The sequence below is a fragment of the Tepidiforma sp. genome (assembly GCF_034432735.1).
In the GTDB taxonomy this organism is placed as follows: Bacteria; Chloroflexota; Dehalococcoidia; order Tepidiformales; family Tepidiformaceae; genus Tepidiforma.
This window is the reverse complement of sequence record NZ_DAOUBJ010000026.1, coordinates 1-56035: the sequence shown is the minus strand read 5'-3', so window position 1 is coordinate 56035 and position 56035 is coordinate 1. Positions and strand designations below refer to the sequence as shown.

Below are 56035 nucleotides of genomic sequence, written 5' to 3'. Positions count from 1 at the left end.
GCCCGCTGCGCGAGGAGACCCGCCGCGCCGACCTTCTCGAGGTGGTGATGGATCTCGGCCGGCTGCCCGAGGCCCGCTACCCCGGCCGTGAAATCGTCCTCAGCCACGAAGAGGTCACCGAGGCCGACCTCCAGTGGGTCATCGCCCGCATCGGCGATTTCGGCGACGACAATCGCGCCGGCATCGAACGCACCCTCCACCGCATCAGCTGCATCCGCAATCGCCGGGGCAAGGTGATCGGCCTCACCTGTCGCGTGGGCCGCGCCGTTTACGGCACCATCCGCGTCATCGAAGACCTCGTCCTCAGCGGCAAGAATATCCTCCTCCTCGGCCGCCCTGGAGTCGGCAAAACGACCATGCTCCGCGAGGTGGCACGCGTCCTCGCCGACGACGCGAACAAGCGCGTCATCATCGTCGATACCTCCAACGAAATCGGCGGCGACGGCGACGTGCCCCACCCCGCGATCGGCGGCTCGCGCCGGATGCAGGTGGCCACCCCCTCGGCGCAACACGCCGTCATGATCGAAGCCGTCGAGAACCACATGCCCGAAGTCATCGTCATCGACGAAATCGGCACGGAGCTGGAGGCCCAAGCGGCGCGCACCATCGCCGAGCGTGGCGTCCAGCTCGTCGGCACGGCCCACGGCACCTCGCTCGAAAATCTCATGCTCAATCCGACCCTGGCCGATCTCATCGGCGGGATCCAGTCGGTCACGCTCGGCGACGAAGAGGCGCGCCGCCGCGGTACCCAGAAGTCGATCCTCGAGCGGAAGGCGCCGCCCACCTTCGATATCGTCGTCGAAATCGAGAGTTGGCGGCGCGTCTCCGTCCACAAGAACGTGGCCGAGACGGTCGACGCCATCCTGCGCGGTTACCGGGCAAAACCGGAGACCCGTCAGCTCGGGCCCGGCGGCCGGATCGAAATCGTCGACGATGCCGAGCGCGAAGGCGGGGAGTTCGGCATGGGCGTTGCCGCCGGCAGCCCGCCCACCTCCCGCGGCGGGCGCCCGCCGACCTGGGAGATCGGCCGGCGGCGTAACGGCGGCCACGTCCAGGAGTTCCGCGAGCTGCGGGAGCCACGTTCGCTCGAATCCGACCTGGCGGATCCGTCCGACTTCGAAGAGGAGCCATCCGCCTTCGCGCCGGCCCCGCGCGCAGCCTCGCGCATCACGCGCCTCTTCCCCTTCGGCATCCCCCGGGCGCGGCTCGAACAGGCGGCCCGTTCCGTCGGCGCCATGGTCGAGCTCGTGGAAGACCCGGCCGATGCCGATGCCGTCATCACCCTGCGCAACTACTACCGAAACAAGCCGCCCGCCCTGCGCGAAGCCGAGGACCGAAACCTGCCCCTCTACGTCGTCAAGAGCAGCGGCCTCTACCAGCTCGAACAGGCCCTCCTCCAGCTCCGGGGCGATAGGGCGAACAGCCGCGGCCCCAAGCGCGACGCCATGGTCGACGTCTTCCGCGAGACGGAAGAGGCGATCGCCAAGGTCCTCGAAGAGGGGCGCCCCGTCGAGCTGCCACCCGCCAACAGCTACATCCGCCGGGTGCAACACCAGCTCGCCACGCGGTACAACCTGGAAAGCCGGAGCTCCGGCAAGGAGCCGATGCGCCGCGTGAAAATCCTGCCACTCGGCAGCGGGACCCCGTTCGAGCGGTGAGCGGGGGCAGCGGCCGATTCATCGTCTTCGAAGGGGGAGAGGGCTCGGGCAAGAGCACGGCGGCGAGCGCCGTCGCCGCCCGGCTCGCGGCCGAGGGGCGCCCCGTGTTGCTCACCCGCGAGCCGGGGGGCACTCCCGTCGGCGAGCAGATCCGCGCCCTGCTCCACGAGCGACTCAGCCCCTGGGCCGAGCTCTTCGCCTTCCTCGCCGCCCGCGCCGAACTCGTCGAGCGCATCGTCCGTCCCGCCCTCGGCCGCGGCGAGATCGTCCTCTGCGACCGCTTCGCACCGAGCACGTTCGCCTACCAGGTACATGCGCGGGGCCTCGATGCCGTGATCGTGCGGACCGCGAATCGGGCGGCCACCGGCGGGCTCGAGCCGGACCTCATCGTCTACCTCGACCTCGACCCGGCCGCCGGGCTGGCGCGCAAAGCGGGCGAAGGCGCCGCCATCGCCACCGCCCACGAGGGGCTCGCCTTCCACCGCAAGGTGCGGGAAGGCTATCTCCTCCAAGCGCGCGACGACCCGGCCCGCTGGGCCGTCATCGATGCGAGCCTCCCAGCCGAGCGGGTGGCCACCCTCGCCTACGAACGCGTCCTCCGGGCGCTGGGCTAGCGAGGAGCGGGGCGCGCGCGTAGCATCGGGCCGCGATGCCCTCCTGGTTCGAAGCCGCTCGCTTTGGCATGTTCATCCACTGGGGCCATGCCTCCCAGCAGGGCGTCGAACTCTCCTGGCCCATGGCCGGCGGTAACGCCGCCCTCCCCACGGGCCCCATGTCCGTCGCCGCGTACCAGGCCTCGGCCGCCACCTTCGACCCCCAACAGCGGGACTTTCCGGCACTCGCCCGCCTGGCCAAACGCTGCGGCATGCAGTACGCCGTCTTCACCACCAAGCACCACGACGGCTACGCGATGTTCCATACCAAGACGAGTACGTTCGGCGTCGCCCATTCGCCCGTCGGCGCCGACCTCGTCCGCGAGTTCGTCGAGGCGTTCCGCGCCGAGGGGCTGCGCATCGGGCTCTACTATTCGCTCTGCGATTGGCATCACCCCGATTACCCGGCGCTCACCGACGACGACCGGCCGTATCGGTTCGGCCGGGGCCGCCAGCCAACGCCCGAGGGCTGGCAACGCTTCCTCGCCGACCTCTTCGAGCAGGTACGGGAACTGCTCACCAACTACGGCCCGATCGACCTCATCTGGTTCGATGGCGGCTGGGAGCGGACACCGGCGCAATGGCGCGCGGCCGAACTCGAGGCGCTCATCCGCCGACTCCAGCCTGGCATCCTGATCAACGATCGGCTGCCCGGCGCCGGCGATTTCGAAACCCCCGAGCAGTTCGTCCCGCCGCAGCCACCTTCCCGCCCGTGGGAGACCTGCATGACGCTCAACGAGAGCTGGGGCTACGTGCCCTCGGATACCCGGTGGAAATCGCCCCGCCAGGTGGTGCACACCTTGTGCGAAGTCGCGGGCCGGGGTGGGAATCTCCTCCTCAACGTCAGCCCCCGCGGCGACGGCACCCTCCCGCCGGAGCAAACGGCCATCCTCGAGGCCGTCGCTGGCTGGATGGCGCGCCACGCGGAAGCGATCGTCGGCACCGAGCCGGGGCTCGAGCCGTGGCAGTTCTATGGCCCGGCCACCGAACGGGGCCAGACCACCTACCTCCACCTGCTCATGCGCCCCTACGGGGCGATCAGCGTGCGCGGCGTGCCCATCGACCACGTCGCCCGCGCCTGGTGCCTCGGCACCGGCGAAGAGCTCGCCTTCAGCGGCCGCTGCGCCGTCGTCGACAGGCTGCTCGGGCGCGATCCCCTCGGCGAGCTGACCATCGAAGTGCCCGAACGCGCGCTCGATTCACTGGCGACCGTGGTCGCGGTGGAGTGGCGCTGAGGGGCGCCGCGCCAAAAGGAAGAACACCGAACCGGCAAGCGCCATGACGGCCAGAATGTCGAATCCGAGCCGATAGTTGCCCGTTCGGTCGTAGAGCGCGCCGGCAATCAAGGGGCCAAAGATGGTGCCGGTGAGGATGACCATGTTCGAGACCCCCATGATCCGCCCGAAGGAAGCGCGCCCGAAGTAATCGGCCCGGATGGCCGTCATCTGCGGGCCGCGCCAACCCCAGGCCAGCCCATGGATGACCACGAACGCCACGACCATCCACGTGTCCCGCGCGTGGGAAAGGATGAGCAGGCCGGCGCAGTGCATCGCCATGCAGGCGACCAGGAGGCCACGCTTGTTCACGCGGTCGCCGATGAACCCGCCCGTGAGGTTGCCGACCATGAACGTGAAGGTGAGCGCCAGGACGACGGTGGAGGCCTGCCCGAGCGTATAGCCGAGCGCCTCGCGCACATGCGAGACGAGGTGCACGGCGAGTGACGAAACGACGAACAGCGCCGAGGCGTGCCCGAACGAGATCAGCCAAAAAGCCGGCGTGCGGACCGCCTCGCCCAGCGTGAAATCCCGCTCGGTGCCGGCCCCATGGGCGGGGAGCGCCGGATCGCGGGGCGAGCGCTCCGGGGCGGCGCCATCGGGCAGCAGGCCGAGCTCCCCAGGGTGGCTCCGATAGACCTGCGCGAGCGGCAGCGCGACCAGGATGACCGCCACCCCCGAGAGGAACGCCGTCGCTCGCCAGCCGAGCCCTTCGAGGAGCAGCACCGTCAGCGGCACGCACATCCCCCCGACGGCGAATCCCGCCGAGATAAGGGAGATCGCCGTCGCCCGCCGGCGTTCGAACCAACGCACCGCCGCCACCGAAGCAGTGAGAAAGCCGCACATGCTCGCTCCGACCGACATCACCAGGAAAGCGGCGTAGAACTGCCACAGCTCGTGCACCTGGCTGAAGAGCATGAAGCCCACGCCCAAGATGACCGCGCCGATGGCAGCCACGCGGCGGGGCCCCAGCCGGTCGACGAGCGTGCCGTGGATCGGACCGAGGATGCCCGTCTCGGCCTCGCGCAGGCTGGAGGCAGCGGCGAGCGTCGTTTTGCTCCAGCCGAATTCGTCGCGCAGGACGACGACGTAGGCGCCGTAGGCCTGGCCAAGGAGGGCGGCCTGGAGCGCCTGTAGAGCGGCCCCGGCGGCCACGATCCGCCAGCCGTAAAAGGCACGGGCGGGGCGGCTGCGCCAGCCAACGAGTGCGCCGGGCGCGGCATCCGCCACGCTACTCCTCCGTTTCCCCGGGGGCGGGAATGGTGGCGAGTGTACGCGAGGCGGCGCCTAGAAGCCCGGGAGGGTGCGCAAAGGGCCGCGCCTCGGACCGCAAGCCCGGCGGCGGAGGCGCCCAGGCGAGGCCGCTGGTGCGCTCCTCAGAATCCCTCGCCGCCCCGGGAGCGCGCCCGGCGGGCCTGGGCGACACCGATGCCGACGAACGCGAGCGCCAGCGCGAAGAGGGCGAGCCCTGCCGCCCAGTAGCCCCACGTCGCCGGTTCCGCCGCACCCGAATCCGCGTCGGCCGGGGGCGGGCTCGCCGGCAGGCCACCGTCGCGATCGGCGGGCGGGTCGCTCGCGCCCGCGGGCGTGGGGGTGGCGAGGCGTGCCGTCCGCGTCGGCGTCGCGGCCTCGCTGGGCGGCGAGGCCGTCGGGGCAGCCGCCTGCCCCGGGGGCGGCGGGCCGTTCCCGCAGGTCGTCCCCTCCGGCGGGACGGCAAGGCTCACCAGGTAGGCGTTCACCACATCGTCGATGCAGGCGTTCCCCTGGGCGTAGATCGTGTGCCCCTCGCCCCGATAGGTGACGAGCACGCCATTCTCGAGCTGTTCGCTCAGGGCCCGGCCCCACTCGTAGGGCGTGGCCGGGTCGTTGGTCGTGGCGATAACGAGAATCGGGGCGCTGCCGGCGGCCCGGGGCACGCCGAGCGGATCGGGTGGAGCCGCCCAGTAGGCGCAGACCAGCCCGCTCGTGGCCGCCGACCGCCCGAAGGTGGGCGCCAGCACCGCGAACCGGTCGGCCATCGCTCGGTAGGCCTGCGGATCCTTCGGGCAGGCGGTATCGACCGAGTTCACCGCGTAATTCGCCTCGATGAGGTTCGGATAGCTGCCGTCCGGGTTGCGGAGGAGATAGTCATCGACCAGGCGGACGAGCCCGCTGCCGTCGCCGGCGAGCGCTTGGCTGAGCGCCTGCGTCAGTTGGTTCCAGGTGAACTTGCTGTAGAGCGCCGAGATGATCCCGAGCTGGACTTCGCCGGGGCCGGCGGGTCGGTCGGCGCCGGGGGCGGGAATGGGCGACTGCTCGGCCATCGCGATGACGCGCGCGACCGCGGCGCGGGGATTCCCATCGCGCGCGAGGGCGCAGCGCTTCGCGGCACAGTCGTCCAGGTAGGCCTGGAGGGCCCGTTCGAACCCCACCATCTGGGTCACGGAGACGGTCTCGTAGTCCAGCGACTGGTCGGTACCACCGTCGAGCACGAACGCGCGCACGCGGTCGGGGAAGAGGTCGGCATAGGTGGCCCCGATGGTGGTGCCGTAGGAATAGCCGACGTAGGTGAGTTGCGCCTCGCCGAGGGCCGCGCGGAGGGCATCCATGTCGCGCGCGACTTGCTTGGTGCCGACGTAGGGAAGGAGCCAGCCGGCCGCCGTGGCGCAGTCATCGGCGAACGCCTTCGCGACCTCCTCGGCCTGCCGCCATTCGCCTTCGTTGTCCGGGTCGGGGTCCACCGCCACCAGCTCCTGGAGCCTGTCGTGGCAGAGAATCGGGGTGCTCTCGCCGACGCCACGAGGGTCGAAGGCAACGAGGTCGAAGCGATCGCGGATTTCCGGGGCGAGGATGCTCTGCCAGGCGCGCAGGAAATCGAGCGCCGAGCCGCCGGGGCCGCCGGGGTTGGCCATCAGCACGCCGATGCGCTGGTCGGGTTTGCGCGCCGGGTAGCGGACGACGGCGAGCTCGATCGTTTCGCCGGCTGGGTCGTTCCAATCGAGCGGCACCTCGAAGGTGGCGCACTCGGCGCGGCCGCCACAGCTCTCCCAGGCGAGCGCGCGGGCGGCGCCCGGGGTGGTGCCGGCGTCGACCGAGGAGCGGTCCGAACAGGCCACGGCGAGGGCCGCCGTGGCGACCGTGAGCAGGGTCCAGAGGCGCGTGCGCATACGTTGCCAGCGTACCAGCGCGCCGGGAAAGGGGAGAGGAGGAGCCCCCCTGCACCGGCGGCCTCACCCTGCCGATACCCAACACACAGGAGGATGCAGCGTGGCAGCGCACGGTCCACATCGGGGCAAACGGGCGCTGGTTTTGGGCGGGGGTGGCACCTACGGCGTCGTCCAGGCCGCCTATCTGCTGGCTGCCTTCGAACTCGGCTTCCGGCCCGATCTCGTCATCGGCACGAGCGTCGGCGCGCTCAACGGCGCCTGGGTGGCCATGTACCCCGACGACCCGGCCGGGCTCCTCGATGTCTGGCGAAGGCTCGGGAGCATCCGCGTGCTCCGCTGGAATCCCGTCCACCTCGCCACCCGCATCGCCCGCAGCCCGCGCGCCCTGCGCGATAACGACATCGTCCGCGGCCTGATCGATGCCCACGTGCGCGACCTCCGCTTCGAAGACGCGCGGCTCGAGTTCGCGGTGGTCGCGACGAACCTCACCCGCGGCCGCAAGCACCTCTTCCGCGAAGGCCCGTTGGCTCCCGCCATCGCCGCCTCGACGGCCATCCCCGGCGTCTTCGAACCGGTGGCCATCGACGGCGACCTCTACGTCGATGGCTGCATCACCGCCTCCGTCGACATCGCGAGCGCGCTCGCGCTCGGGGCGACGGAGGTGTTGGCCATCGACCTCACCCCGCCGCCGGGCACGGTGCAGCCACCGCGCACGGCGCTCGGCGTGCTCGCCCAATCGTTCCGCATCCTCACCCACGCGACGACCGAGGCGATGGAGGCGATCGCGCAGTCGAGCGCGGCGGTCCGCGTGGTCCGTCCCAATCTGGCCGGCCTTTCGCCCTGGCGGCTCGATGTCGCCGAGCCGCTCATCCAGGCCCACCTGGCGGAGGCACGCAGCCGGCTCGTGCAGGTGCTCGACCCATGGGGGCGCGTGCTCGTGGAGGGAGCCCCCCGCGAGCGCGACAGCGGCGGCGAGCAGGGCGGGCCGTTTCGCGCTGCAGCCTAGGGCACCCACGGCTTGGCGAGCTGAAGCCGGGCGTATAATGAGCCCAGCTCCGATGCCTGCGCCGGCCACCGGGATCGACCCCGCCCTGCTCCAGAGGCTGCTCCGGCCCTATCGTGTCATCCTCCACAACGATGACGTGAACACGATGGACCACGTCGTCCGGGCGCTGCTCCGCTCGGTGCCATCGCTCTCCCGGGAGCAGGCGACCGCGATCATGCTCGAAGCGCACGAACACGGCCGCGCGGTCGTCATCGAATGTCCGAAGGAGGCCGCCGAGCACTATCGAGCGCGGCTCGAATCGTTCGGGCTCACGGCCACGATCGAGCCCGCAGGCGGGAGCGATTGACTTGGCCCTTCCCGCGGGCAGCGTAGGCTAAGGGGGCCCGATGACCGACGCGACCTGCCACTACTGCGAACGCCCGGCGACGGCCGATTGCCCCACCTGCGGGCGGCTCTACTGCGAAGAGCACGGTGCCGACGTCTGCCTTCGCTGCATGGCGCCGGAGGCGGCCGTCCCCTCGGCGCGGGTCTTCCGCGGATCGCTCGCCGCGCTCGCCCTGGCGACGCTCGTCACCGCCTTCCTGCTCATCCGGCCCCCGGCGAGCGAAAGCGCGGGGCCGCTCGTGCGCGAACTTCCGAGCCCGACGCCCCTCGTCGGTGCGACCGCGACGCCCACCCCCCGGGGCGGCCAGCCCACGCCGGCGACGCGGACCGTCGGCGCCACCCAGCCGCCTTCGACGCCGGGCACGCCCGCCGCGTCGCCCTCGCCGGCGACCACGCCAACGCCCACACCGGCAGCCCGGACCTACGTCGTCCGCCAGGGCGATACCCTGTTCCAAATCGCCATCGACCACGGCACGACGGTCGAGGCGATCCTCGCCGTCAACCCGGGGCTCGACCCCGATACCCTCGCCGTCGGCACGGAGATCCGGCTACCGTGAACCCCCTCGACGACCCCGAGATCCAGCGCGAAGCCAAGGCCCGAGCCGTCCGCGCGGGCATCCTCCGCTCGGCCGTGCTCTGGGTGCCCGTCGCGCTCGTCACCATCGGCGCCTTCCTCTTCTTCTTCGTCGACCGCGCCTTCGCGGGCGGCGACCGAGGATCGACGTGGTTCCTCGTCGTGGTCCTCGGCCTGCTCGCCTTGCTCTTCGGCTTCCAGGCCGTGCAGTCGGTGCTCGACCTCGCCGCGAAGCCACGTACCCGCACCGGGCGGGTCACCCGCATCTGGTCGCGCCGGGATTCGCTCGTGCTCAAAACCTACTACGTGCGGGTCGACCGGCAGATCCTGCGGGCCGATGCCCACGCGATCGCCGGCGTCCGCGAGGGCGACTGGGTGGAAGTCACCTACTACCCCCACTCGGCGGTGCTCATCTGGGCCGATGTCCTGAAGGGACCCCCCGCGGAGCCCAGCGGCGACGGCGCATCTGGCCGCGGCGGGCCGATCGAGCGGAGCCGGTAAGGGCTCGGCGCGGCCCCGCGCCAGACGGGAACAACGCCGAACGCACCATCGGGCCATCGGACCGGCTACAATGCGGTGCCCGCGCGGCCACTCGCGAGGTACGGCGCCGGCACCGCACGACCTCCTGGAGCCCCACCCCCGATGCGCCGAACGCCAGTCGCCTCCCTCCTCCTCGCCGCGGCCCTCCTGGGCCTCGCGACCGTCCTCGCCGCTTCGGGCGATGGCCCCGCTGCGGCCGGGCCGCCGCGCGGGAGCGGACCGGGGCGCGTGTTCCACGACGATGGCCACCACCCCGCCCTCGTTTCGCCCGCATCCCGAGGCGATGCCGGCGCCGCCGCCGTCATCGGCTTCGACCAGCGCGTCCGCATCCAGAACACCACCGTCTACCCCTGGTCGGCGATCGTCTACCTGGAGCTCTACGACGGCCTCGGGCAGGTGGAGGGCACGTGCTCCGGCACCTTCATTTCCGCCGACGCCATCCTGACGGCGGCCCACTGCCTCTACGGCGAAGAGGGCTGGACCGCCGATATCCGCGTCGTACCGGGAAAGAACGGCGCCTCCGAGCCGTTGGGCTTTACCTGGGCAGCCGACTGGTGGGTGCCCGACCCGTGGTACAACGACCCGGGCAACGACGACTGGGACTGGGGGCTCATTCGCCTCGACGGAACTCCCGGCGCCGTCACCGGCTGGCTCACCATCGCGAGCCTCTCGACCGCCACCTTGGAGCTGCCCGGCATCGACCCGGCCATCGTCGGCTACCCCGGCGACAAACCCGATGGCACCATGTGGTTCTCCTACCAGCCGTCGTTCCTCGCCGTCGAGCCCTTCACCCTCGCCTACGACATCGACACCGCCCCCGGCCAGAGCGGTTCGGCGATCATCCTGACCGGGCCGGCTTACCCGGCGATCTTCGGCTACATCGTCGGCATCCACGTGCGCGGCGGCACGGGCGCGAACGAAGGGACGCGCATCGATCCCGAAGTCATCGCCGATCTCGACGAGGGCTGCCGCCGGATGGGCTGCCAGTTCGCGTATTTCGTCGAGCCACCGCCGAGCGCCACGCCGACACCGACCGCACCCACGCCGACATCGACCGCGAGCGCCACCCCGACGCTCACGCCGACGCCCACTGCCCCCGCAGCGCGAGGGTTCCGCCTCCTGCTGCCGCTGGTGGCGCGCGACTGACCGGCTACAATCGCCCTCCATGAGCGACGACCGGCCCCCGGCGCCCTACCGCACGCTGCGCGAATGGGCCGGCGACGAGCGGCCACGCGAGCGGCTTCTGGAGCACGGGGCGGGCGTTTTGGCCGATGCCGAGCTCCTCGCCATCCTCCTCCGCACCGGGCGGCGCGGCGAAAACGTGGTCGACCTCGCCCGCCGCCTCCTCGAAACGCTCGGCGGGCTCCGCGGCCTCATCCGGGCCGATCCCGCAGCGCTCCGGCGGGTCGCGGGGCTCGGCCCGGCCAAGGTTGCCGAGCTCGCCGCCGCCATCGAACTCGGCCGCCGAGTGCACGCCCTCGACCCCGTCGAGCAGCCCACCCTCCTCCGCCCCGAGGCCGTCTTCGACCTCCTCGGCCCGCGCCTCCTCGGCAAAACGCGGGAGGAGTTCTACGCGCTCCCGCTCGATACGAAGGGCCGGCTCCTGGGCGGCATCGCCCCCGTGAACGGCGGGACCGTCAACGCCGTGAGCATCCGGCCAGCCGAGACGTTTCGCCAGACGATCGTGCTCGAGGCCACGTCCGTCATCCTCGCCCACAACCACCCCTCGGGCGACCCGCAGCCGAGCCCGCAGGATATCGCGCTCACCCGCGAGCTCATCCGCGCCGGCGAGCTGCTCGATATCGCCGTGCTCGACCACGTCGTCATCGGCGCGCGGGGGTTCGTCTCGCTCCGGCGGGAGGGCCTCGCCTTCGAACGATAGGGCCCTCAGAAACCCCAGTCTTCGCGGGCGATGCCGAGCGAGGTGTAGAGGCTGGGCGGGAGGGGAATCTCGCCGTTCTCCCGTTCGTACTCCTTGAGCTGGGCGCGGAGGAGCATCGCGAGCACCTTGGCATGCTCGAGGCTCATCCGGAGCACGCAGAGGTCCTTCGGGACGCCACCGTGCGGCCCCGTCGGATGGGGCGGGTTGAGCCCGAAGGTGAGCGCCACGCCGTAGACTCCCGCGCTCAGCTGGACGGCATCGACGTAGAACTCGGGGACGTGCTGGGAATCGGAGTCGCTCACGGCGGAACCTCCCGGCGGATGTAGGCCTAGGGTAGCGTGGCTGCAGGTTCCAACCTATAGCCTGGCGCTATCGGCAAGGCGGCTGGTATGCAGTGGCACAGGGGCAAGGGGCGCGCGTACAATTGCGGCAACGTGCTCACCGGGCCCCTCCCCGCGGGTGCCGGCATTCCACGAATCCACCACCGGGATACCCACAGATGGAAGATGTCGTCATCACCAGCGGTGTGCGCACCGCCATCGGCCGATTCCAGGGCTCGCTCGCCGATGTACCGGCCTCCGACCTCGGCGCCCACGTCATCCGCGAGGCGGTGAATCGCGCCGGCATCGCGGCGGAGGCGGTCGACCACGTCATCATGGGCATCGTCGGCCAGGTGGCCGAGGATGCCTACCTTTCGCGCCACGCGGCCGTGAAGGCGGGGCTCCCCATCGGCACGCCGGCGATGAACGTGAACCGCATCTGCGGCTCCGGCCTCGAAGCGATCAACACCGCCTCCCGCCTCATCCAGAGCGGCGACGCCTCCGTCGTCGTCGCCGGCGGCGCGGAAAACATGACGCGCATGCCGTTCTACCTGCGGAAGGCGCGCCAAGGCTACCGCCTCGGCCACGATAGCATCGAAGACGGCATCATCCACATGCTCAGCGACCCCTTCAAGGGCTACCACATGGGGATCACCGCCGAGAACCTCGCGGAGCGCTTCGAAGTGAGCCGCGAAGCACAGGACGCCTTCGCCGCCGAGAGCCAGCGGCGCGCACTCGCCGCCATCGAAGCCGGCCGCTTCAAGGAGCAAATCGCCCCCATCACCATCCGGAGCGGGAGGGAAGAGAAGGTCTTCGATACCGACGAGCACCCGCGCGCGACGACCGTCGAAGCGCTCGCCAAGCTGCGCCCGGCCTTCAAGGAGGGCGGCGTGGTGACGGCCGGCAACGCCTCCGGCATCAACGATGGCGCCGCCGCGCTCGTCCTCATGAGCGCGAGCAAGGCGAAGGAGCTCGGCGCCACGCCGCGGCTGCGCATCGTGGCCCGGGCCGAGGCCGGCGTCGACCCGGCCATCATGGGCAGCGGCCCCATCCCGGCCATCCGCAAGGTGCTCGAAAAGGCCCAGATGTCCCTCGACCAGATCGATTGCATCGAGCTCAACGAGGCCTTCGCCAGCGTCTCCTGCGCCTGCGCGAGCGAACTCTGCCTCGACCCGGAGAAGGTGAACCCGAACGGCGGCGCCATCGCGCTCGGCCATCCGATCGGGGCCACCGGCGCCATCCTCACCGTGAAGCTCATGTACGAGCTCGAGCGCACCGGCGGCCGTTTCGGCATCGTCAGCCTCTGCATCGGCGGAGGCCAAGGCATCGCCACGATCTTCGAACGCGTCAGCTGAGCGCCGCCCAACACCCACGCACGCCGCGGGGCCGCCCATCTTCGGGCGGCCCCGTTCCGTTCCGCCGTCGCGGTTGGCGGAGAGCCTACCCTGCGGCCTGGCTCCCCGCGCCAGCGTCGCCAGCGCGCTGGCTATGGACGACTTTGGCACAGCGGTCCTGGATGGCCGCGAGCCCGGCCGCTCGGGCGCGTTCGATGCCGGCTTCGTTCGTGATCCCCTCCTGGAGCCAAACGCCCTTCGCGCCGATGGCGATCGCCTCGTCGATGACCTCGTCGGTATCCGCGGAGCGGACGAAAACGTCGACGAGGTCGATCGCCTCCGGGATTTCGCGGAGGGTAGCGTAGGCGCGCTCGCCGAGGATCTCATCGGCCGCGAAGCGCCCGCGGTGAACGGGGACGATGCGGTAGCCGTGCTCTTTCAGGTAGCGCGCCACCCGATAGGCGGGCCTATCCTCCCGGCTGTCGAGCCCGACGACGGCGATCGTTTTCGCCCCGAGCAACAGATCGATAGCGGCTTCGTCAGCGGCGTTTGCCATGGCGTTTCCCCCGTTGGCCGGCGCGACGGCCGGCGGAGTTGGCGACGGGCTTGCCCGTCTCGACGTCGATTTCGACCAGTTCCCAGCCCGCGGGCAGTTCCAGGCGTGCCCCGGTGAGCTGCGCGATCGCCTGTCCCACGGCGAGCGTCCGGTCCATGCCATCTTCCTGCCCGTAGGCGGGCACGGGCACGTTGCAGATCGTGAGCCGCCGGCCGCTCGCCTTCACGAGGACCAGCGAGAACTGGCGCAAATCGTCCGGCAGATCGTGCCAGCGGTCGGGCTGGTCGCCTTCGATGCAGATTTCGAGATGGTCGATTTTCGCGAACGGCACGAGCTCCTTCGTGCCGATCCCCATCCCCAGGTAGCCCTGTTGCCAGGTAGCCGAACCCTTGCGGGCATCGACCACCACGTCGGCGCCGACGAGCGCGCCGACCAGGGCCATCACCGATACCGGCACGAGGACGATGAGGAGCAAAAGGAAGGCGACGAGGAGCCAGAAAGGCAGGGCAGGGCCGCGGTCGACCATCAGCCAGCCAACGGCCAACGAAACGAGGAGGCCCAACAGGGGCAGGACGATGGTACTCCGGGCGCTCTTGATCTCGATCCGGTCGTCGCCGATGACGGCCATGGAGCGGTGGAGGAGGACCGTCTTCTTCCCGTCGCGGCGCTCATCGACGACGTGGCCAGGGAGGTTGGTGACCATCTTCCTCGATCGTCGCGGGCGAAGGGGCGGGCGGTCAATCGAGCGGCTTGCGGCCGAAGAGCTCAACCCCGGGTATCGAGCATGTAATCGGGCGGCACTTCGCGGGTGGCCAGGCCCTCGCGCTCGGCCGCCAGGGCCACGGCGCGGGCGACCCGACGGTGCACCGACCGGTCGAGCGGGGCGGGCAGCAGCTGGCCCGCTGGCACGGAGGCGACGATCGCCTCCGCCGCCGCCCGGAAGATCGGCGCCTCGAACTGGCGGATGCCGCAATCGAGCCCGCCCCGGCAGAGCCCCGGGAAGGCGAGCATGTTGTTCGTCGCCCGCCCATCCGTGGCGACTGCCGCCCCGGCGGCCAGGGCGGCATCCCGCTCGATCTCGGGGACGGGGTTCGAAAGGGCGAGGATCACCTGCCCAGGGCGCACCATCTCGGGCGTGATCAGCCCGGGCTTTCCCGTCGTCGCGACCACGAGGTCGCACGTGCCCATCACCTCGGCGAGCGTCGCAGGGATGCCCCCGGCCGCGGTGAATCGCTTCAGGGCGCCCTCGTCGATATCGGCCCCCAGGACTGGCCGCCCCAGGTAGGCCATCAGCGCGCCGGCGATGGCGCTCCCCGCCGCACCCAGCCCGAGGCAGCCGACGCGGGCGTTGGCGAGCTGCTTTTCGCCCGCGTTCGCCGCGCCGATCACGGCAGCGAGGACGACAGCAGCCGTGCCGTGTTGGTCATCGTGGAAGACGGGAATGCCCCGCCGCCGCAGTTCGGCCTCCACCTCGAAGCAGCGGGGAGCGGCGATATCTTCGAGCTGGACGAGGCCGAATCCGCGCGCCACGGCCGCCACCGCCGCCGCGAGCTCGGCTGGCGCCAACGGATCGACGGCCAGCGGCACCCCGCTCACCCCCGCGAGCTCGGCGAGGATCGCCGCCTTCCCTTCGAGAATCGGCAGCGAAGCGAGCGGCCCGAGGTTGCCGAGCCCGAGGATCGCCGTCCCATCCGACACGATAGCGACGGTATTTGCACGCAGCGTGTAGTGGTCGGCTAGCTCCGGCTCGGCGGCGATGCGGCGCGCCACTTCGCCCACGCCCGGCGTGTACACCCGGCGGAGATCAGCATCGCTCGTGATCGGGTACCGGGAGCGCACCTCGACCTTGCCGCCCGCGTGGAGGTCGAGCACCTCGTCGCGAATCTCGAGGACGTGGGCTTCGCCCGTGGCATCGATGGCGCGAGCCGCTGGCTCGATATCGGCCGGATCCGCAAAGCCGAGCTCGATGTCGCGGATGCGGCTCAAGGGCCCCATGAAGATGGTTCGCAGGTCGCCCACGGAGGCACCGTGTTCGGCGAGCACAGCCAGAACGCGGGCCAGGACGCCGATATGGTTGCTGGTGCGGACGCGGAACGTACGGAGGACGGTTGGACGCGGTTCGACCGAATCCGGCATGGGACCATTCCCGAAGCGAGATGGCACCAGTTTCTCGCCGGAACGACGCTCGTGCGAGCGCTCAGGCCGGGCGGATGGCGAGCCCCTGCAGCAGCTCTAGCCGCCCATCGCCCATGGCCGCGAGCACATTGCCGATCCGCCCCTCGAGCTCGTCCCCCATCACGACGCGGAGGGAGAAGGGGCTGGTGGCATCGGGGCGGCCAGGCGGTGCGGGCAAGCCGGCCCAGGCCTCGATGCGAAAGCCCACCTCCTCCAGGAGTGCCCGCGTCATGCTGGCCGTGAGGAGGAAGCTGATGGCCGGTTCGCGCGCCCAGGGCAGCGGATAGTCCGGCTCGGCCGGATTCGGCCCCCGCACGATATCGAAAAACGCGAACCGCCCGCCCGGCCGCAGGACGCGGAACGCCTCCGACCAGAGCCGGCGCCGGTCGGCGATGTTCATCGCCGCGTGTTCGGTGAAGACGACATCGAAGCTGCCGTCCTCGAAGGGCAGGTCGGTCGCATCGCCCACGGTGAAGGCCACCCGATCGCCGAGGCCGCACGCCTCGGAGAGCAGCACCGCCGAGCGGATGAACTCGGGCGAGAGGTCGATCCCCGCCACAGTGCAGCCGTACTCGGCCGCCAGCACGCGTGCCGGCCCCCCGAGCCCGCAGCCCAAATCGAGCACCGTATCGTCGGGGCCGATACGGGCGAGCTGAGCGAGCTCCCGCGTGGCGCGCAGGCCCCCCATGTGGAACTGGTCGGCCGGGGCGAGCGCCGCGGGCGTGATCTCCCGAAGGCCGACGCTCCGGGCGGCGGCGAGGACGCGTTCGGCGAGGCGTTCGCCCGAATAGTGCGCCACGACGGTTTCGTTCACGGTCGGTCCCTCCAGGAGGCGGCGCCTCCGGCGCACCCTACGCCCACCGCCGCTCCGCCGCAACCACCAGCCGCCCGAGCGCAAAGGCTGCCCGCTCCACGCTCGGGAAGACCGCGATGCCCTTGGCGACGAATCCATCCCGAACCTCGTCGACGAGCGCGCGGTGGTCACGATTCTTCGTCTCCGTCGGGCCGAGGACAACGGCAACGGGTTTCGCGCTGCCGGCGGCGATGCCAGCGAGCCGGGCGCAGGCGTGGTTCAGCCGCTCCGCCGCATCGGGCCGCCCGAAGAACCAGTCCTCGCCGACGTTAGCGATGGCCAGGTCGTAGTGGTCGCCTTCCAACATCAGCTCCAGGAGGCCGTTCGAGGAGAGTCCGCTCCCGGCCAGGATGGACTGATCGACCGGGTTGCCGACCCAATCGGCCAGCATGGGGGCGCGCTCGCGGACCCGCTCGCGAACGCCGCTCGGGAGAGGGACGACTTCGAATCCGTTCTCTTCCGCGGCATCGGCCGACTGGACGGAGCGACCTCCGCCGCCGCCGACGATGGCGATCCGTCGGCCCCGAGCGGGCGGAAGGAGGGCCGCCCCGACCATCAGGTCGAGCAGCTGCTCCTGGTTGCGCGCTTCGATGGCGCCAGCCTGACGGAGCACCGTGCTCCAGAGCTCCGCTTGCCCGGCGAGGGCAGCGGTGTGGGAGGCTGCCGAGCGGGCACCGGCGCGGGTCCGCCCCGCCTTGTGGATAATCACGGGTTTGCGGGCCGCGGCCGCGCGCAGCCCCTCGTAGAAACCGCGGCCATCGGGCACGCCTTCGACGTAGCCACCGATGACCGTCGTCTCTGGGTCGTCGGCCAGGTAGCGCAGCAGCTCGCCGGGGGTGATATCGAGCCCGTTGCCGTAGTTCACCACCTTGCCGAAGGCCAGGCCCCGCGCGTTGCCGCGGGTGATCACCTCGACGGCGTTGTTGCCCGATTGCGAGAGAAAGGCGACGCCGCCGCGCTCGGTGGGCAGGTCGGGCCGGAACGAGAGCCCACCCGCCGGGTGGTAGAGGCCCATGCCGTTCGGGCCGAGAACGCGGAGGCCGAGTTCGCGCGCGCGCTGGGCGATCGCCTGTTCGAGCCGCGCCGCCTCGGCATCGCCGGTCTCGCTGAAGCGGCCAGTGAAGAGGTGGAGGAAGCGCACGCCCTTCTGCCCGCAATGCTCTACCAGCTCGGGCACCGCCGGGGCAGGCACGCACGAGATGACGAGGTCGACCTCCCCCGGAACGGCGACGAGGGAGGGGTAGGCTCGCAGCCCGGCCACCGTCTCGGCCTTCGGGTTGATTGGGTAGAGCGGCCCGGCGAATCCCTGTCGCTGGATGGCCACGAGGTAATCGTGGCCGGGGCTATCGACATTGGTCGAAGCGCCGGCCACGGCAATGGATCGCGGGCGAAAGAGGAGGTCGAGGTCGGGCGTGCGTTCGTACCGGGTCACGTCGGGATTGTACGGGAGGGCGCGCTTTCGGGGTTGCAGCGAGCGGCACGGGCGGTAGAGTGCCCACCACCCAGCCCTTCCGATGCAGGAGGCATCCGATGACACTGCCGCCGCCCGAAGACCGCTCCGCGCTCTTGCGCGGGCTCCGCTTCCACTACCGCGAATGGCCGAGCCCGGGCAAGCCGCCGCTCGTCCTCCTCCACGGCTTCACGAGCCATGCCCGCTCGTGGGACACCTTCGCCCGCGCCGTCCAGCCCGGCTTTCACGTCTACGCGCTCGACCAGCGCGGGCACGGCGAGACCGACTGGGCCGAGGACTACTCGCCCGAGGCCATGGTCGAAGACGTGCACGCCTTTGTCGGCTGCCTCGGGCTCCGGCGGTTCGCCCTCCTCGGCCTTTCGATGGGCGGGCGCAACGCCTATCTCTACGCAGCGCGCTACCCGGCCGAGGTCGAACGCCTCGTGATCGTCGATATCGGACCGGAGATCCACGGCGCCGGGGCGACGCGCATCCAGACCGGGGTGCAGGCCCCGGACGTCTTCGCCACGCCAGAGGAGGCGGTCGAACGGGCCTTGCGGGCGAATCCGAACGCCGACCCCGCCGAGGCCCGCCACCGGACACTCGCGAATCTGCTCCGGCTCGAAGACGGCACCTGGACGTTCCGCTACGACCGTTCGTATCGCGACGGAAGCCGGACCATCGCCCGGCCCGACGTGGAGGCATCGTGGCGAGAGCTGGCGCGCATCCAGGCGCCCACGCTCCTCGTGCGGGGCGAACGGAGCGACGTCCTGGCCCCGGAGGTGGCCGCCCGGATGGTCGCGACGATCCCGAACTGCCGCCTCGTGACCGTGCCCGAAGCCGGCCACTCGATCCCGCTGGAGCGGCCGTTCGGGTTCATCGCGGCGGTAGTGCCGTTCCTCGCCGAGCGTGTCCCGTCAGGCGCCGGCTGAGGGCGCAGCTCCGGGCTCCAGCGTCGCGCTGCGTCGCCCGAAGGTGGACCGCGCCCGGTCGCTTTCGGCGAGGGCCAGGCAGCACGCGACGAGCAGCGCGAGCCCCGCGAGCGTGATGCGCGCACCGGCGTAGGTAGTGCCCAGGCCGAGCGCGAGCAGCGGGAGCGAAATCGCCGTCTCCGTGAGCGTCAGCTGGACGGCGAATACCCGACCATGTTGGCCAGGGGGTGCCGTCTCGGTCAGCGCCACGCGCCCGGCGATCAACAGCCCCGAGAGCGAAGCACCGAGCAGGAAGGCCACCGGCACCGCGACCGCGAAGGTCGTGTTCATCGAGGCCTCGAGGCGGGCGATCGGTGGGATGTGGCTGTACTGGGCAACGGCCGTAATCCCGTAATCGAGCGCTGCCAAGGCCGCGAGCGACGCGACCAGCCCGAGCAGGGAGAGGCGAAGCACCTCGTGCGCGCGGCCTAGCGTGAGCACGTTGCTGCACCACCAGAGCCCGGCGAGGACGCCGGCGATACCCGGGATGAAGAGGTAGGCGATCGCCTCCCAGCCGAGGCCAAGGTCGCGTTCGAGATAGAACGGGAGGGCGACGACGATCCCTTTCGAGACGACCATCTTCACCCCGAGGGCGACGATTGCGTAGCGCGCCAGTGGTTCGCGGCCGAAGAAGCGGAGCGTCTCCCGGAACGAGAGCGCGGCGCGGGTGCTGGCCGCCGCGAACTGCCGCGCCACGGGGGCGACCCGGACGGCCAGCACGAGGGTGAGCAAGAACAGGAGGGAGAGCCCGACGGTAGCGCCGACCACCATCGCCGTCGGCCCGCCGAGGAAGTAGAGCGCAGGGGCCAAGACGAGCATGCCCGTCGCCTGCCCGGCGTACTGGAGCGCGGCCAGCGTCGAGTGCACCCGGCCGACCCGCGCCTCCTGCAAGGGGCGCACCAAGGCGAGCTCGGCCGGGGTGAAGATCTGCGAGCCGGTCGAGTAGAGGAAGGCGAGCACCCAGGCGCTCGTGCCGCCATCGAGCCACCAGATGCCAGCCGCCACCGGGAGCAGGCGCAGGAGGGCGCCCACGGCATAGCCGCGCCCCGGGCCGAGCCGGTCAGCGATGGCGCCGCCGGGCAGCCCGAGCACCACCGAGGGTAGGAGCATGGCGATGAACAGGCTGGAGAGGTCGAGCGCGGGTTTGGCGCCCGTGCCGGCCGTGAGGAAGAGCGCGGCCAGCCAGATGTTCTGCGAGAGCTGGGCCGCGAATCGTGCCGCGTAACAGAGGATGCGCTCGAAGCGGAGCGCTGGTGCGCGGACATCCATCCCGTTCCCCCGTAACGGAACTCGTGGCGGCCCCTCGACGGGGCGCCGGGTTCAGCGAGAGACGGGTCGGCTGGTGCCGCGTCTCTCCCAAACGCCTGCGAGGTTAGCTGTCGGGTTCGGCATTGGGAGTTGCCTACGCGCTCGCGCGCGATTCACCCCGGGCTGTGGGTCCCCCGCTCCCCGCTGACGCGGGGATTCGGCTTCGATCACTATACGCCGCCGGTTTCTGCTCCGTATGCGATTCGTTAACGTTGGTCGAACGGCCTAGCTGGCGCGCCGAACCCCGAAGACGACGCGCGTCCCTTCGAGGTCGTCTTCCGAACGGGCGGCATCGGCCGGGGGTTCGCCAGCGACGAGTTCGAGCGCGAGCGTTTCGCCGCGGATGTAGGCGCCGTGGCGGGCGAGCACGCGGTCGACATCGGCATCGCCCGCGACCCAGGCGTGGATCCGGTCGGCGAGCTCGAGGCCGGCCTCGCGGCGGAGATCCTGCAGCCTGCGGACGATCTCCCGGGCGAGCCCTTCATCGGCGAGCTCGGGCGTCACCGCCGTCGCCACGGCCACGGTATAGCCAGCCTCCTGGGCGGCGGCGTAGCCCTCCCGGTCCTGCGCCTGGAGGAGGATATCGCCCGGTTCGAGCGCGATGCCGGCCACCGTGACCGACCGGCCACGGCGGACGGCGGCCGCCACCTCGGCCGGGTCGAGCGCGGCCAGCCCCTGCCGGATCGCGCCGAGCGCCTGGCCGTGCTTCGGCCCGAGCACCGGGAGGTTCGGCTTCACGTCGTAGGTCACCACCTCGGTCTCGTCCTCGAGGATGCGGAGCTCCTTCGCATTGAGCTCTTCGAGGATGAGCTGCCGGTTCCGCTCGATGACGGCGGCCTCCGCCGCATCGCGCAGGCGAACGGCCACCTCGGCGACGGGTTGGCGAACCTTGATCTGGGCGCGGGCCCGAGCCGCACGGCCGAGCGAGCAGATCCGCTTCACGAGCTGCGTCTCTCGGTTCAGCCGCTCATCGATGCGGGCCATGTCCGGCTCGGGCCAATCGGCGAGATGGACCGATTCGGCCGCGGTCGAGTCGACGCTGCGGACCAGGTTCTGCCAGAGCTCCTCGGCGACGAACGGGGTGAAAGGCGCGAGCAGCTTCGCCAAGGTGGTGAGTGCGGCGTAGAGCGTCTCGTGGGCGCTCCGCTTGTCGGCGTCGTCCTCGCTGGCGCCGCGCCAGAAGCGCCGCCGCGAACGGCGCACGTACCAGTTCGAGAGGTCGTCGACGAAGGCTTCGATGGCGCGGGCCGCATCGGTCGGGTCGTACTGCTCCAGCTCGTCGGTCACCCTGACGACCAGGGCGTTGAGTTCGCTCAGGAGCCAGCGGTCGATCTCGGCGGTCGGCTCCCAGCGGCCCGCCGGCCGGAAGCCATCGATGTTCGCGTAGCTCACGAAGAAGCTGTAGGTGTTCCAGAGCGTGAGGAGGAAGCGGCGGAGCCCCTCCTCGACGAGGCCGGCGCTGAAGCGCCGCGGCATGCCCGCCGGGCTGGCGGCGTACATGTACCAGCGCGTCGCGTCGGCGCCGTGGCGATCGATCACCGTCCACGGGTCGACGGTGTTGCCCCGGCTCTTCGACATCTTGTTGCCCTTCTCGTCGTTGATGTGGCCGAGGCAGATAACGTTCCGGTAGGCGATCCCCTCCGGGATGGCGCCCGTCGCGTGGAGCAGCGTCGCCTCGGCGTGGAGCGTGTAGAACCAGCCCCGGGTCTGGTCGATCGCCTCGCAGATGAAGTCGGCCGGGAAGTGGCGGCGGAACTCCTGCTCGTGTTCGAACGGGAAGTGCCACTGGGCGTAGGGCATGGCGCCGCTGTCGAACCAGGCATCGGCCACCTCGGGCACGCGCCGAGCCGTGCCACCGCAGGCAGCGCAGCGGATGGTCACGCTATCGACGTAGGGGCGGTGGAGATCGTGGAGGGCTTCCGCGGCGGCGCGGTCCTCGGCACGCTCCACCAGCTCGGCCTTCGAACCGATGCAGATGGTTTCGCCGCACGCCTCGCAGCGCCAGAAGGGGAGGGGCGTGCCCCAGTACCGCTCGCGGCTCACGGCCCAGTCGATGTTGTTCGCGAGCCAATTCCCGAAGCGGCCGTGCTTGATGTGATCGGGGTACCAGGCGATCCGTTCGTTGCCGGCGAGGAGTTGCTCGCGCAGGGCCGTGGTGCGCAGGTACCAGCTCGGCTTGGCGTAGTAGAGCAGCGGCGTGCCGCACCGCCAGCAGAACGGATACGTGTGGCGGATGGTCCCCTTCTTCAGCAGGAGCCCGCGCTCCTCCAGGTCCCGTTCGATATCGCGATCGGCTTGCTTGGCGAACTTCCCACCGCCGGGCAATCCCTCCGCCATGATGCCGCGCAGATCGACCGGCTGGGCGAAGAGCAGGCGATGGTGCTTGCCCTGATCGAAGTCCTCACCGCCGAAGGCAGGAGCGGTGTGGACGATACCCGAACCGTCCTCCAGCGAGACGTAATCGGCGGCGATCACCCGCCGCAGCCCCTCGGTCGATTCGCCCGGGTGGAGGGGGCGGAGCCGCCCCTCGTCGTCGAAGCGCAGCACCCCATGGCCGAGCGCCTCGGGCCGGTAGAGCGGTTCGTAGGCGATGCCGACGAGCTGCTCGCCGCGGACCAGCGCCAGCGGCCGGGCCCCCTCGCCGAGGACCTTCGCCGCCAGCGCCGAGGCCAGGACCACGAGCTCGTCGCCGAGGTCGTACACCCCGTACTCCGCATCGGCCTTGACGGCGAGCGCCACATTGCCGGGAAGCGTCCAGGGCGTGGTCGTCCAGGCGACGAGCGCGAGCGGCTTCTCGGCGCGGAAGCCGGCTCCCGCCAGCGCCTCGGCCGGAACGCGAAACTTGACGAAGACGGACGGGTCGGGGACGTCGTCCTGGTAGCCAAGGGCGACTTCGTGGTCGGAAAGGCTGGTGCCGCAGCGGGGGCAGTGGGGCGTGGAGCGGTAATCCTGGTAGACGAGCCTCCCATCCCACAGCTGCTTGAAGATCCACCAGCAGGTTTCGACGTAGCCGTTGTCGTAGGTGACGTAGGCGTGGTCGTAGTCGGCCCAGAAGGCGATCCGTTCGCTCAGCCGCGTCCATTCTTCGACGTAGCGGGAGACGGATTCCTTGCATTTCTGGTTGAATTCGGCGATGCCGTAGGCTTCGATTTCGGGCTTCGATTTGAGGCCGAGCTCCTTCTCGATTTCGAGCTCGACCGGCAGGCCGTGGGTGTCCCAGCCGCCCTTGCGGGGGACGCGGTAGCCGCGCATGGTCCGGTAGCGGGGCACCAAGTCCTTGAAAACGCGCGAGAGGACGTGGTGGATGCCGGGCCGGGCATTCGCCGTCGGCGGGCCTTCGTAGAAGACGAAGAGGCGGTCTTCCGGCCGCTGCTCGATGCTCTTCTCGAAGATCCGGTGTTCCTTCCAGAACTGGAGGATGCGGGCTTCGAGCTCGGGGAAGCTGACCTTCGGGTCGACGGATCGGAACACGGTGGCCTCCGGTGCGCAAAAGCGGCATAGACGCCGGCGGGCACGACAACGAGAGGACCGGGCTGGGCCGCGGTATCGTACCCTTCGGCGAAGGATGACTGCGCGCATGGAGGCCAAGACACGACAACGCGCGCCGGCCCCCGCTCCAGGGACGAGCGCGCGCGCCCGCGGTACCACCCTGGTTCCCGCCGGATGGCGGGCACTCACGGGGCGCCAGCACGCCCCTGCCCGTGCTAACGGTGGGCCTCCGCCCGGGTCTACTGGGCGCTGGGGGCGCCGTTCGGCCGGGGGCTCGGGAGGGATTTTCGCGCTGCCGGACCGGGCCCCCTCGCACCATCCGGGGCTCGCTGGCCGGCCGATGCGGCGCTACTCGTCTCCGTCATCGCCGATACCCTCCACTACACCAGCGGGCGCAGGGAAATGTCAATGCTGAGCCGCCGCCGCTTCCTCATCGGCCTCGGCGCCCTTTCCGCGGCGGGCTTGGCCGCCGCCTGCTCCGACAAACCGCCAGCCGACAGCTACGCCCGCCCCATCGAAACGCCCGAGCCGACCCCGACCAAGCCCGTGCCCACCCCTGAACCGACGCCCGAGCCGACGGAGTTCCGGGTCGCCTACCTCAACCTGATGAGCCCCATCCCGACCGACGCCAACGAGACCAGCGCGGCCACCACCTTCGATGCCCGCCTCCAGGCCGTCGTCGAAGAGTTGCGCGCCTACAAGCCCGACCTCGTCGGCTTCAGCGAGGCCACCTGGACGGCGGCCCACGGTTCGGCGATGGCGCGGCTCGCCGCCGAGCTGAAGATGGAGCCCCTCTTCGTCCAGGCGAACCCCTGGTTCGCCGGGCGCAGCGACGCCCAGAACAAAGAGCTGGCCAAGCAGATCGGGTTCGAAGAGGGCGAGCTGGTGCTCGTGCGGAGCGACCGGTGGGTCGTCCTCGGAGCCACACCCACGTGGCTCAATCCACGCACGAGCGAGACAGAGGGCCGGGCCGCGCTCCACGTCCTCCTCAAGGGGCCGCCCGCGTTCCCCTCCATCGACGTCTTCACCACGCATCTGACCGGCGGGGGCGAGCGGTTGCGTGGCCAGCAGGCCGAATCGTTCGCCCGCTTCGTGAGCGCCCAACGCTCGGGGGGGCCCGCGATCGTCCTGGCCGACCTCTCCGACCCGCCCGGTTCGCCCGCCTACGAGGCGATCGTCGCGCTCGGCTTCGAAGATCCACTCGCCGTGAGCGACCCGCCCACCTGCTGCCGGCCCGGCATCATCGGCGAGCAGCCAGCCCCCACCGCGCGCACCTCGTTCATCCTCTCCGCTGGCTGGCGCGCCTCCGTCGCCGGCCCGATGTTCGATCGGCCGACGAAGCTCCCCGATGGGCGCCTGCTCTACGCGAGCGATAACAACGGACTCTGGGCGCTCTTCCCCGTCCCCAAAGCCGGCGCCACCCCGCCGAACTGACCCCCGCGCAGCTCCCCGCCGGTTCGCCTAGAATGCGCGCACGCACCGCCAGCAGGGCCAGCCATGCCATTCACCGACCGCTACGGCCTTCCGCTCTCTACCCCATCGGCCCGTGCTGCCGAGGCCTATTGCCGGGGGCTCGACCACGCCCTCGCCGCCGAGGCCGAGGCCGAGGCGTGCTTCCGCGAAGCACGGCAAGAAGACCCGGGCTTCGCCCTGGCCCACATCGCCGAGGCGCGCCTGCTCCAATTCCGCATGCGCCCGAAGGAGGCGCGCGAAGCCGCCGACCGCGCCCTCCAGGTGGTGGGGGGCGCCACCCGGCGCGAACGCCAACACGTCGAATGCATCGCGACAGCCGTCGCCGGCGATAGCCCCGGCGCCCTCGCCCGCGTGCGCGCCCACCTGGCTGAATTCCCGCGCGATGCCTTCGTCCTCTCGCAGGCGACGGGCGTGTACGGGCTCATCGGCTTCAGCGGCCGGCTCGAACGCAACGAAGAGCAGCTCGCCCTCCTCCAACCGCTCGCCCCAGCCTACGGCGACGACTGGTGGTTCCTCTCCCAGCTCGCCTTTGCCCTCAACGAACTCTTCCGCCACCGCGAGGCGGAGCAGGCCGTGGAGCGCTCGCTCGCCGGCAACCCCCGCAACGGCCACGCCGCCCACACCGTGGCCCACATCGCCTACGAAACGGGCGATGCCGAAGGCGGCGCGGCCTTCCTCTCCCGCTGGCTCGTCGGCTACGACCCGGCCCACCAGCTCTACGTCCACAACCACTGGCACCTCGCCCTCTTCGAACTCGCAGCCGGCAACTTCGCCAGGGTGATCGACCTGTACGACCGCGTCATCCGCCCCTCGGTGGCCACCTCTCCGCCGCTCGGCACGCTGGCCGATGCGGCCTCGCTCCTCTGGCGGTGCACCCTCACCGAGCGGCCCGCCGCCGAACTCCCCTGGGACGAAGTGGCGGCCTACGCAGCGACCCACTTTCCCCGTGCCGGCATCACCTGGGCCGATGCCCACTGTCTCATCGCCTGGTGCGCCGTCCACGATGTCGCACGGCTCGAAACCCTCGTCGGCCAGCTGCGCGACCGCGCGGCGGGGGGCCGGCTCAACGCGGGGCCCATGCTCGTGACGCTCGGCGATGCCTACCTCGCCTTCGCGCGCGGGGATTGGCATAGGGCCGCCAACCTCTTCCAGCTCGCCCGACCGGAGTTCGTCCGCCTCGGCGGTAGCCACGCCCAGCGCGATATCTTCGAAGAGACGCTCATCGAAGCCTGCGCCCGGGCGGGCCGGCTCGACCAGGCGCGCGCCATCCTCGAGGAGCGGCTGGACCGCCGCCCCAACGGTCGCGATCGGCGCTGGCTCGCCCACATCTCCGCCCGGGGGGCCGCAGCCACCGCCTGACCGGTTGCCATTAGCACGCTCTGGCGTCGACAATCGGCCCACGATGGCCGAATTCTCGCTCCCCACCCCGTACGAACCGCAAAAATCGCCCTGGATTCACGACCGGGGCAGCCGGCCCGCGCGGCCGCGCATCGATTGGCGCGAGGTCGTCGCGCGTTTCTGGGGCTACGGCCTGGGCGCGCTCTTCGCCCTCCTCGCCACCGTTGCCATGTTCGAATTGCGCGATTCGTGGGACAACCACCGCGAGTGGCTCGTTTCGTTCATCCCCTTCTTCGCCATCGCCGGGCTCGCCTTCGGCTACCTCATGCAGCGCGCCAAGTGGGAAGCGCTCGCCGTACCTGGCGCCTTCGCGCTCCTCACCGGCATCTTCACCGTCTCCGTCTTCCTCGGCGACATCGACGGCGTGAGCCGGGATACCCGCCGGATCGTCGCCATCCTCGGCGGCATCGCCCTCGGCCTCACCGTGGTCTCCGCGATCGTCGTCCTCGTCTGGACCGAGTGGCGCAATCCGACGAAAGCGCCGCCCCCGCAGCTGTAGCCGCCCTCACATCGATCGCACGCCCCCGGGGTGATAGATTCGGCGAATCCGTTCGCACCCCGGGAGATTTGCTGAATGACCAACCTCATCATTCCCGCCTCGATGGACGAGGTGACGCCCGAATGGCTCACCGCGGCGCTCCGGGAGCGGGGCCACCTCCGCGAGGCCCGTGTGATCGACGCTCCCCGTGAGCGGGTCGGGGCGGGCGTCGGCATCCTCGGCGAACTCGCCCGCATCGCCCTCGTCTACGACCGCGAAGAAGCGGGCGCGCCCGCCTCGCTCATCGCCAAGATCCCGACCGCCGACCCCGGCGGCCGCGACGTCGCGCACATGCTCGGCTTCTACGAAAAGGAGCGCCGCATCTACGACGAACTCGCCGACCGCATCGGCGTCCGCAGCGCCCGCGCCTACTACGCCGCCGGCGACCCCGAAACCGTCCGCTATATCATCCTCCTGGAGGACCTCGGTGGGCTCCGCCTGGGCGACCAGGTCGCCGGGGCCTCGGCCGAGGAGTGCTACCGCCTCGTCCGCGAAGTGGCCCGGATGCACGCCCGCTGGTGGAACTCGCCCGATCTCGCCGCGCTCGACTGGATCCCCCGCGGCAACGACCCGGTCAACCTCATGGCGGCAGTCGCCTATGCCCAGGCCGTGGAACCGTTCCTCCAGAACTTCGGCGGCGAACTCACCGAATTCGAGCGCGACATGGTCTTGCGCTATATGCACCGCATGAACCCGCTGCAGGACCGCTTCTCCCAGGCCCCGGAGACCCTCTGCCACGGCGACCTCCGGCTCGACAACATCTTCTGGGGGAGCCCCGAGGGCGATGCCCCGCTCACCCTCGTCGATTGGCAGATCGCGGTGAAGGCCCGCGGCCCCTACGACATCGGCTACTTCCTGAGCCAGTCCGTCGACCCGGAGATTCGCCGCACGCACGAGCGCGACATCGTCCGCGCCTACCACGAAGCACTCCGCGAACACGGCGTGGACGATTACCCCTGGGAACAGTGCTGGCAGGATTACCGAACGACCGTGATGTGGTGCCTCGCTTACCCAGTCGTCGCCTGCGGCTCCATCGACCTCGCCAACGAGCGCGGCCTCGCCCTCGCCAAGGCGATGCTCCACCGCGCGCTGGCAGCCATCCGCGACCTCGAAGCGTACGACGTGCTCGAGACGCTGGAGGAGCGCCCCCACCCGCTGCTCCTCGAGGCGGCCGCGGCGCGGCAGGAGGCCTAGCGCTCGGCCCAGAGCAGGGCGAGGAGCGTCTCGATCGCTTCGGCCACGCGCGGCCCCGGCGCACGCAGAAAGAGCACCCGGTCGACGGTGACCACGCGGCCGTTCCGCACGGCGGGGGTGTTCGCCCAGGCCGGGTCGGCGCGGAGCTGGGCAGCGAGAGCCGCATCGCCGGCGGGCAGCACGAGCACGACATCGGGCATCAGCCGGGCCGCGGCCCCCGGGTCGATCACACCGAAGCCGGGCAGGGGGCCACCATCGGGCGGATTGGTCAGCGCGTTTTGCGCACCCAAGATGCTCAGCAGGTTGCCGATATACGTGGCGGGCCCGCCGGCGAAGACATCCCGCCCACCGCCCGTGAGCACCAGCACGCGGAGGTCGCCCGCGGCAGCGCGCCGCTCCCGGGCTGCCAACGCTGCCGCCACGACCCGGGCCTCGATATCCGCGCGGAGGCGAGCCGCCGCCTCCTCCCGTCCCGTCGCTGCGCCCAGCCGCTCGACCGCATCGAGGATGGCGAGGTAATCCGAAGCGTTCACGAGATAGACAGGAAGGGTGAACCGGTCGAAGTCGGCGATGCGGGCGCCCTGGATCGCGGCATCGCCAATGACGAGGTCGGGCGCCAACGCTGCGATGGCCGCGAAGTCCGGATTCAACGTCGTGCCGACCGCGCGGGCGCCCTCCACCGGGGCGATATCGGAGGGCTGCCCGATCACGTCGAGGCCGAGGGCACGCGCGTAATCGGCAGCCGCCGGGGCCGTCACCACCACCCGGTCGACCCGTTCCGGCAGCGGCACCTGCCGTCCGGCCATATCGGTCACGACCCGGCTCCCGGCGGGCGTCCCGCCGGCGAGCGTCGGCGTCGCCGTCGGGCGTGGAGGCGCCGTCTCGCGGGGGGAGCCGCAGGCCGCGAGCACGAGCGCGAGCGCGGCCACCAACCCCGCAGCCGCCCTCATGCCTGCGTCACCCCCAGCCGACGGTCGGCCCCGATCGCGAGGAGGTAGTGACCGGCGGCCGTCTGCTGCCCCCGTGCCGTCCGCAGCAGCTCGGCCACGTCGGCCGGCGTATCGAGATCGAGGACGAGCTCGCGATTTTCGCTTTCGACCACGCGCAGGCCAGCCGCACGCGCCGCCGCCACGTGGCGGGCGAAGCTCCCCGGCCCGTAGGCGAGGGCGAACCGGCCCGGCGGGTGCAGGAGCATCGCGTTCGTGCCGCCGTCGCGACTGCGGACCATCACCACGCTCTCTGGCCCCGGATCCTCCCCTTCGAGCGCTTCGATGGTCCAGCCCCGCACGAACGGCAGATCCGCGTGGAGAATGAGGAGCCGATCGCCCACGGTGCCATCGGCGCGAAGCTTGGCGACCGCCCCTTCGAGCTGGGCGTTCAGCCCCGTGAGGGCCGGGTCCTCGGCGAGGACACGGTATCGGCCAGCCATCCGCGCGCGGATGCGCGGGTCGGCGGTGAGGATGATGGCCGCTTCGCCGGCCGCATGCGCGACGGTCTCGGCGGTGATGAGCGCGAGCTCCTCGCGTTCGGCCTCGCTCAGGAGGGGCGCGAGGCGACCCTTCGCTTGGTCGAGCCGGTTCACCGGGACAAGAACCGGGAGCGTCACGGGGCGGCCTCCACGGCGGCGACGATGGCCTCGGCCAGGGCCCGCTTTCGCTCCGGCGTCGACATGAGCGTCTCCGTGACGAGGGCGCGCATGCCGAGCTCCTCGACGGCTGGGGCGAGCTCCGCGTCCGCCGTATCGAGCACGAAGAGGTCCACCAGGCCGCGATAGAGACGGGCCACGCCGAGGGCCGAAACCTCGTGGCCGAGCGAGGCGAGCATCTTGGCGGCCGGGCCTTTCACGACTTGGCCCGCGATGATGGGGCTGACCGCGACGCGGCGGGCGGGGCTCGCGCCGAGCGCCTCGCGCACGCCCGGCACGGCGAGGATCGGGCCGATGCTCACGAACGGGTTGCTCGGCGCGAGGATGACGGCACGTGCCTCGCGGAGCGCCTCCAGCACGCCGGGCGCCGGGCGAGCCGCATCGGCCCCCGCGAACCGCAATCCACGCACCTCCACCTCCGTCCGCAGGCGGACCATGTACTCCTGGAAGGGGAGGTCGCCCTCCGGGCCCTGGACGACGGTGCGGACCGGATCGTCGCTCATCGGGAGGATGCGGACGGCGAGCCCCCACGCCGCGACCAGCTCCGCCACCACGCGGTGCATCGCCCACCCCTCGCGCAGGCGGCGCGTGCGGTGGAGGGCCATGGCGAGGTCGCGGTCGCCCAGGTTGAACCAGCGCTCGTAGCCGAAGCGCTGGAGGGCTTCGACGACGTGGAAGGTATCGCCGGCCAACCCCCAACCCGTCTCGGGATTGACCGCGCCGGCGAGCGCGTAGATCACGATGTCGGTATCGGGCGAAACGTGGAGGCCAGCGAACTCGAGGTCGTCGCCCGTGTTCGAAATCACGGTGATCTGGTGCTGCGGCACAGCCATCGCGAGGCCCTGGAGGAAACGCGAGGCGCCGACGCCACCAGCGAGCACCGTGTACATAGCGCGGTCCATGCTACCGCCGCCGGGGGATGGCGGCGATCAGGCCCGCGCGGCCGCTGGCTCAGCCGGCAGGGGAGCAGCAGCGGGCTCCATGGCGCCGGCGCGCGCCGGCGCCGGCTCGGCCGCCGGCCACCTTCGCCCGGCACCCATCTCGAGGGCTGCCACCAGCGCGAGCAGCAGCCACAGATAGGGCTCTTCGAAGAGGCGCCCCTCGGATTGCGACTGGAAGAGGATCTCCACCAAGGCGGCCACGAACCAGCCGCCGAGCATCCGCTCGAAGGGGTCGCCGGCGGCGCGGTAGATCCGGAGGCAGGCAGTCCCGACACGAGCGAAGAAGAACGCGAAGCCCGCCACGCCGACGATGCCCCATTCCGCCAGGATGCTGATGAACGACGTGTGCGAGAGGGAGGTTTTCGCCCACGCGGGCATCACCCAGTTGTAGACGAGCAAGAGCGCATTCTGGAAGCTCCCCGTGCCCACGCCAACGAGCGGATTGTCCTTCCACATCTCCCAGCCTGCGCGGATGAGGAATCGGCGAACACCGAGCACCGTATCGGCGCCGTGGGCCAGCGAACGCACGCGGGCCGCATCCGAGCCGCCCTGGACGAGGAGGAGGCCCAGCAGCACGCCGAGCGTCCCGAAGGCCGCCGCGTTGATGCGCACCTTCGTGTAGCGGGGCACCGGCGCCAGCACCACGACGAGGAAGCAGGCCATGAGCATCCCCAGCCAGCCGGAACGCGAAGCGGTCGCGATCAGCGCGGGCGCGGCGAGGACGAGCGCCGGGATGGCGAGGTAGACCGTGAGCCGCCGCGGCCCCAGCGCGAGGATGCTGCCGGCCGCCAGCGCCATCGTCACGGCGAGAAAACGCGCGAGGTTGTTCGGATCGGCGAACGTCGCGTTCGAACGGTAGCTGTAGGCGTCCGATTGGACGAGGATCGCCCGCCACTGGAAGACGCCCAAGATCCGCTGGGCGATGGCGAGCAGCGACAACCCAATGGCGGCAACGAAAAAGGCAGCGACGATCCGCTCAAGGTCGCGCCGGTCTTCGATGAGCGACGGGGCGGCGAAGACGAACGCCACGTACAGCGCGAGGATGAGCGTCGCATTGTTCGGCCGCTGCACGTCGGACCAGGCGAGCCCAACGACCGCGAGAAAGAGCACCACCAGGGCAGCGAGCAAGACGCCGCTCCGCGGGAAGAGCCGGCGGGGATCGTAGCGGGCCCGCCAGCAGGCGACGACGACGGTAGCCACCATCGCCGCCTTCCCGGGGTTCAGCATCACCCGAATCGCGCCGCCGATCCCGCTTTCGCCGAACGTATCGACCGTCTGCGTCTGGAGGTATTCGAACGGCAACCCGATGACCACGGCGGGGATGAGGAGCTTCGGTTCTCGGAGGAGGACCACCGCCACGAGCAGCGCCGCCTGAACGAAGACCACGAGCGCGAGGTCGAAATGCTGCACGAAAACCTCGTGAACGTTCTCACGATTGACCCCGGAAAGCGGGCGAACCTACCATACCCCGCGATGTCCCCCGAAACCAGCGGCCTCCAGCGTGATTGGTGGGTGGTTCGGCGGCGCTGGTGGGTGTTCGTCCCCTTCGCTGTCCTCGGGCTGCTCGCTGCCTTGGCAATCGGCGCCGTCACGGGCGGCTCCACCGCCGTCGCGACGATGACGCTCGACACCACCGTCCACGACCTCGTTGTCGGCGGCGACCGTGGCCTCCGCATTTTCGAAGCCCAGGCCATGACGGCCGACCCAGCCTTCGAGCAACGCGTCATCGCCGCCATCGGCGAGCCCGACTTCGACTATGCGCGCTTCAGCGTCGCGCTCAATCCGATTTCCGTGGGCGATGGCATCTCGCGGGGCATCCTCACCGTGAGCATCTCCGACCCCGACAAGGCCCGGGCCGAGCGCTACCGCAAGGCGTTCGTCGATGTCTTCACGCGCGAATACACCCAGCCGGACGGGCTCTTCCGGACGCGCTTCGTCGACCGCCGGCGGGAGGTCGCGCAGCGGGCGGAGGCGGAGTACCAGTCTGCCTACGGTCGGCTCGCGGCCGCCGTCGCGGGGAAGAATGTCGATCTGGCCGCCCTCGTCGAGACGCGGGGAGACACCAACCCCCTCGCCTTCGTCAGCGAGCAGCGGGCGATATTGGAACGCCAGCTCGCAGAGGCGCAGGGAGCGCTCGCGAGCACCGGTGGGGCGAGCCCGGAGGCCGCCGCGGCGGTCGCCTCCGCCGTCCTCGGCCAGCCGGTGCAGGCCGGGCAGGCCAGGCCAGCGCTGGAGGCGAGGGTGGCCTCGCTCGAAGCCGCCCTCGCCAGCTACGAGCAGCTCGCACCCGCGCTTCCCGAGCGGCAACTCGATAGCCAAACGCAGGCGCTCCTCAACGAAGTGCGCGGGCTGCGGCAAGTCCGCGATTCCGCCTTCGTCAACCTTGGCAATGCTCAAATCGCCGTCGGGAGTGCCGAGAGCCGCATCGAAGTCGCGTACGCCTTCTCAGGCGGGCTGACGGGCTCGCTCGCCGGGCGGGCCGCCGTCGCCTTGGCCGTGACCGTCATCTTCGGGCTGGTAGCCATCTTCACGCTCGAGTGGCTGAGCCCCTCGCGGCCCCCGACGAACGGGTAGGCCCGGTGCGCATCGCCGTCATCAACGACATCGCCTCCGTCGGCAGCGAAATCGGGGCGGGACTGCGGGCGCGTGGCCACACCGTCGACCTCTTCATGCCCCGGCTCGTCGGCGCCCGGCTCCACCCCCACCTCAAACCCCTCACGGCCCCCGTGCGCGCGCTCGACTGGCTCGACCTCGTGCGGCGGCTTCGCGCCGGCCGCTACGACCTCGTCCACATCCACTACGCCTACCTCGGCAACGTCGGCGTCCTCGGCCGCTTCCCGTACCTCCTCCACTGCCACGGCTCCGACGTGCGTGAGCTCACAGCGCTTTCGCGTCCGCTGGCCGGCCACGCGCTTCGCCGCGCCAAGCACGTCTTCTACGCCACGCCCGATCTGGGGGAGGCCGTCGCGCGCTGGCGCCCCGATGCCGAGTTCTTGCCCAACCCGATCGATACGGCCACCTTCGCCCCCCGGACACCCCCCTCGACGCAACGAGCCGTTTGGATCGCCTGTGCACTCACGAAGGTGAAGGGTGCCGGGCAGATCCTCCAGGCCTGCCGCATCCTCGCCGATGCGGCGCCCGACCTCGTCGTCGGCGCGACCGCCGGGGGCGAGTACAGCGAAGCGTTCCGCCGGCTTCCGAACGTGATCCTCTACGCGCGCCAGCCGCGGGATCGCCTCCCGGCCGTCATCGACCGCCACGGCATCGTCATCGGGCAGGTGCGCGTCGGCTCCGCCGGCATGGCCGAGCTCGAGGCGCTCTCCTGCGGCCGGCCCGTCGTCATGCGGTTCGAGTACGAAGGGGCCTACAGCGAGGCGCCGCCCTTCGTGAAGGCGAGCGACCCCGAGGCGATCGCCGCCGCCGTCCTCCGTCTCGCCGCCGAGCCCACAGAGCGCGACCGCCTCGGCGAGGCCGGGCGGGCGTGGATCGTCCGCCATCACGGCCTCGACCACATCGTCGACCGCGTCGAAGCGGTCGCCGCGGCCGTGGCCCAGGGCGTGCCGCCGCCCGCAGCACCGCCACCCTGACCCGTCCCCGGATTGACCACCCGCCGCGGCGTGCTAGCGTGGAGACATGACCGCTCCTGCACGTCCCACCCGCCTCGACGAGGCGCCGCTCACCCTCCCCGAGCGGCCGCTCGTCTCCATCGTCATCCCCTGCCTGAACGAGGAGCGGTACATCACCGCCTTGCTCGATTCGCTCGCCGCGCAGGATTACGGGCCCGATGGTATCGAAGTCATCGTCGCCGACGGCGGCAGCACCGATGCCACGCGCGAGCTCGTCCGCAGCTACCCCTCTCCCTTTGCCCGCCTCGAACTCGTCGACAATCCGCGGCGGATTACCGTAGCGGGGCTCAACGAGGGGATGAAGGCAGCCCGCGGGGACTGTTGGATCATCATCGGCGCACATAGCAAGGTGCGGCCCGACTTCGTCCGCCAGTCGGTCGAAGCGCTCGCCCGCACCGGCGCGGCCTGCGTCGGCGGCCCCATCGAAACAGTCGGCGAGGGCGAAGTCGGTCGCGCGATCGCCGCCGCCATGTCCTCGCCCTTCGGCGTCGGCAACGCCAAGTTCCGCTACGCGAGCGAGGCCGGCTACGTCGATACGGTGCCGTTCGGCTGCTACCACCGGAAGGTTTGGGAAGTCGTCGGCGAATTCGACGAATCGGTCGATGGCGCCGACGAGGATAGCTACAACGCGCGCTTGATCGAGGCCGGCGGGCGCATCTGGCTCGACCCTGCCATCCGCTCGAGCTACTACCCACGGCGGACCTTCCGCGCACTCGCCAAGCAATACCGCGAATACGGAGCGGCCAAGGGCACGCTCTTCGCGCGGGGGAGGCCCCTCCAGCCGCGTCACTTCGCTCCTTCGGCGATGGTCGCCGGGGGGCCGGCGCTCTGGCTCCTCGGGCGGGCGTGGAAGCCGGCGCGCCAGCTCTTGCGAGCACTCGCGCTCGTCTATTTCGCCGCGGGCGGATTCGCGGCCTACCGGGCGGCACAGCGCCACGGGGCGAACCCGGCCCTCACCTTCGCCGCCATGGCCACCATGCACGTCGCCTACGGTGCAGGGTTCCTCGAGGGCTGGTGGCGCGAACGCGCGCGCCACGCCTGAACGGCCGCCTTCCTCGGCGGTTGTAAGATGAAGCCGCCCTGGGCGGTCTCATCCTTGCCCGGCCCGGGGCTCGCCCCTCCCGGGCGCAGGAGCCGGCATGACCCAGCTCGCTGACGCGGAGCTCGTCGAAGCCGCGCAGGGCGGCGACCGGGAAGCGCTCGCACAGCTGTACGAGCGGTACTTCGATGCTGTGTACGACTTCGCTGCCCGGTTGATGCGCGACCGCGACGAGGCCGCGGACATCGCCCAGGAGACGTTCCTCAAAGCCATGAACGCACTCGGCGGCCTCGAGCAAGGGGCCAGCTTCCGCAGCTGGCTCTTCCGTATCGCCCGCAATACCGCCCTCAACCGCCTGGAGCGCCAACGGCGGACCCGGCCCCTCGCCGCCGCCGATGACGACGGAGAATCCATCGCCTTCGATGTCGTCGACGTCGCGCGGTTCGCCGACCCGCACGAAGCGGCCGAAGCCGCCGCCGCCGCCCAGCTCGTGTGGGAAGCCGCCGCCGCGCTCGACCCGCGCCAGCTTTCGCTCCTCGACCTCCATGTGCGGCAAGGGCTCGACGCGGAGGAGATCGCGGGCGTGCTCGGCATCACGCGGAACAACGCATACGTCCTCCTCCATCGGCTGAAGAAGGCCGTCGAGAGCGCCATCTCGGCCTACGTGCTCTGGAAACAGGCGGCCGACCGCTGCCCGGAGCTGGCGGCCCTGCTCGCGCCGGCGGCCGCCACCGAAGGGATGACGCCGACCCTGCGCAAGAGCGTCGACCGCCACGTCGAACGGTGCGGCGACTGCCGAGAACGGCGACGGCGGCTCGCGCCGCTGGCCATCTTCGGGGGGTTGGCGCCAGTGGCAGCCCCGCCCGGAGCGCGCGCCGCAGGGCTGGAGCAGCTCCTCCGCAACCCCCCACGGATGCAACCACCGCCCAGGCCAGCCCCAACGGCCGGGGCCGCGGGTCAGGGGGGAGCCTCGCCGGCACACGGTTTCTCCTCCCCAGCGTTCCTCCGGGCGGGCGCGCTCCTCGGCGTCGCCGCCGGAATGCTCCTGCTCGCGCTCGTCGTACCCTTCAGCCCTCTTGCGATCACCCGCGAAAACGGCAGCGGGGCGCGCCTCGGCGCCTTGCCCGCGGAGACGCCCGCGCACGGCGGGGTGCGTACCATCGTCATCCCCATGAGCCCGACGCCGGGCGGCACAGGCCGCGCCTCGCCGACGGCCGCGACGCCCGTACCGTCGCCCTCTCCGGCATCGACGAGCGTCGGGGGCGGAGGAGGAGGCGCGCCCACCGCCACGGCGACCGCGACGGCCACCGCCACGGCGACCGCCTCGCCATCGGCCACGCCCACCCCGTGCACCCCTGCGATCGCCCTGCCGCCGGGCGCCCCCACGTCGCTCGTCATCGCCGCAGGCGGCCAAGGAAGCTTCCAGCTCCAGAACCCGAGCGGCTGCCCCGCCGACTACAGCATCCTAATCGAGGCTCCGTGGCTCCTCGGGCCCTCCGGCGGCTCGATCGCGCCGTCCAGCTCCGTCATCGTCACTCTCCGTGTCCGCGCCGAGGAGCTACCGGCCGCCGAAGGCGACTACCAGACGAGCGTGACCATCGCCGGGCCGCAGGGAAGCTTCGCCATCGCTGTCACCGGACGGCGAGGCGGCCAGCCGCCCCAACTCCACCAAGCGAGCGCCATCTGCCAGCGCACCGCGAGCTCCAACACCACCACCCTCCTCCTCGATGCTCAGGCCGTGGACGACGTCGCCGTTGTCCGCGTCACCGCGGCCTTCGCGTCCCAAACGTACGACCTCGCTCCGGCCGACGGGAGCCCGTGGAGGAGATCGCTCCAGCTCGCCGGGGCTGCCCCGGAAGCCGTCACCTTTACCGCCTTCGACGGCGCGGGGCGGACGGCCACCCTCGCGGTGACACCGCTCGGGTGCTCCGGCTAGCCCGCTGGCGGTTCGGCCCGTTCGAACGCGAACCGCTCACGGAAGCGGAGGAGGGCACGGAGGATCGGTCCGCCCACCGCGGCGAGCACGACCGCGTTGCAGATCGTCCGGAAAAGGTCCCAGCCGAGGCTCGTCAGGAGGTAGTAGTTCCAGTAGCGGCGAAGCGTTTCGAGGGCGCCGGCGCCGGGCTCGTAGGCGATATCCGGGCCAGCCACGAGCCACGGCCAGGCCCAGAGGTTGGTGATCGCACCGTAGAGGAGGCCCCAGACCGCGCCGAAGGCGATCACCAGCGCGAGGCGCACCCGCGGGCCCGCCCGGCGGGCATCGGCGGCCCGGCCCAGCATTCCCGCGCTCGCCCCCATCCAGCCGGCGGCGAACATCTGGAACGGCAGCCACGGGCCGAACCCGCCCGTCACCACCGCGCTGAGGAAGAACGAGAGCGCCCCGAGCAGGAACCCGAGCCGCGCCCCGAACGTGAAAGCGCCCAGGATCACGAGGAAAAAGTAGAGATTGGCGCCCGCCGGCAGGGTAATCGTCCGAAGGACGGCAGCCAGCGCCGAGAGCACCCCGAGCACCGCCAGCCGCTTGCTATCGAGCCCGCCCGAAGAGAGATCGGCCACGACCAGGACGAGGCAGAGCGCCGCGATCCCAGCGAAGACGACCGGCGCATCGGTCTGGTGGGCGAACCAGGCCGATCCCTCGTCGACGACGCCCGGCGCGAAAAACGGGTGGAGATAGGCGAACAGCCCGAGGACATTGAGCACCACGAAAACGAGGGCGCCGGGGTCGAAGCGGCGCGCCGCCGAGCGGGCCACGGGGGCGGGGAGGCTAATCGCCACGGCGACGCCTCCAAACCGCCGCCCCGGCGATCGCCGCGACGAGCCCCCCAGCCACGATGGCGAAGGCCACGATGCGCCCCGAACCGCCGGAATCCCCATCCCCGCTGCGCGGTGCAGCAGCGTTCGACGGTGGGGAGGGTGCAGGGCTTCGTGGCACGATGGTGATGGCGGCCGTCGCCGGCGGCGAAGGCGCCGCAGAGGCGGTCGCTCCCGCGGACGCGGTCGGCGAGCCGCCCGGCTCGCCCGGCGGTGGCGCGGTTCCGGCCGGCGCGGTGGTGGGGCTCGGCAGGGCCGGCGCCACCGTCGACCGGGGCGTCGGGGAGGGCGCAGCCCCGCCACGGGGTGGATGCCCGCAGATCTGCTCGAAGGTCACATCCGCCGGGGCCGGCGCGCTCGAGGGCCCGCCCTTGCCCCACTTCCAGCCGTGCACCTCGCCATCCCTCGCCTTCGCCAGGCCGACGCCGACGGACGAGTACACCCACCTCGCCCCGTGGGCCCGGGTGAAGAACGCCCAGTACGTGCAATCGCTCCCCTTGCACTGGCAGAAGCAGCTATCGAACGAGGCAGGGTCGAAGCAGCCGTTCGTGCCGATCGCGCAGACGAGCAGGCCGCTGCCGCTGCCGAACCACTCTACGGGCAGGCCACTCGCGGCGAGGAGTGCCTCGCCGCTGATGCTCTCGCCGGTGAACGGCACGCAATAGGTGGTCACCTGGTCGCCGACCTGGATGACGAGCCCCGCCTCGCCATCGGCCTTCGCGACCAGCGGCAGGAGGGCAAGAGTCGCAGCCAGGGCAGCGATCAGGCGGCGCATGCGATGACCACCTCGTCGAGCGTGATGGCGCCGGGGACGAGCTGGGCCGCCTGCGTGGGGAGCGGACCATCGGCAGCGAACGCCCGCCGCGCGGGGAGGTCGAAGGCGATCTCCCCTTCCCGCAGCCCGACCACGCGGGTGGCGTAGTGGGCCGCGCTTTCGATGTCGTGGGTGGCCACGATGGCGGCGCCACCGGCGGCAGCGTGCTCCCGCAAGCGGGCGGCGAGCCACGCCTTCGCCGGCCCGTCCATTCCGCGGGTCGGCTCGTCCATGAGCCAGGTGCGCGGCCCGTGGGCCAGCATCGCGGCGATGGCCACGCGCTGCTGCTGCCCGACGGAGAGATCGCGCGGGTCGCGCTCGAGAAGCCCCTCGACGGACCAGGCACGGGCGAGGGCGGCGAGCTCCTCGCGGCCACGCGGCAGGCCCCGGTGGCGGAGTGTCTCTGCCAGCTCGGCCGCCACCGACTCCTGGTAGAGCGCGAGCGCCGGGTCCTGGGGCACAAGCCCAGCGTGTGCCGTCCGCTCGCGGGGGGAACGCGGCGCCGGCACGCCGGCGAAGGTCACGGAGCCGGCAGCCGGTTCGACGAGCCCGGCCAACGCGCGAAAGAGCGTCGTCTTGCCGCTCCCGTTCGGGCCGACGAGGGCGACGACCTCGCCCTCGCGAAGGTGGAGCGAGACGCCCCGGAGCGCCTCGAACGCGCCATAGCGGACGGCCAGCCCCTCGGCCCGAAGGAGTTCGGCGCCCGGCGCCGGCGCCGGACGGGGCGCGGCCAGCAGCCCGCGCCCGGCGATCGCAGCACCCACCGCGGGGAGGCTGAGCGGGAGCGGATCCAGTCCGAGCCTGCGGGCGAGTTCGACGGCCGCCGGGAGCGATGGGAGGGCAGCCGCCGCCTCGCGGGCCGTCAATCGGCGCGCCTCCCCGTGGGCTACCGCCACGACAGCATCGACGCGGTGGAGGAGCCGCTCCAGCCGATGTTCGGCGAGGAGGATGGCCAGGTCGCCGCGGCGGCGCAGCACCTCGATCGTGGCGAGCACCGAGGCGGCGCCATCGCCATCGAGCTGCGAAGTCGGCTCGTCGAGGACGAGCAGCTGCGGTTCGAGCGCGAGCACGGCCGCGATGGCCACGCGCTGGCGCTCGCCGCCCGAGAGCGTCGCGAGCCGGCGATGGCGGAGGTGGCCGATACCGAGGTCGGTCAGGAGCCGTTCGAGCCGGCGGCGCATCTCTGCCGGCGCGATCGCCTGCTGCTCCATGCCGAAGACGATCTCCTCTTGCACGGTCTCGGCGATGGCCTGCGCCTCCGGCTCCTGGAAGACCATGCCGACCACCCGCGCCATCCGACGCGCGGGCGTGGCGAACGGGTCGAGCCCGGCCACCGCGGCCGCCCCGGCCAGCCGCCCCCCGTGGAACTGCGGCACGAGCCCGTTGAACAGCCGGAGGAGCGTCGACTTGCCGCTCGCCGAGGGCCCGGCCACGAGCACGAAGGCGCCCGCTTCGATGGCCAGCGAGACATTCCGCAGGGCGGGGGCATCGGCCCCCGGATACGTGTAGGTGATTGCACGCAGCTCGGCCAGGCTGGTCACGGTGCGGCACCCGGGGCGAACTGGCGCTCCCCTTCGGCCACCGGCGCCGGCGCCGGGCGGGCAGCGAGCAGGACTGCCGGCCAGGCCAGCCCGAGGGCGATGAGCACAGGCAGCGGCTCGAAACCGGGAACCGGCAGCCCAGCGAACGGGTTGTAGGTGAGCGCCCCGTTTCCCGTGAAACGGAGCGCGAGCGCCCCGAGCGCGAGCAGCGCCGAGAGCCCGAGCCCGACGCGCTCGACGAGGGGAAGCTGGTCCCGGTCGAAGCGGGTCACCTCCCGGGCGCGGCTGGCGGCCCGCCACCACCAGACGAGCAGGCCAGTGGCAGCGCCAACCAGAAGGAGGGCGAGCGGCTGCCAGCCCGCCTCGTAGAACCAGAGCCAGGCAGCGGCGATCAGCAGGGGCGCGGCGGCAGCAGCCGCCAACCGGGGGGCCATCGGGAGCGGCGGGCTCGCGCCGTATCCGCGCGCCTCCATCGCCTCCGCGAGCCGTAGCGACCGTTCGAGCCCGCCCACGATCGCCGGAACGACGAGCGCCGGCAGTTCGCGCCAACCGCCGGGCGCACCCCGGAGGGCGCGCATCTCGCGCACGCGGCGCAAATCCTCGACGCTCGACGGGAGGAGCGTGAGGCCGACCGTCACCACCAGACTGGCTTGGAAGAGCGCGGCCGGGGTCGAGCGGAGGATGCGGTGGGGGCTCACCGCGCCATTGAAGACCCCGTAGGCGAAGAGGATGGAGAGAATGGCGAGCCCGCGGATCGCCGCTGCCACGAGCCCCTCGGCCGAGACCGGCCCGCCGAGGCGCAGGCCACCGAGCCACTCCGGGACGCGCGGCCCGGGCACCGTGAAGAGCACGTGGTCGCCGTAGCTCCCGTTGACCACCGCGATGGCGAGCGAGAGGGCGAACATCACCGTGCCGAAGATCGCCAGCGCGCGGAAGCTGACGACCCCGTTCCCCTCCCGCGGGGAGAGCACGGCCACCAGCACCACGGCGAGCAGGAGGACGGCCAAGTAGAAGGGGTTGGTGGTGGCCAGCGCCACCACCATCACCGCGAGGACCCAACCGACCCAGCTCGCCGGGTGCATCGTCGGGCTACGAGTTGCGCCGCCGGGCAACCGCCGCTGCGGACACGCCCGTCGCGAAGAGCGCCGCACCAGCCAGCGCGAGCGCGATGGCACCGGCGCCACCGGTTGCTTCGGCCCGGCTATCGCCCGTCGCGGGCGGCCGCGGCGTCGGAGTGGCCGGCGGTGCCGTCGGCGAAGCGGGCGGGGCGGTCGGCGTCGGCTGAGCCGCCGGGCGGACGCGGGTGATCGGCGTCTCCGGCGCGTTGCAGAAGGTGCGGCCGGCGAGCGCAGGCACCACCTGGTTCGCAGCGAACGCCGGGTCGTAGCCCGCGAACGAACCATCCGGCAGCTGCTGGCCGAGGAGGTACTGCACCGGCGTGACGCCGTTCTTCGTGTAGGTCGCCGATTCCGGGTTCTCGCCCAAAGCGAGGAGCGCCTGAATGGCGAAGGCAGTCGACGAGGTATTCGAGGCGCTCGGGTCGAAGCCCCAGCCACCATCGCTGCCCTGGTTGGCGCGAAGCCACGCGAGCCCGGCGGCGATCTTCTCGTCGGTCTTCGGGACGCCAGCGGCGAGGAGCGCCTGGATGGCGATGGCCGTCGTGTCCGGATCGGCGACGCCGCCGAACCCCCAGCCGCCGCCCGAGACGGCCGCCGCCTTCAAGTTGTCGGCGGCCTTCGCGCCGACCGCGTTGCCCGTGCAGGCGAGCCCCAAGATGGCGATCGATTGGCTGAAGGCGTTGCTCGCGTAGGCGCCCGACCCGGCGTCGTAGCCGGCCTGGGCGATGCCGATGAGGTTCGTCCCGCCGACGTTCTTCGGGTCGAGCCCGAGCGCCTTCGCGCCCAGCGCCGCCTTGGCGGCCGAGGCCGGCGACGTGATCGCCGGGGCCGCCGCCACGAGCCAGTCGACCGGCGACTTGCCGCCTTGGAGGTCGAGGCGCGGGTCGTACCCGGCGGCGCGGACAGCGATGATCGCGTCGATCGACTGGCCGGGCGATTCGGCGTAGCTCCCATCGGGACGCTGGACGGTCTTGATGAACGCCGCGCCTTTCACCACCGCATCGGTGGCGGGCAGGGCGGCGAAGGCCAACGCCGGCAGGAGAGCGAGGCCGGCAGCGAGGGCAAGGAACAGGCGCTTCATACCAACTCCAGGGTGAGAATGGGCCCGGCCCGGGAACGCACCTCCCGGGAGAGGCCGAGGAATGACGGCGAGCGTTGGAGGTGGGAACGAAAAACCCGCCTCGGGCGGCGGGTCAGGGTGAACGAACCATGGCACCGACCCCTTTCGCGCGAAGGATCATCGGTCCGGTCGGGCGGGTTTTCTGGCTCGGCCCCAAAGGCGGGGCCTCACAGTTGCGGCACAGCGCCGGATTCGCACCGGCTTGCCCCGGCTCCTCCCACCGGCGTGCGGCGGAAGGGCCCTCCCGGTCTTCGATTGTCAAAACGCAATCTGGAGGTTCGACAACGCTCCGTCAAGTCCCACCGCCCTCGTCCGGGCCGCGTACACTGGAATCGATGGCACGCATGACATCGATACGTGAGCTGCCCGAGCGGGCACGGAGGCCAGGACGGGCCGCGGCGCTCGTCGTGCGGGAGCTGGGCATCATGCTCGTCGCCGTCCTCGCCTACTTCGCCATCCGCGGCCTCACGGAAGGCGCCCGCGCCGATGCACTGGTCAACGCCGCCCGCGTGGTCGATATCGAACGCGCGCTGGGCATCCACGTCGAAGAGGACCTCCAGGACCTCATCCTCCAGTCGCACGCGCTCATCACCCTGGCGAACTGGGTGTACATCTGGGGCCACTGGCCGTTCATCGCCGTCGTCGCAGCCTGGCTCGTGCTCGTCCACCCGGGGGAGTACCGCGTGCTGCGCAACGCCTTCCTCGTCTCCGGGAGCGCGGGCCTCGTCGTCTTCGCCCTCTTCCCGGTAGCCCCGCCGCGGCTCTACGACGGGACCTTCGTCGATACCGTGACGGAGTATTCCCGCGCCTACCGGGTGCTTCAGCCCCCGGCGCTGGTGAATCAATACGCCGCCCTCCCGAGCTTCCACTTCGGTTGGAACTTGCTCATCGGGCTGGGTATCGTCCGCTGCGCCCCGTGGCGGTGGCTGAAAGCGGTAGGCATCGTCGCTCCCGCGGCGATGGGCCTCGCCACCATCCTCACCGCGAACCACTACCTGCTCGACCTCGTCGTCGGGGCAGCGATGGCGCTCGCGGCGCTCTACGCCGTCGAGCTCGCCCGCGGGCGCCGCTTCGCGCCCTGGCAGCTCGGCGTGTGGCTGCAGCCGGCCGAACGGGTGGAGCCCGATGCGGCCTGAGCTGCCCGCCGGGCAGTTCGCCGTCGCCCATCGCGCGGGGAACGAGCCGGCGCGGCTGGCCGAAGCCCTCGCTGCCGGCGCCCCCGTCGTCGAGGCCGACGTCTGGCTGCACCGCGGCCGGCTCGAAATCCGGCACACCAAGACGGCTGGACCGCTGCCCATCCTCTGGGACCGCTGGGAGCTGCGCCCCGGTTGGAAGCCGCGGCGACGCCTGCCCGACCTCCTCGCCGAGACCCCGGCCTCCGTGCTCCTCCACCTCGACCTCAAGGGCTGGGACGATCGCCTCGGCCCCGCCATCCGCCAGGCGATGCGCGAGCTCGCGCCGGGCCGGAGCTACCTCGTGAGCGCCCAGCGTTGGTCGCTCCTCGAGCCGTTCCACCAGGAGCCGACCGCCCTCGTCGTCCATTCGATCGGCAGCGCCCGGCGATTCGAGCGCATCGCGCAGCACCTCGCCGACCGCCACCCTACCGCCGTCGCCATCCACCGCGAGCTGCTCACCGCAGCGCGCGCCGAACGGCTCGCCGCCCTCGCCGACCTCGTCCTCGCCTGGCCAGTGAACGACCCAGCGCTCCTCGGGCCGCTCGCCGAGCTGGGCGTGCGCGGCGTCATCACGGATGCGCCAGCGGTGGTGCGGGCGGTCGCAGCGAAGATGCCGGGCGGATAGAATCCGCCGGCGAATAGTGCAACCCCGATCCCCGAGGAGGGCCGCATGAAGTACGGCATCCAGATGTTCCCGACCGACTACGCCATCCCGGTCACCGACCTCGGCCGGGCGGCCGAGGAGCTCGGGTTCGAATCCATCTTCTTCCCCGAGCACACCCATATCCCCACGAGCCGACGCACCCCCTGGCCCGGCGGCGGCGAACTCCCGAAAGAGTACTCCCACACGCTCGACCCGTTCGTCGTCTGCGCCGCCGTCGCCGCCGTCACGAAGACGCTCAAGGTGGGCACCGGCGTCTGCCTCGTGATGCAGCGCGATCCGATCACCACCGCGAAGGAGGTGGCCTCCGTCGACCATCTCTCCGGCGGCCGATTCCTCTTCGGCATCGGCGGCGGCTGGAACGAAGACGAGATGGAGAACCACGGGACGGACCCCAAGCTCCGCTGGAAGATCCTCCGCGAACGCATCCTCGCCATGAAAGCGATCTGGACGAACGAGGAGGCCGAGTTCCACGGCAAATTCGTGAACTTCGACCCGATCTGGCAGTGGCCCAAGCCCATCCAGAAGCCCCACCCGCCCATCCTCGTCGGCGGCGCGGGCCCCCACACCCTCGACCGTGTGCTGGAATACGGCGATGGCTGGATGCCGATCGGCGGGCGCACCGGCCAGGTGCTCGGCCAGATGATCCGCGAGCTCCAGGAGCGGGCTCGGGCGGCCGGGCGGGGCCCCATCCCCGTCTCCGTCTTCGGCGTACCGCCCTCCAAAGAGGTGATCGAGCAGTACGCCGAGCTGGGCGTCGACCGGGTCATCTTCGGCCTGCGCCCCGAAGGCGCCGAACAGGTCATCCCCGCCCTGAGGCGGTACGCCGAGGTGGCGGGCCTCTAGCCACCCGCGGAGGCACCCATGCGCGTCAACTTCTATGCCACCCTCCGCCCCCTCGCCGGCGGCAAGGCGGTCGACTTCGACCTGCCCCCCGGCGCCACCGCCGGCGACCTGCTCCGAGCCGTCGGCGCACGCTTCCCGGCCATCGGCGAGCTCCTCTGGACGCCAGCGGGCGACCTCGGCGACTACATCAAAGTCTTCGTCGATGGCCGCGAGATCCGGCACTTGCAATCGCTCGACACGCCGGTTCCCCCCAGCGCCGAAGTCGATATCTTCCCGCCGGCAGCCGGCGGCTGAGCACAGGCAGCATGGAGCGGCTCGAAGTGCGCAACGTCGAGACCGACCTCATCGCCAGTTACCTCGTTCGCGAGATGGGCGGCCAGCGCCAGGGCGATACGGTCGAGGGGGAGGGCTGGAGCGTCCGCTTCGTCCCTGGGGAGAGCGCGCGCGTGGGCGGCATTCGCGTGCCGGTCGTCTTCTACGAAGTCGAAGGCGAGCGCGAAGCCGAGATTGCCGCCTATCTGCGCCGAAAGACGATGCGGGGCGGCGGGTAGCCGGGGCTCGCCGCGCGACGCCTGAGCCGCGGCCCGCCACAATGGAGCCATGCCTTCGCCGACGATGCGTCGACGCCGGTGGTGGAATCCCGGCTGGAGCTGGAAAGCCTGGGCGATCATCCTCGCCATGGTCTTCCCGACCGTCGGGTTGACGGCCTGGGTCGGGATCGCCGCGAGAGGCGAGTCGTCGGTCGACCCGGCCCTCGAGGCGCTCGCCCGGGAGAACGCAGGGAGCGAGGTCGTCGCCATCCGCGGCCCCGAGCATACCGCCTATCACAGCCTCGCCCCGCTCCCCACGGAAGACGCGCCCCGCCCCGACGGCCGGCCCACGCTCGTCTTCTTCAGCGCTCCCGCCTGCGCGCTCTGCGAACGGATGCAGTTCGTCCATCGCCTGATGGCGAGCGAGCGCGAGCGCCTCGTCTTCGTCGAAAAGTCGGTCGACCGCGACCCCGTGAGCGAGCGGTACGGCATCCACGAGACGCCGACCTTTGTGCTGATCGACGCCGCCGGGCGGGAGGTGGGGCGCTTCGGCGCCATCACCGACGAGGCCGCCTTCCGGGCGAAGGTGGAAGAGCTGCTCGCCCTCGTCCGGCGCTGAACGTCAGCCGCGGTCGGCGGGCACGGCGATCGCCGCCACAGGCGACTCGCTCGGCGGCTGGTGGAACCAGGCGATAACGACGCGCCCTTCGAGCACGAGGAAGGCGAAGCCCGCGACGCCGCCCATCGCTGCGAGCACCGGCCGAGCGCCCGCCACCTCCACACCGACCCCGAACAGCACGAGCGGCAGGACGACCAAGGCATCCGTCAGCACCGACTGCACGGCGAACACGCGCGACTGGTGGGCCACGGGTGCGGCTGCACTGAGCGCCGTGCGCCCGGCGAGGAGCGCGAGGCAGACCGCGAGTCCGAGGAGGAAGGCCACCGGCACCGCCACCGCGAAGGAAGCGCCGAGGCGCAGATCCAGGTCCACCAGCGGGCCGAATTCGGTGAGCTCGAGCGCCGCGCGAAGCCCGTAATCGAGGGCTGCCAAGGCGAACATCCCGGCCGCCATCGCGAGGACGGCCGCCCGGATCACCGGCCCAGCCACCTGCGCACGCAGCCGAAAGGCCGCGAACCCGAGCCCGAGGAGCACGCCTAGCCCCGCAGCGCCCACCACCGCGGCCGCCCCGAGCGAGCCCGCCGCCAAGTCGTTGCGAAGGTAGAGGGGAAGAGCCACGATGCTCCCCTGCACGACCATCGACATGAGCGCGAGGGCGAGGAGCGCCTCGCGCGCGATCGCGTAGCGGCGGAAGAACCCGACCGTATCGCGGAAGCTGGAGCCGCGCACCGGCGCATCGAGCCGGAGGCGCCGTGTAGCCACCGCGAGGCTACAGGCGAGCACCGCCGCCCCGAGGCCGGCCACCGCCGCCCCGGCCGCCATCGCCCCCGTCCCGCCGTACCACCAGAGAAGCGGCGCCAGCACCCCGACGGCCAGCCCCTGTCCGCTGAACTGCATCGTGACCAGCAGCGAATGCATCGCCGAGTGATGCCCACCACCGAGGACGCGGACGAGCGCCATCTCCGAGGGCGAATACAGTTGCGAAACGGCCGAATAGGCGAAGACCACCGCCGGCACCATCCACCCCGCTCCCGGGGCGAAGGCCCAGGCGGCGATGACCACCGCGCGCGCCAGCCCCCCCGCCCCGAACCCCCGCGAGGGCCCGACCCGGTCGGCGAGCGCACCGCCGGGCACACCGAATGCGAGCGAGGCGACGAGCATCGCGACGAAGAACGACGAGAGGCCGGCGCCCGCGTGGGCCGACGTGCCGGCCGCCACGAGGAGCGCGGCGAAAAACAGATTCTGGGCCGCCTGCGAGGTGAGTTTGGCGGCCGCGAAGAGGCCAAGGACCGGAAATGCCGCACGACGGGTCACCACCGTTCGTACCACCACACCTCGGATGTACGGACGACGCCGGGCGCCGGCGCAGCCCCGCACTTCCCTCACCGTACCACGCCTCGCCGCCAGAAACGTTCGCGAACGGGTAACGGACGGTTAGGACCGCGAAAAATCCGGGGAAACCCTGCCCCCGCGCCGTACCGGGCCAAATTGCGACGGGCAGGCCAGGCCGGCGGCCGCCACCTCACTCGCTCGGCGGGCACACCTCGTCGAGCCGAAACCGGTAGCCGGAGAACAGCGTCACCGACCCGTCCCCGTCGGCGATGGAGGCGAGGTAGGCCGCCGGGAGCCGGCGGAGGAACAGGCGGGCGCAATCGGGGCAGATGCCGTGGGAGATCGCCCCGCCGGCCTGGCCACGTACCGCCACGCCACACCACGCGCAGACCACCACGAGGCCCCCCTCGCCCTCGCCGCTACCGCCGGCATCCATCACGATCACCTTAGCAAGTTCGGCCGGGGCGAAGCGTCCGCGCCCTGTGCGTCCCCAGCCGTTCACCAGATCTCCACGAGGCCCGGGCCGCCGCCCTTTCGACTTCCTTACCGAAACCGCCCGGCGAACGGGCAAGGCCGGGCGGCTGTGCCGCGTTCCGGTCGCTGGCGGCGCGAGCCCTCTCCCGCACGGGAGGGCGACGACCGCGACCGGGGCGGCATCGGGAAGGCGCCCCCGCCGGAATCGGGCGACTCCCCGATGGCGCAGGCGCCCCAGCCGGCGGCACGATGCGCGCATGGACGCCAGCTTCGCCGTACTCGCCGCCCTCGCCCTCTCTCCCGCCCACCCGTACGCGCTCCTCGACCACCTCTCCAGCCTCGGCACGCCCGTCAGCCGGAGCGCGCTCTATCGGGCCGTCGATGCGCTCGAGCGGGAGGGGCTGATCGTCGCCCGCATCGAGGCGGGCGAGACGGGCCACGTGCGCCGCCGATTCGACCTGGCGCCCGCCGGGCGCGAACGCCTCGCCGCAGCCGCCGGCGCCGTCATCCGCCGCGAACCGGTCGAAAGCCCGGCCTTCGCGCTCGCCCTGGCGGCTGCCCGGACCATCGGCGCCAACGAGGTCCTTCGCGCCGTGCGCGAGCGGATGGCCGAAGCGGCGCGCCGGCTCACGATGCTCGAACGCACCCTTCGCATCGCCAGCGAATCGCCCCGCAGCGACCTCGATGCCAGGATGGCCGCCCACCTGCGGGCCGATATCGCCTGGCTGCAAGGGCAGCTCCGGCGAGCGGGCTGAGCGCCCCGCCCCCTCAGCCGCGTGGCAGCCCCAGCCCACGCGTCGCGATGATGTTCCGCTGGATTTCGCTCGTCCCCCCGCCGATCGGGCTCGTCGTGCTGTGCAGATAGAAGCGGGCGATCCGCCCGCCGAGCACGCGCGGGTCCTGCCGGTCGGTGAGCTGCCCATAGAGCCCTGCAAGGTGCATCGCCGTCACCGCCAGGCGCACGTCGAGCTCGCTCGAATACAGCTTCGCGATCGACGACTCCTTGTTGGGGATCTGTCCGCGCTCCTGCATCGAGATGATCCGGTAGGAGATGAGCGATTCGACCTGCGCTTCGATCGCCCGATCGGCGAGCTCCGTCCGCAGCGACGGCCGTGTAGCCACATTGCGGCTACCGACGCCTGGGGTGCGCGCGAAGCGCACGAGGTCGCGCACGATGAGCTGATGGCTCACGCTCGTCGCGATGCCGCTCCGTTCGAAGTCGAGCGTCGTGGTCGCGAGGTACCAGCCGCGGTTCTCCTCGCCGAGGAGGTTTTTCGCAGGGATGCGCACATCCTCGAAGAACACTTCGTTGAACTCGTGGCTATCGAGCATGTTGACGAGGGGGCGCACGGTGATGCCCGGCGTCTTCATATCGACCAGGAAGTAGCTGATGCCGCGGTGCTTCGGCGCATCCGGATTGGTGCGGGCGAGGAGGATGCCCATGTGGGCGTATTGCGCGCCCGACGTCCAAATCTTCTGCCCGTTGACGATGTAGTCGTCGCCATCGCGGACGGCACGGGTCTGGAGGCTTGCCAGGTCCGAGCCCGCGCCGGGCTCGGAGAAGAGCTGACACCAGATGTGTTCGCCGGAGATGATCTTCGGGAGGTATTCCCGCTTCTGCTCCTCGGTGCCGTAGACCATGATGGTCGGGCCGGCCCAGCCGTGGCCGATCCCGCCGGGGCGGGGGGCCCGGCGCCAGGCGAACTCTTCGCTGAGGATGAACTGCTCCTTCACCGAAAGGCCGCCGCCGCCGTGCTCCTTCGGCCAGGCCGGCGCCCCCCAACCGCGCGCGTTCAGCTTCTTCGTCCACTCGCGCATGAACTCGGCGAACCCAGGAACAGCACGCCCGGCGGCATTGAAGAGGCCCCACTCCACAGGGCGCTCGGCGAACTCCGGCGGAAATTCCGCATCGAGGAACGCGCGCACCTCCCTCCGGAAGGCGGCTTCGGCGGGCGAGTCGCGAAACTCCATGGCGGCAAACCTCCGGGGCGAACGGGATTCGGCAGCGATTGTGGCCCCCGGCCGGGCAGGCTGTCGAGTCGGAGCGCGCCCGCTGCGGCGCCGGCCGCTCCCTGCCCGTAGAGAGTCCCGCCCGCTCGCTGCCGGGAACCTCAGCCAGGCGGCGCGGCGCTCCGCGCCGAGGCCGCCGGTTCGCGCAGGAACCGCGCGACCGCCTCGATCAGCCGCGGATTGCGGATGGCCCCCACGTGCCCATCGTGCGGAACAGGGAGAAAGCGGGCGTTCGGCAGATTGCGCGCGAGCGCGACCGCGGGTTCGAAGAACACATCCCGCGTGCCCGCCGCGACGAGCACGGGCTGGGAGATGCGTGGCAGCAGCTCGGGATCCACGGGTTGGGCGCCGCGGAACACGCCGCGGTAGACCGAGCCGACCGCCGCGAGGTCCAGCTCGCTCCAATAGCGCGCGAGGTAGGCGAGGTAGGCCAACGGTGGCCGTCGGGGGGCGCTGCTCCGGGGGTGGCGCCGCTCCAAGGCGAAGCGGCCCCGTCCGCGCGGGAAGTAGCTCCCCATGCCGCCGATGACACCGCGGTCGAACCGCTCGCCGTGTCGGCCCAGCAGCTCGAGCGCCACCATCCCGCCCATCGAGTACCCCACCACCGGGGCGCGCTCCAACCCCTCCTCGTCCATGACGGCGAGCACATCGGCGGCGAAGGCGGCGCGGCTGTAGGCCGCGGCGTGCCGCGGCTTTTCGCTCTGGCCGTGGCCGCGCAGGTCGGGGATGAGAAGGGTGTGCTCGGCAGCCAGCCGTTCGACCCAGCCCGGCGCAATCCAGTTCGACCAGCCGCTGGCGGTGTACCCGTGCACGAGCACCACGGGTGTCCCGCGCCCTTCCAGGCGGTAGTGAATCCGGAGGCCCGAGCGGCGCGTTTCAGGCATGACGCCTCGATCGTAGCGCGGCCCCGTCGCCGGCGCCGTCAGCCGGCGCTCAGCGCAGGTCGCCCCACTCCGACTGGCGGGCAAAGAGGAGGTCGTGCATCGGCCAGAACTTCCCCTGCCGGCCGGCGCAGATCGCGAGCAGGCTCGCATTGCCAGCGTTCGGGTGAATCTGCGTGATCGGGAAGTGGAGGAAGGCGAGCGCCACCTCGTCGCCGAGCAGTTTCCGCACCTCGGGCAGCGTCACCTGGTTCCAGCGGAGGCAGAACGGGCACTGGAAGTCGCTGAACTCGGCGATCACCACGCGGGCGTTCGGGTTGCCCTCGAACGCGGCGCCGGAGAGGTCGGGCCGCGACGGGAGGATTTGGAACGCCGGGGGATTCGTCGCCGCCAACTGTTGGATCTGCGGCGAGTAGGCATCGACGGAGGTCGGCGGGCTCCCGGAACGCTCCTTCTCGACGATTTCGAGGAGGATGGCGGTTGGCTGGGCGCCGACGAGCTTCTTGTTGTTGATGAAGAACGTGGGCGTTCCGGTCACTCCGAGCTGGTTGCCGCGCTGCAAGTGGCTGTTGATGAGTTCGACGTTGGCACCATCGTTGAGGCACTGGCGGAGCTGCGGTTCATCGAGCCCGAGGCTGCGGGCGTAGCCGAGGAAGGTATCGAGGAGCGAAGCGCGCGCCGCCGTGGGCGAAGCGGGGGGAACGGTGCTCTCGGCCAGGCCGCCGGGCGTTGGCGTCGCCGCCCCATCGCCACCGTCGCGTTCGGGCTGCCACCAGATGGCCGCGGCGATGACGAGCGCGCCCACGAGGATGGCGCCGGGCGTGAGGAAGAGGGTCCAGGTCGGCTGGCTGCGGGGCGGACTCTGGCCGCCGCCCCCCGCGTCGCTCGGCGTCGGTTCGGTCATTCGGCCATTGTCGCAGCCGGCGTCGACGCCGTCACCTTTCGGTCAAGGCGAAACCGGAAGGGCCGCCCCCGTGCCAGGGCGGCCCACCGGGGTGTGCCGCCAGGGGTCGCGGCACACCAGAGGAGGGAACAGGGCGGCTTCAGCCGTAGCGCCACTCCGGCGTCGCGATATGGCAGCCGGGGCAGTAGCGCTGGCGCGGTTCGTAGGGCGTGCGGCATTCGGGGCAACTTCGGGTGATCTGCTGGCGTACGAGCGGGTTGGCCGGCTGGGGAACGAGCCAGCGGCGCCACCAGGGCTGGAATCCAGGTCGGAGCATCGGGTGCCTCCTATGGTCGACTGGGGGAGAACCAGCGCCCAGTTCGGACGCAGGCCCATCCCGAAGGACACGAGAGGCACATTCGGCAGGCTGGAGGGCTGCCGCGCCTCTCCCACTACGCCTGCGGGGTTAGCTGACGGGTTCGGCGAGGGGAGTCGCCTACCCGGCTCGTGCCGGGATACACCCCAAAACGTTCGGGTCCCCCGCTCGGCGGCGTACCCGCCGATTCGGCACTCTCCGTTGTACCACACCCGAAGCCCGGCGTGTGCAAACGATTCGTTACCGTCGCATCACAACGGCATGACAACTTCCCCGGGCCTCCCGGGCCGCCGCTACTGGAAGAGGGCCCCCACCGATTGCCCGCTGTGAATCCGCGCGATCGCATCGCCGAACTGCGGTGCGACGGGGATGATCGTCATGTTCGGCAGGAGCTTCTCCGGCCCGAGCGGCACCGAATCGGTGACGACGATCTCGTGGAGATCGAGCGAACGGAGCCGTTCGACGGCCGGCCCGGCGAAGACCGGGTGGTAGCAGCTGACGATGATCTCGCGCGCGCCGTGCTGGCGGAGGGCGTGGACCGCGGAAACGATCGTGCCAGCGGTGCTGATCTCGTCGTCGAGGATCAGGCAATTCCGCCCCTCGACTTCGCCGATCACGTGCAGCGCCTCGGCGACCTCCGCGTTGCCGATGCGGCGCTTGTCGATGATGGCGAGCGGCAAGTCGAGCCGCACGGCGAGGTCGCGCGCGCGCTTTTCGCCGCCGACGTCGGTGGCGACGACGACGAAATTGGCCAAGTTCTTCGTTCGGAAGTAGGCGGAGACGGGGTAGAGCGCGTTGAGCTCGTCGAGGGGGATGTTGAAGAAGCCCTGGATCTGGCCCGCGTGGAGGTTGAGGGTGAGGACACGGTCGGCCCCCGCGGTTTCGAGCATGTTGGCGATGAGGCGCGCCGTGATGGGGACGCGGGGCTGGTCCTTCTTGTCGCTGCGGCCGTAGGCGTAATAGGGGATGACGGCCGTGATGCGCCCTGCGGATGCGCGCCGAGCAGCGTCGATCATGATCAGCAGCTCCATGATCGACGTGTTGACGGGGCTGGTGAACGGCTGCACGAGGAAGACGTCGCGCTGGCGGATGTTCTCGCGGAACTGAACGAAGATGTTCTCGTTCGAAAATTCGAACACATCGACGGCGCCGAGCGACCGCCCGAGGCGGGCGGCGATCGCCTCGGCGAGCGCCGGGTGAGCGCGGCCCGAAAAGATGGCGAGGTCGTTGTACACCGGCGGTCCCCTCGTTGCGGCTGCGGAAGCGGCGGCGCCGCCGGGGTAGCAGGGTATCACGCCGGGAGGGGAGGTAGAAGGTGGCGCCCGCTGGGCCCGAAGCCGCCGGACGGAAGCCCGCGGCACCGTTTCGTGGAGGGCACGGCCCCTCGCCCAACACGCGCCCCGCCGAGGCCCTCAGCCCACTTCGAAGAGGAATTCCACCTCGACGGGCACGCCTGCGGGCAGCTCGGCGACGCCGATGGCGATGCGTGCGTGCCGGCCGGCCTCGCCGAAGACGTCGAGGAGGAGCTGCGATGCGCCGTTCACCACCGCCGGATGTTGGGTGAAGCCCGGCGCACTGGCCACGTACCCCGCGACGCGGACCACCCGGACCACGCGATCGAGGCTGCCGAGCTCGGCGCGGACGATGGCGAGGGCCTGGAGGGCGCACACCCGCGCGAGAGCGGCGCCCGCCTCGACGGTGACATCCTGCCCGAGCTTGCCCGTCGCCGCCACGCCCGAACCGTCGGCTGCGCGGGGAACCTGCCCGGAAACGTAGAGGTGGCTCCCGCTTCGCACGGCGGCGGCGTAGAGCCCGGCTGGCGGCGGGATGGCCGGCAACTCGATGCCGAGGTCGGCCAGGCGATGCTCGGGCGTCTCCTCGTGCGCCATCCCTACTGGTACTCCCCGAGCAGGGTGGCGACGACGTTTTCGAACTCCTCGTTGGAGTAGCACTCGATGACGATCTTGGCGCCCTTCTTCTGCGGCTCGACCCGGACGCGGGTGCTGAGGGCGCGGCGCAATCGCGCCTCGATGTCGCTCAAGGCGGCGTCGCGCCGGGCCGTCTGGGCGGCGGGCCGGGCCGCCGTGGCCGGGCTGGCGGCGAGCTGCCGGCGGACGTAGCTTTCGGTATCGCGGACGGAGAGCTGGCGGCGCACCACCTCGCGCCAGGCATTGACCCGGCCGCGGCCTTCGGGCAGGCCGAGCAGCGCCCGGGCGTGGCCCTCGGTGATCTCCCCAGCGACGAGGCTGCGGCGAATTTCAGCTTCGAGCTGGAGAAGCCGGAGGGCGTTGGCGACGGTCGCGCGGCTCTTTCCCACGCGGCGGGCCACCTCCTCCTGCGTGAGCCCGTACTCCTCGACGAGACGGCGGTAGGCCATCGCCTCTTCGACCGGGTTGAGGTCGGCGCGTTGGATGTTCTCGACGAGGGCGAGCTCCAGCAGCTCCGCATCGGCGGCCTCGCGCACGACGACCGGGACCGCCTCGAGGCCGGCCAGCCGAGCCGCCTGGAGGCGTCGTTCGCCGGCGATGAGCCGGTAACCACCCTCGTCGTCGCGGGTGACGATGAGCGGCTGGATGATGCCGTGCTCTTTGATCGACTCGGCGAGCTCGCGCAGCTGCTCCGGCTCGAAGTGGGTGCGCGGCTGCTCGGGATTCGGCGCGATGAGGTCGATATCGAGCAGCTCGGGGCCGCCGCGTCGAGCGGGCGGCACGGGCCGGGCGGTAGCGGCACTACTGGGTGCCTCCGGGCTCTCGTGCGCCGGCTCCCGCTCCGGGATGGTCGGCGCGGCCCTGGGAGCGGCCGCGGCCGGCTCTTGCGCCGGCGGTGCGGTGGGCGAACCTGCGAAGAGGGCATCGAGGCCCCGACCCAATCCACGCTTCGGCTGTGTCATACGGCGGCTCCTACGCGTTCCAAGAGTTCGCAGGCGACGGCCTCGTAGGCGGCAGCCGAGCGGCCGCCCGGGTCGTACCGGAAGATCGATTGGCCGTGGCTCGGAGCTTCGCTCAGCCGGACCGAGCGCGGGACGATGGTGGCGAAGGTCTGCGGGAAGTGGCTCCGCACCTCATCGACCACCTGCTGGGCGAGCCGCGTGCGGGCATCGAACATGGTGAGCACGACGCCGAGGATGTGGAGCCCCGGGTTGAGGTTCCGCCTCACGAGCTCGAGCGTCTCCATCAAGCGGCTCAGCCCTTCGAGCGCCATGTACTCGCACTGCACGGGGATGATGACGCTCTCGCTCGCCGTGAGCGCGTTGATCGTGAGCAGCCCGAGCGAGGGCGGGCAATCGACGAGCACCCAGTCGTACCGCTCGCGGATGGGCTGGAGGGCATTGACGAGCCGCCGCTCGCGGGCGAGCGCAGGCACGAGCTCCACCTCGGCGCCCGAGAGCTCGGCGCTCGAGGCGACGAGATCGACGCC

55 protein-coding genes and 3 riboswitches (1 of these 58 cut by a window edge) are annotated in these 56035 nt (G+C 71.3%); of the genes, 26 read left to right on the top strand and 29 right to left on the bottom strand.

Annotated elements, in window-relative coordinates; translation table 11 throughout:
• The 3 genes in view from VAE53_RS02385 to VAE53_RS02375 are tightly spaced (at most 35 nt apart) and all read left to right on the top strand, a layout consistent with a single transcriptional unit that may run on beyond the window.
• Positions 1 to 1658, top strand: partial view of a R3H domain-containing nucleic acid-binding protein gene (locus VAE53_RS02385; RefSeq protein ID WP_322817764.1) — the 3' portion only. 103 nt of this gene lie to the left of the window's left edge; 1658 of the gene's 1761 nt are visible here — the last part of the coding sequence; its start codon lies off the left edge, out of view; the stop codon is at positions 1656 to 1658.
• Entirely contained in the window at positions 1655 to 2272 is a 618-nt protein-coding gene (tmk, locus tag VAE53_RS02380; RefSeq protein ID WP_322817763.1) for a dTMP kinase, read from the top strand. The genes VAE53_RS02385 and tmk overlap by 4 nt, the downstream gene beginning before the upstream one ends.
• Positions 2273 to 2307: 35 nt before the next feature.
• Entirely contained in the window at positions 2308 to 3546 is a 1239-nt protein-coding gene (locus VAE53_RS02375) for an alpha-L-fucosidase (RefSeq protein ID WP_322817762.1), read from the top strand.
• Here the strand turns inward: VAE53_RS02375 and VAE53_RS02370 are convergent.
• Positions 3511 to 4815 (bottom strand): MFS transporter, encoded by a 1305-nt coding sequence (locus tag VAE53_RS02370; RefSeq protein WP_322817761.1) that lies wholly within the window; start codon positions 4813 to 4815, stop codon positions 3511 to 3513. The two genes, VAE53_RS02375 and VAE53_RS02370, sit on opposite strands and share 36 nt — an antisense overlap.
• A gap of 146 nt (positions 4816 to 4961) precedes the next feature.
• On the bottom strand, positions 4962 to 6731 hold the full coding sequence (locus VAE53_RS02365; protein ID WP_322817760.1) for an alpha/beta hydrolase: 1770 nt from the start codon (positions 6729 to 6731) through the stop codon (positions 4962 to 4964).
• A 100-nt stretch (positions 6732 to 6831) separates the two neighbouring features.
• Between VAE53_RS02365 and VAE53_RS02360 the strand changes: the two genes are divergently transcribed.
• The 6 genes from VAE53_RS02360 to radC all read left to right on the top strand — a co-directional run bounded on the left by VAE53_RS02360 (position 6832) and on the right by radC (position 11117).
• The gene (locus VAE53_RS02360) at positions 6832 to 7737 is read left to right on the top strand and encodes a patatin-like phospholipase family protein (protein WP_322817759.1); all 906 of its coding nucleotides are present in this window, start codon (positions 6832 to 6834) and stop codon (positions 7735 to 7737) included.
• Positions 7738 to 7789: 52 nt separating this feature from the next.
• Positions 7790 to 8083: an ATP-dependent Clp protease adaptor ClpS gene (locus VAE53_RS02355; protein WP_322817758.1), complete on the top strand. Its 294-nt coding sequence runs from the start codon at positions 7790 to 7792 to the stop codon at positions 8081 to 8083.
• A 40-nt stretch (positions 8084 to 8123) separates the two neighbouring features.
• A complete protein-coding gene (locus VAE53_RS02350; protein WP_322817757.1) occupies positions 8124 to 8678 on the top strand; it encodes a LysM peptidoglycan-binding domain-containing protein in 555 nt (184 codons plus the stop codon).
• Positions 8675 to 9196 carry a hypothetical protein gene (locus VAE53_RS02345; protein WP_322817756.1) on the top strand — a complete coding sequence of 174 codons (522 nt, stop codon included), beginning with the start codon at positions 8675 to 8677 and terminating at the stop codon, positions 9194 to 9196. Before VAE53_RS02350 ends, VAE53_RS02345 begins: the two co-directional genes overlap by 4 nt.
• 141 nt (positions 9197 to 9337) lie before the next feature.
• Positions 9338 to 10381 carry a trypsin-like serine protease gene (locus VAE53_RS02340; RefSeq protein WP_322817755.1) on the top strand — a complete coding sequence of 348 codons (1044 nt, stop codon included), beginning with the start codon at positions 9338 to 9340 and terminating at the stop codon, positions 10379 to 10381.
• Positions 10382 to 10400: 19 nt separating this feature from the next.
• Positions 10401 to 11117 (top strand): DNA repair protein RadC, encoded by a 717-nt coding sequence (radC, locus tag VAE53_RS02335; RefSeq protein ID WP_322817754.1) that lies wholly within the window; start codon positions 10401 to 10403, stop codon positions 11115 to 11117.
• Between the two features lie 5 nt (positions 11118 to 11122).
• Here the strand turns inward: radC and VAE53_RS02330 are convergent, their stop codons facing one another.
• Entirely contained in the window at positions 11123 to 11419 is a 297-nt protein-coding gene (locus VAE53_RS02330; RefSeq protein ID WP_322817753.1) for a hypothetical protein, read from the bottom strand.
• Positions 11420 to 11616: 197 nt separating this feature from the next.
• Here VAE53_RS02330 and VAE53_RS02325 point away from each other — a divergent pair, with 197 nt between their 5' ends.
• Entirely contained in the window at positions 11617 to 12792 is a 1176-nt protein-coding gene (locus tag VAE53_RS02325; protein ID WP_322817752.1) for a thiolase family protein, read from the top strand.
• 85 nt (positions 12793 to 12877) lie between these two features.
• On the opposite strand, the gene VAE53_RS02320 is transcribed toward VAE53_RS02325, so the two are convergent.
• The 5 genes from VAE53_RS02320 to VAE53_RS02300 all read right to left on the bottom strand — a co-directional run bounded on the left by VAE53_RS02320 (position 12878) and on the right by VAE53_RS02300 (position 17787).
• The gene (locus VAE53_RS02320) at positions 12878 to 13327 is read right to left on the bottom strand and encodes a CoA-binding protein (protein WP_322817751.1); all 450 of its coding nucleotides are present in this window, start codon (positions 13325 to 13327) and stop codon (positions 12878 to 12880) included.
• Entirely contained in the window at positions 13311 to 14030 is a 720-nt protein-coding gene (locus tag VAE53_RS02315; protein ID WP_322817750.1) for a hypothetical protein, read from the bottom strand. Before VAE53_RS02315 ends, VAE53_RS02320 begins: the two co-directional genes overlap by 17 nt.
• A gap of 62 nt (positions 14031 to 14092) precedes the next feature.
• Positions 14093 to 15463, bottom strand: coding sequence for a hypothetical protein (locus VAE53_RS02310; protein ID WP_322817749.1), 1371 nt, complete (start codon positions 15461 to 15463; stop codon positions 14093 to 14095).
• Between the two features lie 61 nt (positions 15464 to 15524).
• Positions 15525 to 16316: a methyltransferase domain-containing protein gene (locus VAE53_RS02305; protein WP_322817748.1), complete on the bottom strand. Its 792-nt coding sequence runs from the start codon at positions 16314 to 16316 to the stop codon at positions 15525 to 15527.
• A gap of 37 nt (positions 16317 to 16353) precedes the next feature.
• A complete protein-coding gene (locus VAE53_RS02300) occupies positions 16354 to 17787 on the bottom strand; it encodes a CoA-binding protein (RefSeq protein WP_322817747.1) in 1434 nt (477 codons plus the stop codon).
• Positions 17788 to 17885: 98 nt separating this feature from the next.
• Between VAE53_RS02300 and VAE53_RS02295 the strand changes: the two genes are divergently transcribed.
• Positions 17886 to 18737 (top strand): alpha/beta hydrolase, encoded by an 852-nt coding sequence (locus tag VAE53_RS02295; protein WP_322817746.1) that lies wholly within the window; start codon positions 17886 to 17888, stop codon positions 18735 to 18737.
• On the opposite strand, the gene VAE53_RS02290 is transcribed toward VAE53_RS02295, so the two are convergent.
• Positions 18723 to 20045: an MFS transporter gene (locus VAE53_RS02290; RefSeq protein WP_322817745.1), complete on the bottom strand. Its 1323-nt coding sequence runs from the start codon at positions 20043 to 20045 to the stop codon at positions 18723 to 18725. The two genes, VAE53_RS02295 and VAE53_RS02290, sit on opposite strands and share 15 nt — an antisense overlap.
• 77 nt (positions 20046 to 20122) lie before the next feature.
• Positions 20123 to 20257, bottom strand: a riboswitch (cyclic di-AMP (ydaO/yuaA leader).
• Positions 20258 to 20309: 52 nt separating this feature from the next.
• Positions 20310 to 23555: an isoleucine--tRNA ligase gene (ileS, locus tag VAE53_RS02285; protein WP_322817744.1), complete on the bottom strand. Its 3246-nt coding sequence runs from the start codon at positions 23553 to 23555 to the stop codon at positions 20310 to 20312.
• A 426-nt stretch (positions 23556 to 23981) separates the two neighbouring features.
• Here ileS and VAE53_RS02280 point away from each other — a divergent pair, with 426 nt between their 5' ends.
• The 4 genes from VAE53_RS02280 to VAE53_RS02265 all read left to right on the top strand — a co-directional run bounded on the left by VAE53_RS02280 (position 23982) and on the right by VAE53_RS02265 (position 28176).
• Positions 23982 to 25007, top strand: a complete 1026-nt coding sequence (locus tag VAE53_RS02280; protein ID WP_322817743.1) for an endonuclease/exonuclease/phosphatase family protein — start codon at positions 23982 to 23984, stop codon at positions 25005 to 25007.
• A gap of 63 nt (positions 25008 to 25070) precedes the next feature.
• Positions 25071 to 26405: a tetratricopeptide repeat protein gene (locus VAE53_RS02275; protein WP_322817742.1), complete on the top strand. Its 1335-nt coding sequence runs from the start codon at positions 25071 to 25073 to the stop codon at positions 26403 to 26405.
• A gap of 43 nt (positions 26406 to 26448) precedes the next feature.
• Positions 26449 to 26943, top strand: a complete 495-nt coding sequence (locus VAE53_RS02270) for a hypothetical protein (protein ID WP_322817741.1) — start codon at positions 26449 to 26451, stop codon at positions 26941 to 26943.
• A 75-nt stretch (positions 26944 to 27018) separates the two neighbouring features.
• Entirely contained in the window at positions 27019 to 28176 is a 1158-nt protein-coding gene (locus tag VAE53_RS02265; protein ID WP_322817740.1) for a phosphotransferase, read from the top strand.
• Here the strand turns inward: VAE53_RS02265 and VAE53_RS02260 are convergent.
• The 4 genes from VAE53_RS02260 to VAE53_RS02245 are packed head-to-tail and all read right to left on the bottom strand — an operon-like array spanning position 28173 to position 32172.
• The gene (locus tag VAE53_RS02260) at positions 28173 to 29126 is read right to left on the bottom strand and encodes an ABC transporter substrate-binding protein (protein WP_322817739.1); all 954 of its coding nucleotides are present in this window, start codon (positions 29124 to 29126) and stop codon (positions 28173 to 28175) included. The genes VAE53_RS02265 and VAE53_RS02260 overlap by 4 nt on opposite strands.
• Complete coding sequence (gene cofC / locus VAE53_RS02255) at positions 29123 to 29782, bottom strand: 2-phospho-L-lactate guanylyltransferase (RefSeq protein WP_322817738.1); 660 nt, start codon at positions 29780 to 29782, stop codon at positions 29123 to 29125. The genes VAE53_RS02260 and cofC overlap by 4 nt, the downstream gene beginning before the upstream one ends.
• Positions 29779 to 30723, bottom strand: a complete 945-nt coding sequence (gene cofD / locus VAE53_RS02250; RefSeq protein ID WP_322817737.1) for a 2-phospho-L-lactate transferase — start codon at positions 30721 to 30723, stop codon at positions 29779 to 29781. Before cofD ends, cofC begins: the two co-directional genes overlap by 4 nt.
• Positions 30724 to 30750: 27 nt before the next feature.
• On the bottom strand, positions 30751 to 32172 hold the full coding sequence (locus VAE53_RS02245) for an O-antigen ligase family protein (RefSeq protein WP_322817736.1): 1422 nt from the start codon (positions 32170 to 32172) through the stop codon (positions 30751 to 30753).
• 63 nt (positions 32173 to 32235) lie between these two features.
• Here VAE53_RS02245 and VAE53_RS02240 point away from each other — a divergent pair, with 63 nt between their 5' ends.
• The 4 genes from VAE53_RS02240 to VAE53_RS02225 all read left to right on the top strand — a co-directional run bounded on the left by VAE53_RS02240 (position 32236) and on the right by VAE53_RS02225 (position 37363).
• A complete protein-coding gene (locus VAE53_RS02240; RefSeq protein WP_322817735.1) occupies positions 32236 to 33336 on the top strand; it encodes a hypothetical protein in 1101 nt (366 codons plus the stop codon).
• Complete coding sequence (locus tag VAE53_RS02235; protein WP_322817734.1) at positions 33300 to 34349, top strand: glycosyltransferase family 4 protein; 1050 nt, start codon at positions 33300 to 33302, stop codon at positions 34347 to 34349. Before VAE53_RS02240 ends, VAE53_RS02235 begins: the two co-directional genes overlap by 37 nt.
• A 46-nt stretch (positions 34350 to 34395) precedes the next feature.
• Positions 34396 to 35430 carry a glycosyltransferase family 2 protein gene (locus VAE53_RS02230; protein WP_322817733.1) on the top strand — a complete coding sequence of 345 codons (1035 nt, stop codon included), beginning with the start codon at positions 34396 to 34398 and terminating at the stop codon, positions 35428 to 35430.
• A 97-nt stretch (positions 35431 to 35527) separates the two neighbouring features.
• Positions 35528 to 37363, top strand: a complete 1836-nt coding sequence (locus VAE53_RS02225) for a sigma-70 family RNA polymerase sigma factor (protein WP_322817732.1) — start codon at positions 35528 to 35530, stop codon at positions 37361 to 37363.
• Here VAE53_RS02225 and VAE53_RS02220 read toward each other — a convergent pair.
• The 5 genes from VAE53_RS02220 to VAE53_RS02200 are packed head-to-tail and all read right to left on the bottom strand — an operon-like array spanning position 37360 to position 42792.
• Entirely contained in the window at positions 37360 to 38202 is an 843-nt protein-coding gene (locus tag VAE53_RS02220) for an ECF transporter S component (RefSeq protein ID WP_322817731.1), read from the bottom strand. The two genes, VAE53_RS02225 and VAE53_RS02220, sit on opposite strands and share 4 nt — an antisense overlap.
• The gene (locus VAE53_RS02215) at positions 38192 to 39013 is read right to left on the bottom strand and encodes a hypothetical protein (RefSeq protein WP_322817730.1); all 822 of its coding nucleotides are present in this window, start codon (positions 39011 to 39013) and stop codon (positions 38192 to 38194) included. The genes VAE53_RS02220 and VAE53_RS02215 overlap by 11 nt, the downstream gene beginning before the upstream one ends.
• The gene (locus tag VAE53_RS02210; RefSeq protein ID WP_322817729.1) at positions 39001 to 40593 is read right to left on the bottom strand and encodes an ATP-binding cassette domain-containing protein; all 1593 of its coding nucleotides are present in this window, start codon (positions 40591 to 40593) and stop codon (positions 39001 to 39003) included. Before VAE53_RS02210 ends, VAE53_RS02215 begins: the two co-directional genes overlap by 13 nt.
• A complete protein-coding gene (locus tag VAE53_RS02205; RefSeq protein ID WP_322817728.1) occupies positions 40590 to 41675 on the bottom strand; it encodes an energy-coupling factor transporter transmembrane component T in 1086 nt (361 codons plus the stop codon). Before VAE53_RS02205 ends, VAE53_RS02210 begins: the two co-directional genes overlap by 4 nt.
• Positions 41676 to 41682: 7 nt before the next feature.
• Positions 41683 to 42792, bottom strand: coding sequence for a prenyltransferase/squalene oxidase repeat-containing protein (locus tag VAE53_RS02200; RefSeq protein ID WP_322817727.1), 1110 nt, complete (start codon positions 42790 to 42792; stop codon positions 41683 to 41685).
• Positions 42793 to 42945: 153 nt separating this feature from the next.
• A riboswitch (cobalamin riboswitch) is annotated at positions 42946 to 43090 on the bottom strand.
• Between the two features lie 76 nt (positions 43091 to 43166).
• Here VAE53_RS02200 and VAE53_RS02195 point away from each other — a divergent pair.
• Genes VAE53_RS02195 through VAE53_RS02170 form a run of 6 tightly spaced genes read left to right on the top strand, consistent with a single transcriptional unit; the run spans position 43167 to position 46662 of the window.
• Positions 43167 to 43967, top strand: coding sequence for a phosphatase PAP2 family protein (locus VAE53_RS02195; RefSeq protein WP_322817726.1), 801 nt, complete (start codon positions 43167 to 43169; stop codon positions 43965 to 43967).
• Complete coding sequence (locus VAE53_RS02190) at positions 43957 to 44631, top strand: hypothetical protein (protein ID WP_322817725.1); 675 nt, start codon at positions 43957 to 43959, stop codon at positions 44629 to 44631. The genes VAE53_RS02195 and VAE53_RS02190 overlap by 11 nt, the downstream gene beginning before the upstream one ends.
• A 45-nt stretch (positions 44632 to 44676) precedes the next feature.
• Positions 44677 to 45513 (top strand): LLM class F420-dependent oxidoreductase, encoded by an 837-nt coding sequence (locus VAE53_RS02185; RefSeq protein WP_322817724.1) that lies wholly within the window; start codon positions 44677 to 44679, stop codon positions 45511 to 45513.
• A gap of 18 nt (positions 45514 to 45531) precedes the next feature.
• Entirely contained in the window at positions 45532 to 45807 is a 276-nt protein-coding gene (locus VAE53_RS02180; RefSeq protein WP_322817723.1) for a ubiquitin-like small modifier protein 1, read from the top strand.
• Positions 45808 to 45818: 11 nt separating this feature from the next.
• Positions 45819 to 46064, top strand: coding sequence for a DUF1952 domain-containing protein (locus VAE53_RS02175; RefSeq protein WP_322817722.1), 246 nt, complete (start codon positions 45819 to 45821; stop codon positions 46062 to 46064).
• Positions 46065 to 46113: 49 nt separating this feature from the next.
• The gene (locus VAE53_RS02170) at positions 46114 to 46662 is read left to right on the top strand and encodes a thioredoxin family protein (protein WP_322817721.1); all 549 of its coding nucleotides are present in this window, start codon (positions 46114 to 46116) and stop codon (positions 46660 to 46662) included.
• 3 nt (positions 46663 to 46665) lie between these two features.
• On the opposite strand, the gene VAE53_RS02165 is transcribed toward VAE53_RS02170, so the two are convergent.
• Positions 46666 to 47976, bottom strand: coding sequence for a hypothetical protein (locus tag VAE53_RS02165; protein ID WP_322817720.1), 1311 nt, complete (start codon positions 47974 to 47976; stop codon positions 46666 to 46668).
• A 208-nt stretch (positions 47977 to 48184) separates the two neighbouring features.
• Entirely contained in the window at positions 48185 to 48430 is a 246-nt protein-coding gene (locus VAE53_RS02160; RefSeq protein WP_322817719.1) for a hypothetical protein, read from the bottom strand.
• A 295-nt stretch (positions 48431 to 48725) separates the two neighbouring features.
• Here VAE53_RS02160 and VAE53_RS02155 point away from each other — a divergent pair, with 295 nt between their 5' ends.
• Entirely contained in the window at positions 48726 to 49223 is a 498-nt protein-coding gene (locus tag VAE53_RS02155; protein WP_322817718.1) for a PadR family transcriptional regulator, read from the top strand.
• A 13-nt stretch (positions 49224 to 49236) separates the two neighbouring features.
• Here VAE53_RS02155 and VAE53_RS02150 read toward each other — a convergent pair whose 3' ends face one another.
• The 8 genes from VAE53_RS02150 to VAE53_RS02115 form a co-directional block, all read right to left on the bottom strand.
• The gene (locus VAE53_RS02150) at positions 49237 to 50439 is read right to left on the bottom strand and encodes an acyl-CoA dehydrogenase family protein (RefSeq protein ID WP_322817717.1); all 1203 of its coding nucleotides are present in this window, start codon (positions 50437 to 50439) and stop codon (positions 49237 to 49239) included.
• Positions 50440 to 50579: 140 nt separating this feature from the next.
• Positions 50580 to 51362: an alpha/beta hydrolase gene (locus tag VAE53_RS02145; protein WP_322817716.1), complete on the bottom strand. Its 783-nt coding sequence runs from the start codon at positions 51360 to 51362 to the stop codon at positions 50580 to 50582.
• 49 nt (positions 51363 to 51411) lie between these two features.
• Positions 51412 to 52263 carry a thioredoxin domain-containing protein gene (locus VAE53_RS02140; RefSeq protein WP_322817715.1) on the bottom strand — a complete coding sequence of 284 codons (852 nt, stop codon included), beginning with the start codon at positions 52261 to 52263 and terminating at the stop codon, positions 51412 to 51414.
• Between the two features lie 139 nt (positions 52264 to 52402).
• On the bottom strand, positions 52403 to 52579 hold the full coding sequence (locus VAE53_RS02135; RefSeq protein ID WP_322817714.1) for a hypothetical protein: 177 nt from the start codon (positions 52577 to 52579) through the stop codon (positions 52403 to 52405).
• Positions 52580 to 52683: 104 nt separating this feature from the next.
• Positions 52684 to 52822: riboswitch (cyclic di-AMP (ydaO/yuaA leader) on the bottom strand.
• An 89-nt stretch (positions 52823 to 52911) separates the two neighbouring features.
• Positions 52912 to 53853 carry a ribose-phosphate pyrophosphokinase gene (locus VAE53_RS02130; protein WP_322817713.1) on the bottom strand — a complete coding sequence of 314 codons (942 nt, stop codon included), beginning with the start codon at positions 53851 to 53853 and terminating at the stop codon, positions 52912 to 52914.
• A 177-nt stretch (positions 53854 to 54030) separates the two neighbouring features.
• A complete protein-coding gene (locus VAE53_RS02125; RefSeq protein ID WP_322817712.1) occupies positions 54031 to 54507 on the bottom strand; it encodes a RidA family protein in 477 nt (158 codons plus the stop codon).
• Between the two features lie 2 nt (positions 54508 to 54509).
• The gene (locus VAE53_RS02120) at positions 54510 to 55328 is read right to left on the bottom strand and encodes a ParB/RepB/Spo0J family partition protein (protein WP_322817711.1); all 819 of its coding nucleotides are present in this window, start codon (positions 55326 to 55328) and stop codon (positions 54510 to 54512) included.
• Between the two features lie 176 nt (positions 55329 to 55504).
• Positions 55505 to 56035 (bottom strand): ParA family protein (locus tag VAE53_RS02115; protein ID WP_322817710.1); only part of this gene is annotated, 531 nt, incomplete at its 5' end.

Coding starts and splice junctions, on each gene's coding strand:
- VAE53_RS02150 (WP_322817717.1), bottom strand. CDS start 50,439: ATGGAGTTTCGCGACTCGCCCGCCGAAGCCGCCTTCCGGAGGGAGGTG.
- VAE53_RS02340 (WP_322817755.1), top strand. CDS start 9,338: ATGCGCCGAACGCCAGTCGCCTCCCTCCTCCTCGCCGCGGCCCTCCTG.
- VAE53_RS02365 (WP_322817760.1), bottom strand. CDS start 6,731: ATGCGCACGCGCCTCTGGACCCTGCTCACGGTCGCCACGGCGGCCCTC.
- radC (WP_322817754.1), top strand. CDS start 10,401: ATGAGCGACGACCGGCCCCCGGCGCCCTACCGCACGCTGCGCGAATGG.
- cofD (WP_322817737.1), bottom strand. CDS start 30,723: ATGGACCGCGCTATGTACACGGTGCTCGCTGGTGGCGTCGGCGCCTCG.
- VAE53_RS02375 (WP_322817762.1), top strand. CDS start 2,308: ATGCCCTCCTGGTTCGAAGCCGCTCGCTTTGGCATGTTCATCCACTGG.
- VAE53_RS02190 (WP_322817725.1), top strand. CDS start 43,957: ATGCGGCCTGAGCTGCCCGCCGGGCAGTTCGCCGTCGCCCATCGCGCG.
- VAE53_RS02265 (WP_322817740.1), top strand. CDS start 27,019: ATGACCAACCTCATCATTCCCGCCTCGATGGACGAGGTGACGCCCGAA.
- VAE53_RS02175 (WP_322817722.1), top strand. CDS start 45,819: ATGGAGCGGCTCGAAGTGCGCAACGTCGAGACCGACCTCATCGCCAGT.
- VAE53_RS02260 (WP_322817739.1), bottom strand. CDS start 29,126: ATGAGGGCGGCTGCGGGGTTGGTGGCCGCGCTCGCGCTCGTGCTCGCG.
- VAE53_RS02350 (WP_322817757.1), top strand. CDS start 8,124: ATGACCGACGCGACCTGCCACTACTGCGAACGCCCGGCGACGGCCGAT.
- VAE53_RS02325 (WP_322817752.1), top strand. CDS start 11,617: ATGGAAGATGTCGTCATCACCAGCGGTGTGCGCACCGCCATCGGCCGA.
- VAE53_RS02225 (WP_322817732.1), top strand. CDS start 35,528: ATGACCCAGCTCGCTGACGCGGAGCTCGTCGAAGCCGCGCAGGGCGGC.
- VAE53_RS02155 (WP_322817718.1), top strand. CDS start 48,726: ATGGACGCCAGCTTCGCCGTACTCGCCGCCCTCGCCCTCTCTCCCGCC.
- VAE53_RS02320 (WP_322817751.1), bottom strand. CDS start 13,327: ATGGCAAACGCCGCTGACGAAGCCGCTATCGATCTGTTGCTCGGGGCG.
- VAE53_RS02200 (WP_322817727.1), bottom strand. CDS start 42,792: ATGAAGCGCCTGTTCCTTGCCCTCGCTGCCGGCCTCGCTCTCCTGCCG.
- VAE53_RS02275 (WP_322817742.1), top strand. CDS start 25,071: ATGCCATTCACCGACCGCTACGGCCTTCCGCTCTCTACCCCATCGGCC.
- VAE53_RS02355 (WP_322817758.1), top strand. CDS start 7,790: ATGCCTGCGCCGGCCACCGGGATCGACCCCGCCCTGCTCCAGAGGCTG.
- VAE53_RS02145 (WP_322817716.1), bottom strand. CDS start 51,362: ATGCCTGAAACGCGCCGCTCGGGCCTCCGGATTCACTACCGCCTGGAA.
- VAE53_RS02180 (WP_322817723.1), top strand. CDS start 45,532: ATGCGCGTCAACTTCTATGCCACCCTCCGCCCCCTCGCCGGCGGCAAG.
- VAE53_RS02270 (WP_322817741.1), top strand. CDS start 26,449: ATGGCCGAATTCTCGCTCCCCACCCCGTACGAACCGCAAAAATCGCCC.
- VAE53_RS02280 (WP_322817743.1), top strand. CDS start 23,982: ATGCTGAGCCGCCGCCGCTTCCTCATCGGCCTCGGCGCCCTTTCCGCG.
- VAE53_RS02290 (WP_322817745.1), bottom strand. CDS start 20,045: ATGGATGTCCGCGCACCAGCGCTCCGCTTCGAGCGCATCCTCTGTTAC.
- VAE53_RS02140 (WP_322817715.1), bottom strand. CDS start 52,263: ATGACCGAACCGACGCCGAGCGACGCGGGGGGCGGCGGCCAGAGTCCG.
- VAE53_RS02170 (WP_322817721.1), top strand. CDS start 46,114: ATGCCTTCGCCGACGATGCGTCGACGCCGGTGGTGGAATCCCGGCTGG.
- VAE53_RS02135 (WP_322817714.1), bottom strand. CDS start 52,579: ATGCTCCGACCTGGATTCCAGCCCTGGTGGCGCCGCTGGCTCGTTCCC.
- VAE53_RS02160 (WP_322817719.1), bottom strand. CDS start 48,430: ATGGATGCCGGCGGTAGCGGCGAGGGCGAGGGGGGCCTCGTGGTGGTC.
- VAE53_RS02185 (WP_322817724.1), top strand. CDS start 44,677: ATGAAGTACGGCATCCAGATGTTCCCGACCGACTACGCCATCCCGGTC.
- VAE53_RS02230 (WP_322817733.1), top strand. CDS start 34,396: ATGACCGCTCCTGCACGTCCCACCCGCCTCGACGAGGCGCCGCTCACC.
- VAE53_RS02125 (WP_322817712.1), bottom strand. CDS start 54,507: ATGGCGCACGAGGAGACGCCCGAGCATCGCCTGGCCGACCTCGGCATC.
- VAE53_RS02205 (WP_322817728.1), bottom strand. CDS start 41,675: ATGCACCCGGCGAGCTGGGTCGGTTGGGTCCTCGCGGTGATGGTGGTG.
- VAE53_RS02315 (WP_322817750.1), bottom strand. CDS start 14,030: ATGGTCACCAACCTCCCTGGCCACGTCGTCGATGAGCGCCGCGACGGG.
- VAE53_RS02240 (WP_322817735.1), top strand. CDS start 32,236: ATGTCCCCCGAAACCAGCGGCCTCCAGCGTGATTGGTGGGTGGTTCGG.
- VAE53_RS02310 (WP_322817749.1), bottom strand. CDS start 15,463: ATGCCGGATTCGGTCGAACCGCGTCCAACCGTCCTCCGTACGTTCCGC.
- VAE53_RS02295 (WP_322817746.1), top strand. CDS start 17,886: ATGACACTGCCGCCGCCCGAAGACCGCTCCGCGCTCTTGCGCGGGCTC.
- VAE53_RS02195 (WP_322817726.1), top strand. CDS start 43,167: ATGGCACGCATGACATCGATACGTGAGCTGCCCGAGCGGGCACGGAGG.
- VAE53_RS02215 (WP_322817730.1), bottom strand. CDS start 39,013: ATGCGCCGCCTGATCGCTGCCCTGGCTGCGACTCTTGCCCTCCTGCCG.